Consider the following 56,724-nt stretch of genomic DNA (forward strand, 5'->3'; position numbering starts at 1 on the left):
GCGGGGCCCACGGGCGCACCGTCCGCGACCTGCGCGTCGCGCTCGGCGGCGTTGCCACCAAGCCCTGGCGGGCGCGCACCGTGGAAGAGGCGCTTAAAGGCAAGGTGCTGGAGCCTGAGGTTGTCCGCGCGGCCAGCCTGCTCGCCGTCGAGGGCGCCGTCGACCATGGCGCCAACCACTACAAGATCGAGCTCGCGCCGCGCGTGGTGGCCAGAGCGATCCTCAAACTGGGAGAAGCGGCATGACCGTTCACATCGCAAGACATGGCGACGCCTCCGACGGCGTGCTGGCACAAGCCGTCGGAGGCCGGCTGTCGCGCGTCGACGGCCCGGCCAAGATCACCGGCGCAGCCAAATACGCCGTCGAACAGCAGCTCGAAGACCTGGCCTATGGCGTGCTGGTCGACAGCACGATCGCTTCCGGCAAGGTGCGCGCCATCGATACGGCGCAGGCTGAGGCGGCGCCCGGCGTGCTGCAAGTGCTGACGCCGGACACCATCATGGCCCTGAAAACCGCGTCGGACTGGTTCGGCACGCCCCCGCCCGACAAGCCTTATTGCCCGCTGGCGCGCGACATCAGCTTTTCGGGCCAGCATATCGCCGCCGTGGTCGCGGAAACCTTCGAGCAGGCGGTTGCGGCAGCGGCCCTGGTCAAGGTCGACTATGACGAGACGCCGGCCATCGTCGACCTCAACGATGCCAAAGCCGGCGACGGCATTCCGATCGAGGCCATGACCAAGGAATGGGGCGACGCGCAGGCTGCCTTTGCGTCCGCCCCGGTCCGGATCTGCGCCGCCTACAACACGCCGCGCGAATACCAGGCGCCGATGGAGCCGCACGGCCTGATCGCCCGCTGGGAGGGCGACCGGCTCACCGTGTGGGAGCCGAGCCAATGGCTCGATGGGATGGCGCGCACCTATGCCGAGTGGTTCGATGTGCCGTTCGAGAATGTGCGGCTGGTCTCGCCCTATATCGGCGGCGGCTTCGGCTCCAAGGCGCTGGCGCTCGGCCACGGCGCGGTTGCCGCGAGTGCAGCCAAAATGCTCGGCCGGCCGGTGCGCCTGGTGATGACGCGCCCGCAGACCTTCACCGGCTATGGCGGCCGCGCCGCGACGCGCCAGACGGTGGCGCTCGGCGCGGATGCGGAAGGAAAAATCCAGTCGATCGTGCATCGCGGCGTCAATGAAACGTCGATCGATGGCATGTGGGTGGAGCCGTTGGCCTCGGTTACCTCGATCATGTACGCGACGCCGAACTTTTCGTCCCGGCAGAACGTCGTGCGGGTGAATTCCGTGGTGCCGGGCGCCATGCGCGCGCCGGGCGAGAACCCCTCGGCCTTCGGCATCGAAAGCGCCATCGACGAGCTCGCCTATGAGGTTGGCATCGACCCGCTGGAGATCCGGCTGCGGAACTATGCCGAGCAGGACCCGGAAGTGAAAAAAGCCTGGTCCACCAGGCAGTTGCGCGAGGCTTTTGCCACGGGCGCCGAGCGCTTCGGCTGGGCCAGGCGCTCACCGGAGCCGCGTTCGATGCGCGACGGCAACCATCTGATCGGCTGGGGCGTGGCCGCAGGCACCTATCCGGTGCGGCGCGCCTATGGCGAGGCGATCGTGCGCATCCTGGCCGACGGCTCGGTCGAGGTCGAAAGCTCCTCGATCGACATGGGCCAGGGCACCTACACCATCCTGGCGCAGACGGCGGCCGAGACGGTTGGCGTGCCGGCCGACGACGTCGTGGTGAAGCTGGGCGATTCCCGCTTCCCCCGCGCCGGCGTCGCCGGCGGCTCGCGCCTGGCCGGCGTCATGACGGGCGCCGTCTACAAGGCCGCGACCTCGGCGCTCGACCAGTTGGTCGGGTTGGCGATCAGCGACCCGCGCTCGCCCTTCCATGCGCTGCAGGCCAACACGCTGGTCGTCGCCAATGGCCGCATCACCGCACCGCGTGGCGACGGCCCCGATGTGTCGATCGCCGAGCTCCTCAAAAGCGTCGGCCGCGATCGCATCGAGGCGACAGGCGATACCATGCCGGCCAATTCGAGTGCCGAGGACCGCTACAGGAACTACACCACCATCGCCATGGCGCTGCCGCACACGGAAGGCGATTATTCCCGCCATTCCTGGTGCGCGCATTTCATCGAGGTCCGCGTCGACGAGGATTTCGGCACCGTGCGGGTCTCGCGCGTCGTGTCGGCGCTGGATTCGGGACGGCTCTACAATCCGAAGCTGGCGGAAAGCCAGTGGAAGGGCGGCATCATCATGGGCATCGGCCAAGCGTTGCTGGAAGAAGGCATCATCGACCGCCGCCACGGCCGCATCGTCAACAACAACCTCGCCGACTATCTGGTGCCGACCAATGCCGACATTCCCGACATCGAGGTGATTTCGGTCGGCATCCCCGACCCGCACTCCTCGGTGCTCGGCGGCAAGGGCGTCGGCGAACTGCCCATCGTCGGCGTGGCGCCGGCGATCGCCAACGCGGTGTTCCACGCGACGGGGAAGCGCGTCCGCGATTTGCCGATCACGCTGGAGAAGCTGATCTGAGCGGTGGAAGCGAGCAATCTCCCCCCTTGAGGGGGAGATGGCCGGCAGGCCAGAGGGGGGCGGCCAGGCGCGATCCCGGCAAGCGCTTCGCGCCGGAGCCGCCCTGGCGGCGGTGAGGCTGATCTCCGCCCTTGCGGCGAGACTACGCCTTAGCCTCAATGCGCTGCCAGGGGCGTGCCTATGTCCGAGACGAGCTTGACGAGATCGGCTTGGCGTCTCGTCCCGGTTTTGGCGAAGATACGATTGAGGTGTGTCTTCAAGGTGTTTTCGCCGATGCCGAGCGACAAAGCGCTCTTCGACGCCGACAATCCGCTGCCGATCCGCAGCAGGACCCGCGCCTCCGCGGGCGTAAGGTCGAACAGCGTGGTCAGGACGGCCTCCGGGAGAGGAGAAGCCGACGTTGTGGTCGATATGAAGACAGCCGCGCATGCCGGCCGGAAAGCCGCGCGCGCGGTTCCTTCGGTCAGCGGCAGCACATAGGCGACAGCGGGCGGCCGGCCTGGGGCCGAGACCGGCAGTCCTATGCCCCGGGCGCCAAGCGAAGCATCTGCGTTCGCGGCGCTGGCGATCGCTTCCAGCAGGGCGCGGGCGACCGCCGGATTCTGCGCCTGGAGCAGGCCGTTCCTGGAAAGAATCGGACCTTGCGCCGACAACATCCGTTCGGCAGCGCCATTGGCATGGAGGATGGCCCCGTTGGCGCCGGCAAGCACGACAGGCACTGCGAGATTGTCGAGCGCCTGGCGGTAAAGGCTGGCGGTAACGCGAGCCTGGTCGAGCAGGTCTCCGATCAGGGAAGCACGGCGCAGATGCGGCGAGAGCAACGCCAGGAAATGTTGGTCCTCGGCTGATATGATCCCCCTGTCGGCCCATGTGGTGCAACCCATGAGCCCGATCCGGTCCGATGTGTGGACGAATTTGGTGATGCAGGCTTCGCGCAATCCCTGCGGTTCGGCCCAATTCTGAAAAAATGCCGTCTGCCCGAGTTCGGCTTCGCTCATCAGCGACAGCGTCGCGACGGGCGTGTCGACGTCGCCGATGACCGCCGTCTTCAGACCGGGAATTGCATCAAAGTCATAGTCCTGGAGCACGCGCATTTGCACGGGATTCCAGGGCGATTGAGCGGCGAAGCGGCCATGATTGTCGGCGGTGCTGGCGAGCGCGATGGTTGTATAGGCCGCGTCCATGGCCGTCGTGATCCGGGTCATGACCCCGGCCCAGCCTTCCGGGTTCAAAACGCAATCGTAGATATCGCCGATAATGGAACCAAGGACTTCGCTGCTCAGCCTCTCCACCACGCCTCCAGACACACTGCGATCTCGCCTCGGAGAATTTTGTGGCGTCATACTTTTGGATGACGCCACTCCTGGCCGATCTCGATTAGGATTCAACTCGATTGCTTGACGCCAGCCGCCACTGTTGCCGGTTATTCTGCCGATTGAAAGTATGGCGATCGGTATTTTTTAAGCGCGGATACTTTATCGAGGTTTTCCATTGTCGCGAAAGACGGTGTTTTCATCGGCTCAGTTGCCGCCGCATCTTGGCGAACGCGAGCGATTTTCCCTGTGGCAGGACATCCACGTCGCGGAAATCTGGTCGGTGGAATACGGCATATCGGAAAACCTGCCCTTCGAGGCCTCGATCGAAGCCACGGCTGTCGGTTCACTGGTTCTCGGTCAGATGTCCGGAACGATCAAGCAGGCGACAAGGAAGGCGAGCAACATCGCCGAGGACGACAATGACGGCTATTTGCTGTTGATCAACAAGGCCGACACCCTCTTGTCGGGCGTGCAGGTCGGCCGCGAATATGCCGTCGGTCGGGGAGAAGCGGTCCTCGTCACGGCCTCGGAGGCGCTGAAAATGACCGGTGCCGACAGCAATATCTGGACCAATGTGGTGGTCCCACGCGCGGTCCTCATGCGCGCCTTCCCGCAGATCGACGACCGGCTGGGGTTGAAGATCGGCGCCGACAACGAAGCCCTCGATCTTCTCAAGCGCTATTGCGAGCTTCTTGAAAGCGGCAGCCCGCTCGCCTCGGCCGATCTCATAACCCATGCGACGGACACGATCGTGGACCTGATCGGCCTGGTGACCGGGGCGAAAGGCCGGGCTGCCGAATTGGTCGGCCTTCGCGGCCTGCGCGCCGCCAGGCTGGAGGCGATCCTGGCAACGATTGCCGAGGATTTCGCCGATCCTGGCATCTCCGCCCAAGGTGTCGCGCAACAGCTCGGCCTGTCGGCGCGCTACGTCCATGATCTCCTTCAGGAAACCGGAGTGAGCTTCTCCGAGCGCGTTCTCGAACTGCGGTTGCAGAGCGCCCATAGGATGCTCTCTCAGAGACACAGCGACATGCGGGTCAGCGATATCGCGATGACGAGCGGGTTCAGCGATGTATCGTATTTCAATCGCTGCTTTCGTCGCCGTTTCGGCTATACGCCGACCAGCGCCAGATAGGGTTGCGGCACTTTCTGTGGCCGGCCCTGGCGCGGCGTCCGATTCTCTCTTTGAGAGGCCGGTGGAGCGGCACCTGCGCGATCGTGGCGCAGAACTGCCACAGTGCGCGCAAAAGGCTCGGCTTTTCGCTCCAGTCCAATTCCAGTGCGGCCCTGCCCAAGACAAGCCCGAGCTCCAATGACATGTCAGCCTCAGGGTGAAATGACTATCATGTCAGGGGTTTGGATGCCGCAGAACACATTTGCAGGCCGCAAGGCGACGGGGATGAAGTATCTGTTGCTGGCTTCGACCGCGCTGGTCGGTCTTGGTCAGCCGCTCACCGCGGCGGCAGCCGAGATCTGGACCGGTGCTGCCTCCACGAACTGGTTCACGGCCGGAAACTGGACCCCAGCGTCGGTGCCGACAGCGGCCGATAATGTCACTATCAACACAAGCGCCGTCAACCCGACTGTCATCAACGGCGCAAATGCTTTTGCCGCCGGTGTCACCATAGCAAATGGCTCTTCCTCGACCGGTGATCTGACCATTTCGAATGCCGGCACTCTGACCAGCCAAGACGGTACATTGGCATATTCGGCAACCGCCAATGCATCGGCAACGATCACCGGCGTCGGCTCCTCGTGGAGTACTTTCGCTAGTTTCGCCCTTGGATATGGCGGCACCGGCACGCTGAACGTTGCCAGCGGCGGTGTTATGAATGATGGCAGTAGTTTTGTCGGTTATAATTCCGGCTCCGTTGGAACGGCCACGGTCGACGGCACCGGGTCGCAATGGAACAGCGCGGGCAATCTCTATGTCGGTTTCGGCGGCACCGGATCGGTGACGGTTTCAAATGGCGGCCTGTTGTCGGATGATCTTGCCAATATTGGCGGGAGTTTCTCGGCCTCCGGCACCGTTTTGGTGACGGGGCTAGGCTCGGCCTGGACGAATGCTTCCCAGGTAACTGTCGGCGATCAGGGCACCGGATTTCTGGACATCTTCAGCGGAGCAACGGCGACGGATGTGACCGCCGTTGTCGCCGCGAATGCCGGCTCTCACGGCACGGTCAATGTCTCCGGCACGGGGTCGACATGGACAAACAGCGGGAACCTGACGGTTGGACAGATTGGCACGGGCGCGATGATCGTTTCCGCCGGCGGCAAGGTGACCGACAGCGTAGGCACAATTGCCAAGAATTCAAACTCCACGGGTACGGTCATCGTCGACGGCACGGGCTCGACCTGGACCAACGCTTCCCACCTGTTCATCGGCGATCAGGGCACCGGTACGCTGACGGTTTCGAACGGCGGCAAAGTCAGCAACCTGAGCGGCATTTTGGGTAACCTGGCGGGTTCCAGTGGCACGGCAACCGTCGATGGCGTTGGCTCCACCTGGGCCAACGCCGCGCTCGCGGTCGGCAACGGGGGTTTCGGCACGCTGACGATAACGAATGGCGGCAAAGTCACCAGTTCGGTGGGATATGCGGGCTATGCCGCGGGCTCCACTGGCACGGTGGCGGTCGACGGTAACGGATCGTCCTGGACAAACACTTCCAACCTGTTCATCGGCGACCAAGGCCAGGGTGCGCTCACAATCTTGGGCGGCGGCGCGGTCAGCAGCGCCATCGGCACGATCGGCGCGCTGACGGACTCTATCGGCTTCGCGACGGTCACCGGTTCCGGCTCGACCTGGACCAACAGCTCGGATCTATTCGTCGGCGATAGCGGCAGCGGCACGCTCTTGGTTGGGAGCGGCGGCGTGGTCAGCAACGCCTCGGGGAATATCGGCGCGAAAGTAGGTTCGACCGGTTTCGTGTTCGTCGACGGCGCCGGCTCGACCTGGACCAACAGCTCCAACCTGGCTGTGGGCGATTTCGGTACCGGAACACTGGCGATCTCCCACGGCGGGGTCGTCAAGAACAGCTCGGCGGTCATTGGCGCGAAAGCAGATTCGACCGGCACTGTGTTCGTCGAAAACGCCGGCTCGACCTGGACCAACAGCTCGGACCTGATCGTTGGCGATCAGGGCACGGGTACGCTGGCGGTCTCGAACAAGGGCGCGGTCAGCAATCAGAACGGCATTTTAGCCAACGTTGCCGGCTCCACCGGCACGGCAACGGTCGACGGTATAGGCTCGACCTGGGCCAGCGTAGCTCTTGTTGTCGGTTCCGCCGGCACCGGCGAACTGAACATCCTCAACGGCGGCGCGGTCAGCAGTGGCCTGGGCTTCGTTGGTTTCGATTCGGGTTCCGCCGGCACGGTGACGGTCGACGGCACGGGATCGACCTGGACAAACAGTTCCAACCTGTTCGTCGGCGATCAGGGTACCGGCACGCTGAATATCTCGAACGGCGGCAAGGTCAGCGATACCACAGGCTATGTGGGCACATTGTCGGGCTCGACCGGCACGGTAACGGTCGACGGTGGGGGGGCGGCCTGGAACAACAGCTCGGACCTGTTCGTAGGCGGTTTCGGCACGGGTACTCTGACGATCTCGAACAGCGGCACGGTCAGCAATGGCTGGGGCTATATCGGCTACATTGCCGGTTCGACCGGCATGGCGGCGGTTGACGGCGCGGGATCGAAGTGGACGAACAGCGGGGACCTCTATGTCGGAGGCTTTGGCACGGGCACGGTGACGGTTTCGAACGGCGGCATGGTCAGCAATGGCTTGGGCTTGATTGGCTACGCCGCGGGTTCGCTCGGCACGGTAGCGGTCGACGGTGCCGGCTCGATTTGGGCAAACAGTTCGAACCTGAGCGTCGGCGACCAAGGTACGGGCACGCTGGCGATCACCAATGGCGGCACCGCCAGCAACCAGACCGGCTATTTGGGCAAGGCTGGGGGTTCCACAGGCATCGCCACCGTTGATGGGTCGGGTTCGCACTGGATCAATTTCTCGGACCTGCGCATCGGCGATTCCGGCACGGGCAAGTTGACGATCTCGAACGGCGGCAGCGTCGTCAACCTGGTGAGCACCGTAGGCTCCGCCGCGGGCGCCATCGGCTCGGTGACAGTCGACGGCGTCGGCTCGGTTTGGGCCAATAATGCTTCCCTTTATCTCGGCGAAGACGGCACCGGCACGCTGGCGATCTCAAACGGAGGTATCGTCACCAGCGCTGCTGGGTATCTGGGCTTTGACGCCGGGGCGGTGGGCACGGCAATCGTCAGCGGCGCAGGCTCAAGCTGGACCAGCAGCAACCTCCTTCAGGTCGGTCAGGGTGGCACGGGATCATTGGCCGTCTCGAACGGTGGCAAGGTCGCCAACACAGATGGCTATCTGGGCTTTTATGCCGGGTCCATCGGCATGGCCAACGTCAGCGGCGCCGGCTCGACATGGGCCAGCAGCGGAGATCTCGATGTCGGCGTTAGTGGAACAGGCACGCTGACGATTGCCAATGGCGGCGCGGTGTCGAGCGGCGGCGTGGTCAACATCGCCGCCATGGCGGGCTCCGTCGGCACGCTCAACATCGGTGCGGCGAGCGGATCGCCAGCGGCGGCCGCGGGCACGCTCAATGCGGCGAGCGTCCAGTTCGGGCCGGGCGCGGGTGCGATCAACTTCAACCACACCGATACGAACCACGCCTTCGCGTCGGCGATCGGTGGCGCGGGCACGATCAACCAGATCGCCGGCGCGACGAACCTCACCGCCGATTCGAGCGGCTTCACCGGTGCCACCAATGTGGATGGCGGGCGGCTGGCCGTAAATGGTTCGCTGGCCAATTCGCTGGTGACGATCTTCGGTGGCACGCTGGGCGGCAACGGCACGGTGGGTGGTGTCATGGCGCGGTCGGGCGGCATCATCGCACCCGGCAATTCGATCGGTACGCTCCACGTCGCCGGCAATCTCGACCAGGCGGCCGGCTCGATCTACCAGGTCGAGCTGACCTCGACCGGCCAGTCCGATCTCATCCACGCGACGGGCACGGCGAGCATCGCCTCCGGCGCGATCCTCCAAATGGTCAAGACGGACGCAGCGCCTTACGTGCCGGGCACGCATTACACGGTTCTGCAGGCCGACGCGGGCGTCATCGGCACCTACACAATCAGCGGACTGGGCCTTTTCACCGGCCTTTACGCCAATTACGATCCGACGCATGTCTACATCGACGCGGTGCAGGCAAAGTCCTTCGCCGATGTCGGCCTGACGCCAAACCAGATCGCCACCGGCGGTGGTGCCGAAAGTCTTGGCAGCGGCAATCCGCTGTTCGATGCGATATTTGCTTTGCCGAGCGAAGCAGCCGCCCAGGACGCCTTCGACCAGCTTTCCGGGGAAATCCACGCCTCGGCCAAGAGCATGCTGTTTGAAGACAGCCGCTTCGTCCGCGACGTGGCCAGCAATCGCATTGCTGCTGCCTTTGGCGATGGCGGCGCTGCGGCGCTGCCGGTCATGGCCTATGGCGAGGGTGGACCGGAAATGGTGGCGGCCGATACCGACCGCTTCGCCGTCTGGGGCCAGGTGTTCGGTTCGTGGAGCAATACCGATAGCGACGGCAATGCCGCCGCCTTCGACCGCTCGACCGGCGGCCTGCTGGCCGGCGCCGATACTTTGGTCGGCGGCTGGCGTGTCGGCGTGCTCGGCGGCTACGGCCATTCCTCCTTCGATGCCGACGACCGCGATTCATCAGGCAAGGGTGACAGCTACCATCTCGGTCTCTATGGCGGCACCAACTGGGGCGCCATCGCCTTCCGCAGCGGAGCGGCCTATAGCTGGAGCAGCATCTCGACCAGGCGCTCGGTTGCTTTCAACGGCTTTGCCGATCAACTGTCGGCCGACTACGATGCCGGCACCGCGCAGGTGTTCGGCGAACTCGCTTACAAGGCCGATGCCGGCAGCAGCTTCCATTTCGAGCCCTTCGCCAACCTCGCCTATGTCAGCGTGCACACCGACGGCTTCACCGAAACGGGTGGTGCCGCGGCGTTGACCAGCGCCAGCACAAGAACCGACGCCACCTTCACCACGCTCGGCCTTCGCGGCGCGACCGACTTCGCGCTTGGCGGCATCGATGCCACCGCTCGCGGCATGCTCGGCTGGCGTCACGCCTTCGGCGATGTCACGCCGACCTCCGCTTTCGCCTTCGCCGGCCGCGATCAATTCACCATCGCCGGTGTGCCGATCGCCAGGGATGCCGCGGTGATCGAGGCCGGCCTCGATCTCAACATGTCGGCCAATGCGACGCTCGGCCTGTCCTATACCGGCCAGTTCGGCAGTGGCACGGTCGACCAGGGCGCGAAGGTCGATCTGGGCGTGAAGTTCTGAACGACGGTGACGAAACGGCTTTGCAGCACGAACCTGCACGCTGATCCGCCCTACTCCGGCGACGGCACCGGCGGCTTCGAGGTCAGTGCGGTGCCGGCGGCCGCGACGATGACGGCGGCGATGCCGGCCAGTTGCGGCGCGGTCAGGCTCTCATGCAGGAACAGGAAGCCGGCCAGCGCGCCGAGCCCTGGCTCCAGGCACGTCAGCGTGCCGTAGATGCGGGCCGGCATCCGGGTCAGCGCCACCATCTCCAGAAAGAACGGCAGCGCGCTCGAGAACAGGCCGACGAGCAAGGCACTGACCAGGATCGACGGCGCGAGCAGGCCCGCTCCCGCCTGCGCCACGCCGAAAGGCAGCACCAGCACGGCGGCAATCGCCATGCCGTAGGCGGTGGTGCGGGTGCCGAGCTCGGCGCCCGCCTTCTGCGCCAGCACGATGTAGAGCGCCCAGAAACCGCCGGCCGCCAGCGCCAGCATCACCCCAATCGGATCGAGCGGCTGGAGCGAACGGATGAAGGGTGACAACAGCACGATGCCGGCGACCGCCAACGCGATCCAGGCAAAGTCGCCCGCCCGCCGCGAGGTCAGCGTCGCCACCAGCAGCGGTCCTGAAAATTCCAGCGCCACCGCGACGCCGAGCGGAATCGTGGCGAGCGCGGCGTAGAACAGGAGATTGAGCGCGCACAGCGTCACGCCATAGGCGACCAGCCACGGCATGGTGGCGCGCGAAGGCCGCATCTGCCAGGGCCGCAGCACGGCGATCAGCATCAGCGCGCCGACGACCAGCCTCAGCGTCGTCGTGCCCTGCGCGCCGATCACCGGAAACAGGCTCTTGGCGAAAGTAGCGCCGATCTGGATCGACACCATGGCCCCCAACAGCGCCATCACGGGCAAAGGCGCCGCTTCACGACCGACAACCGGCGTCGATGTCACTTGATCCCGTCCTCCGTGCGCCATCAGGCAAACGCTGCGTCATGGGAGATAGGGCGAACCGGCCCGTCCGTCGTGAGGCAGGACCGGCATCTCGATGGGGCAAGAAAGGGCCGGACGAGTCGGCCGCCCTCAGACGCGGCCGTTGCGCGCGTTCGGCAGTCTCGTGATCGCTGTCAGGACCAACAGCGCGGTGCCGCCCAGAAACGCCATGGCCCCCAGCGACCAGGCAGTGCCGACATTGACGATGGCAAAGGCCAGCGCAAACGGCGCGACGGCCGAAACGAGCAGCCGGGCCGATGTGACGCGCCCCTGCAGCCGGCCATAGTCCGCACTGCCGAACAATGTCAGCGGCAGGGCGCCGATGACGATGCTGAAAAGCCCGTTGCCCATGCCGAAGACAACGGCGAAAACCATCGCGCCTACGACGGAAGGCGCCGTGCAGTTCAGCACAACGACCCCGCTCGTCATCAGGCCGGCCGAGATGATGGCCAGCGTCAATGGCGGCAGGTTGATGCCGAAGATCATGTTGATGAAGCGGCTCAACACTTGTGACGGCCCGAACAGCGTTCCGACGATGGCGGCGGTCGCCCCGAGGCCAAGTCCGGAAAGCAGCGGCACCATATGCACCAGGACAGCGGCGCCAAGCAGGTTCTGCAGCGAAAAGGCGATGACCATCAACGCGAAGCCGAGCGGCCGCGCCGAGGCCGGAAGCGATCCCTGGACATGCCGTGGCGGCTCGGTCGCCGATCGCCTGCTCTTGGCCAGCCCGTGGGAGAGCCAGGCGTGCAGCGGCAGGCAGACGAGCAGGTTCAGCCCCGCGAAGACGAGATAGATGGTTCGCCATGACATCTGCGCGTGCAGGGCCGAGGTGATCGGCCAGAACACGGTCGATGCGAAGCCGGCGATGAGGGTGAGATAGGTGATGCTACGTTGCGCCGCGCGCGGCCTTATCTGCACAAGCAGCGCGAAAGCGGCGCCGTACTGGACCAGGTTCGATGCCACTTCCAGCACGATCAGCGCCGCCACGAAGGCCCCGGCCGCCGGCGCGTAGGCACAGGCGGCGAGCGCAGCCGCGGCAAGGATCGAGCCGGCGGTCATGATCTTGCCGGCGCCGAAGCGGTCGATCCAGTTTCCGAGCCAGGGCGCCGTCAGGCCGCCAACCAGCAGAGCCGCCGAGAGCGCGCCGAAAATCCATTCGGTCGGCCAGTCCAGATCCCTGGCCATATCGGCGGCGAGAATGCTGAAACTGTAGTACAGCGTGCCGTAGCCGATGATCTGGGTGACGCCGAGGGCGGCAATGGCGGTCAGCGGCGAGCGCTCCGGGAATTCGAGATCGGAAAGGCTTCGATCACTTGATGCCACGGTCATGGATCACTACCTCGCCGCCTTCCTTGGCGAAGCGGGCCACCGGATGGTCGAGCAGATCGAGCACGAGCTCGGACGGACGGCACAGCCGCGTCCCCTTGGGCGTCTCGACGATCGGCCGGTTGATCAGGATCGGATGCCTCAGCATGGCGTCGATCAGCTGTTCATCGGTCCATTTGGCGTCACCCAGGCCGAGTTCGGCATAGGGCGTACCCTTTTCGCGCAGCAAGGCGCGCGCGGGAATTCCCATGGCGGCGACCAGCTGGCGCAAGCGGTCCCGGCTGGGCGGATGTTTCAGATACTCGATGATGTCAGGCTTCTCGCCGCTCGCCTGGATCATGGCAAGCGTGTTGCGCGAGGTGCCGCAGTCGGGATTGTGGAAGATCGTAGCGGTCATGGCTTGGCCTCGACGGCAAGAGGTTGGATTTCGGATTGCTGATGCGGCGCGGTCGGGACGATCGCCTGGGCTGTCGGCGCGACGATCACTGAACCGGTCCCTTCACATCGGCGGCGCAGCAGTCTGGAGCCAACGCCGAAGCGCGGATCTCCAGCCGGCCGGAGCAGCAATCCTCCATCAGGAAACGGATGAGGCCGCTCAACGCGTCATATTCGGCGCTGTAGACCATGGAGCGCGAATCGCGCCGCACGCTTATCAGCCCTGCCCGCTCGAGCTCCTTCAGGTGGAAGCTCACATTCGAGGCCGAGACCTCGACTTTTTCGGCGATGGCGCCGGCGGCAATCCCGTCCGGACCGGCAATCACCAGATGCCGCAGGATGCGCAGGCGAGTTTCTTGCGAAAGGGCCGCAAAGGCGGAAAGGGCTTGACGTTCATCCATATTTCAACAATCCTAAAAACGTTGAAACAAGGATTACCGCACATGCTCGTTTCTGACAATCGGGAATTTGAACCCGCTGACGTCGTTGATCCCGACGACATCACCATCGCTGGCCTGCTGGAGTTTCTGGCGGGCTACAAGGACCGGCCGCTGGTGTTCTTCTATGACGGCCGGCCGGTGCGACCTGGCTACCACGTCACCGAAGTGAAGGCCGGCCAGTTCGCTGCGCTGGACTGCGGTGCAAACCCGGAATCCTGGGCCGAGATCTTCGTGCAGCTCTGGGACGTCGAGGAGGACCGCACGCATATGCCGGCCGGGAAATTCTCGGCGATCATCCGCAAGGTGACGGAGCATGTCGGCCTCGACCATTCCGCCAAGCTCACTTTCGAAGTCAGCGACGGCGTGCGCCCGATGCAGCTCTACCGCGCCGCGCTCCCCCGGCTCGCGGGTGATGCGGTGCATGTCGAGCTTTCGCCGCGGCCGGCAAGCTGCAAGCCGCGTGACCGCTGGCTGGAGGAGGAGAGGAAAGCCAAGGCCTGTTGCGGACCTTCGGCCGGACCGCAACCTTGCTGCGGCTGATGTTTCGCAGCCAAGCAGATGGCTTGGCGCCGTCTTGACGGCCAAGACAGCCTTCCGCTCCCTCAGTTCAGCGATTTGCGCCGCGGCGGCGGCGTGTGATCGCGTTGAGGCAGCGGGCGCGGAACGCTGCCCCGCAGTGGGACCTGCGGTCATGCCGGCGAAATGAGCTACGGCGTGGCGCGGAGATTCCTGCGGATGCGCCGCCTGCCCGTTCCACGGGCTTTCTCCGCCACAACGGCGGCGATGTCGACCACGTCGGCCTCGCGCGATCTGCCGTTGGTGGCCTTGTGAAGCCGCTCGTAAGGCAGCAATTCCTTGATCCGCGCATTGAGCGACGCGATTTCAGCTTTGAGGTCCTCGCATTCCTGCCTCTGGACATCCAGCTGTATCTGTTCCGATGCTTGTTGCAGCGCAAGCTGCGAAAGATTGGCGTTCGCTTTCGAAAGGCTCGTCTTGTCGTTTTCGTTCTCGTCGGTGAGCGAGGACAACTTTTGATCGGCGATTTTCTTTTCGGCCAGCGTGTCGTTCAAGTCGGTCTTGAGCCTGGCGATCTCGGCTGTGGCCTCGCTGTTCTCGTGCGAGGCCCGCTCCAGCCGTGATTGCAGGTCCTGGATCTCGGAACGCAATCCGCGCATTTCCGTCTGGCTGCGGGCGAGTTCAGCTTGCCTGTCGCCTTCCATCATGCTGGCCGCTTCGGTCATTTCCGACAGCTTCGCCTGCGCGGTCTCGAGTGATTTCTGGAGCCGCATCTCCTCCTTCTCGCTCTTGCCGAGCGCGGTCAGCAGTTCGGCAAGCCGCGCTGCTTCGCTGGCATGGATCGTCGAGAGCTCGTCGAGCCTGTGGCGCGTCTGGGTTTCTCGCTTCAGCGCCTTGTCGAGCTCGATCGACAGGCTGACATGTTTTTCCCGCAGCATCTTGCTCTCGCGCAGGCGCCTGTTGGCCTCGACCGCCCTGGCCGTCAGCCGCTTGGCGATGTCACCGAACTCCGCGTCGCGTTTTGCGCCCGCATTGGCCGTTTCGGCAAGTTCCAGCCTGGCCGCTGCGAGCGCTGCGCGAAGCGCCTCCCTGTCCTGGACCAGGCTTGTCTCGCGCTGTTGCAGCAATTCGCAGGCGCTTTCACGCTCGCGCAGCTTTCTTGCCGTGTCGTGCAGCTTTTCCGACAGCGTTCTTTGTTCCGCGACCAGGTCGCCATTTGCGAGCTCCAGCTCGTTGGCGCGAAGAATATCGGTGTGGAGGATGTTGAGGAACTCGCGCGTCAAATGGTGTGAGGTAGCGATCTCCGACAATTTGCCGTTGATCTCGTCCATATAGTTCCTGGCGTCATGGAACATCCCTTCGAAGGCACTCAATGCCGCCATCCGGGTCTGGGTATGGGGCGTCAGTCGTGGTGCGGTTTCGGTATCGTCGGCGTTGCCCGCGCCGTCCGGATTATCCGCATCATCCGCATTGGCCTCGGGTGCCGAGGCCTCGGCTCCTGGCGCGGAATCTGGGATATAGCCGCTGTCCGGCGGCGCGTCGTATTCGGTATCGAGGCTGGCATCCAGAGCGTCCGCCAGATCGGCCTGCAGCTCCTGGAGTGCATCATCTACGTCTTCGGCACGCTTGATCAGACCCTTGAAATTCATAACGAATGCCCTTTACGCATACCCCATTCAGTATTTAATAATTGGCTAATATGTATGCTTACATCCACTGATTGCGCAGGGGAAGCCCCCCATTAGGGGGAGCGTAAAGTTGGACATTTGGGGTTGCAATGCGGCGGGCAACCAATGCCACGGCCGTCTTTTTGCAGAATTGACGCACCCGATTTCTGGGTGGAATCTGAATGCGGGAAATCCTGGCTCCTACCTTCCCTCGTGGAAGGTAGGACTGAGGGCGCTGGCGCTGGAGGATGCTCGTCCTGTAGCGCCGCGCCAACTCCGCTCGCTGCTTGCAGCGACCCTCCCCACAAGGGGAGGGTAAAAGTCAGCCCGCCATGGCCAGCGGCACGGCGCTTTTGTTGGGGATCTGGATGTCGATTTCCAGCGTCGACATGGTCTCGCCGCGGTCCATTGAGATTTGCAGATAGTCCTGGTCGATCTGCACGTGCTTGGCGATGACGGCCATGATCTCCTCGCGCAGCACGGAGACGAGATCGGGCTGGCCACGGCTGCGCCGTTCGTAGGCGAGCAGCACCTGCAGCCGCTCACGCGCCACGGGCGCGCTGGAGCGCCGCTTGAAGAGGTCGAGAATGTTCATGCCGCCCTCCTTCCGAGCAGCCTGTCGAGGAAGCCCTTGCGCTCGAAGGGAACCACGACCGGCAGGTCTTCGCCTTCCAGCCGCCGCGCCGCTTCGATATAGGCTTTGGCGGCGGCGTTCAGCGGATCGCTCAGCGTCACCGGCGAACCGAGATTGGAGGCCCTGAGCACATCCTGGCTCTCCGGGATGATGCCGAGCAGCGGCACCGACAGGATTTCCAGCACGTCGTCGATGGACAGCATCTCGCCGCGAGCCGCGCGGCCGGCATCGTAACGCGTCACCAGCACGTGCTTGGCGATTTGCTCGCCCTGTTCGGCGCGCATGGTGCGGGCGTCGAGCAGGCCGATGATACGGTCGGAATCGCGCACCGACGACACTTCCGGATTGGTGACGATGACCGCCTCGTCGGCGAAGCGCATGGCGAGCTGCGCGCCGCGTTCGATGCCGGCCGGGCTATCGCAGAACACATAGTCGAACACCGAGCGCAGCTTCTCGATCACCTCGCCGACGCCTTCTTCGGTCAGCGCGTCCTTGTCGCGCGTCTGCGAGGCCGGCAGCAGGAACAGCGTGTCGACGCGCTTGTCGCGGATCAGCGCCTGCGACAGCTTGGCCGTGCCCTGGATGACATTGACGAGGTCGAACACCACGCGCCGTTCGGCGCCCATGATCAGGTCGAGATTGCGCAGGCCGACGTCGAAATCGACCAGCGCCACTTTCTTGCCGGTCCTGGCGACCGCGGCCCCCAATGCGGCCGTCGAGGTCGTCTTGCCGACACCTCCCTTGCCTGAGGTGACCACCACTACCTTGCCCATGAAAAAAGCCTCCGTCGCCTGATGTTGTCGTTTGTTATTGCTCCGTGCGTCGCACGGCTATTGTTGGAACCTGCCATCATCCCACGCGAAACCGGTCCCAACCTTGCGGACCTGAGCGTCCTGTTCGCGGTCGCACAAGACAAGAACTGGTTCGGCGTTTTCATCCCGGCGCCCTAGTTCAGCGGCACGACGCGCAGCACGCCGTCTTCGAGGAAGGCCTGCACCGGCTTGCCGCGCGAGGCGCCTTCCATGTCCTCCGCCGTGGTGTACCAGCCGTCGATGGCGAGCAGCTCGGCCTCGTTCCTGCGGCAGAAGATGCGCGCCGAAATATTGCCTTCCGAGCCCGCAATAGCGCGGCCGCGCAGCGTGCCGTAGACATGGATCGAGCCCGCCGCGATGATCTCGGAACCGGAAGCGACCGATCCAAGCACGATGACATCGCCATGCGGATGAAAGATCGACTGGCCCGAGCGAAGGGGCGACTTGACCATTAGCGTTCCGGCCAGGGCCGGCTCCGCCGCGCCGGCTTGCTGTTCTGTCTTGGCCGCCTTGGCCGCCTTGACCTTTCCAGCCTCGGCCTTGCCCTCGTCGGGCTTGCCCGTTTCCTTGCCGCGCTCCGAAGACACCGCTTCCGTTTTGCCGGCCTCTTCCGCCAGGCCTGCCTTGCCGTTGCGGCCGGGCTGCGCCAGCAGGCCATCTGAAGTGGCCTCCTTGGCGCCAGCCAGCAGCGGTGGCAGCTCGGGCCCGGGCGAGGCCCCTTCGAGTTCGATGGCATAGACCCGGATGCCACGCGTGCCGAGCGAAGCGACCAGCGCCGCGATCTCGTCGGCCGCAGGCTTCAGTGCATTGAGATCGAGCACCACCGGCCGCCCTGAGAAATAGCCCGGCGAATTGCCGATCCAATGATCCAGCCCCTCCAACCAAGCACCGATCGGCGCCTCCGGCGTCAGCGTGAAAGCGACGAACGAACGGGCGCGAAAGCGAATGGATTTGGTCTCCAGGGGAGCGGCAAAGGTCACGGCTGGCGAATCCTTACTCAATGGTTAAAGGGTGCCGGCCGAATGGTTAACAAATGGTTAATAAAGACGGCTGGCACCTTGGAAGCCGCCAGAAATTGGAGGGTCGGCTAACCGCCAGTTGCGGATGCCGGCTGACAACACGCGGAATGTGTTGATAGCGCCGCGTCAGCAAGCGGATTGCCGCCGTTCAATCGACAAGCTAGATCTCAAAATGCGCCATGACGGCAACAGCGGGGGAGCCACCGCCAGCGACGACCGATCCTCTCCGAAAGGCGCGCGCAGGTTGACAATCCTTGGGTTGATGCAACATCCTGCCGATCTTTGACCGGGAGGTAGTATGACTGTTTCGATCAACCGTCGCGTCTTTTCCGCCGGCGCGGGCACTTTGGCGCTGGCCGCGGCAGGGTTTTCGCCGGCGCGCGCGCAGCAGGCTTTTTTCCGTATCGGCACCGGCGGCACGTCCGGCACCTACTATCCGGTGGGCGGGCTGATCGCCAACGCGATCTCGGCGACGGGGCCGGCCGGCGTCGAGGGCCTGGTTGCCAGCGCCACGTCCTCCAACGGTTCGGTGGCCAACATCAGCGCCATCCAGTCGGGCGCTTCCGAATCGGGCTTCACGCAATCCGATGTCGCCTACTGGGCGCATTCGGGCACCGGCCTCTACGAGGGCAAGCCCAAGGTAGAGGATCTGCGCCTCATTGCGACGCTCTATCCTGAAACCATCCATCTGGTCGCGCGCGCCGACGCCGGCATCAAGACGGTGGCGGATCTGAAGGGCAAGCGCGTCTCCCTCGACGAGCCGGGTTCCGGCACCATCGTTGATGCGCGCCTGGTGCTCGGCGCCTACGGTCTAACGGAGAAGGACGTAAAGCCCGAATATCTCAAGCCCGGCCCGGCCGGCGAGCGCCTGCAAGACGGCGCCATGGACGCCTATTTCTTCGTTGGCGGCTATCCGACCGGTGCCATCGTCGAGCTTGCCAGCACCAACAACATCACGCTGGTGCCGATCACCGGCCCCGAGGCCGACAAGCTCCTGTCCGAACAGAAGTTCTTCTCGACCGACATCGTGCCCGCGGGCACCTACAAGAATGTCGGCGAGACCAAGACCATTTCGGTCGCCGCGCAATGGGTGACCAGCGCCAAGCAGACCGATGACCTCATCTACAAGATCGTCAAGTCGCTCTACAGCGACGAGACCCAGAAGGCGCTGCAGGCTGGTCATGCCAAGGGCAAGCTGATCACGCTCCAGAACGCGGTCACCAGCGCCGGCATTCCGTTCCATCCGGGCGCGGAGAAATTCTACAAGGAAGTCGGCGCCCTGAAATAAGAGGCCATCAACAAACTGGCGACAACGAGGCGGAAGGCGTGCTTTCCGCCTCGTTTGTCTGGGGATTCAGGATACGGAACCGACTATGAGCGACGACGACAAGATCAGGCTTTCCGGCATGGAGTTCGACGAGGAAAAGGCTCGCGAACTGGAGGAGAAATTCGATTCCGAGATCCGGTTCCGGCCGCTGACCCGGGCCGCCGGCTGGCTGGTCGGCTTCCTCCTGGTGGCCTTGTCGCTGTTTCACTATTACACGGCTGGATTCGGCTTGCTGCAGGAGATGCTGCACCGGGGCATCCACCTGTCGATGGTGCTGTCGCTGATCTTCCTCGTCTTCCCTCTGGTGAAGAAGGGCTACGACCAGCCCGCCCAATCCAGCTTTCTGCGGCCGCTCGGCATACCGGTTTTCGACTGGCTGCTGGCGCTTGCCGCGGTGGTAGCGGTCCTGCACGTGCCGATGATCCCGCTCGACGATCTTGCCTTCCGCGTCGGTAACCCCACGACGACGGACGTGGTGCTCGGGCTGACCCTCATTCTGCTCCTGCTGGAGGCGACGCGCCGGTCCGTCGGCATCCCGCTGCCCATCATCGCCGTCCTCTTCATGGTTTATGCGCTGTTCGGCCCCTATATGCCGAGCATCCTGGTGCATCCCGGCGCGTCCGTCTCCCAGCTCGTTGACCACCTCTACCTGACGACGCAAGGCATCTACGGCATCGCGCTCGGCGTCGTCGCCACCTACGTTTTCCACTTCGTCCTGTTTGGCGTCTTCGCCACCCGCATCGGTCTCGGCCAGCTCTTTCTCGACTGCGCGGCATGGGTCGCCGGCCGCTACGCCGGCGGTCCGGCCAAGGTATCGATCTTCGGCTCGGCCCTGTTTGGCATGATCTCTGGCTCGTCGGTCGCCAACACCGTCACCGTCGGCTCGCTTACCATCCCGGCGATGATCCGGCTCGGCTACAAGAAGCATTTCGCCGCCGCGGTGGAGGCGGCTTCCTCCACCGGCGGGCAGGTGACGCCGCCGATCATGGGAGCCGCCGCCTTCCTGATGATCGAGTTCCTCGAACTGCCCTACACGACCATCATCCTGGCAGCGATAGTGCCGGCCTTCATGCACTTCTTCGGCGTGTTCATGCAGGTGCATTTCGAGGCCAAGCGCACCGGCTTGCGCGGCCTGCGGCCGGACGAGATGCCCGACGTGGTCGAGGCATTGAAACGGGACTGGCCGACCATCATCCCACTCGTCGTCCTGATCGGCGTGCTTCTTGCGGGTTATACGCCCTACATGGCTGCCTTCTGGGGCATTACCCTGTGCATCCTGGTCGGCCTGTTTAACCCGCGCCGGCGCATGTCTGTCGCCGACATCGTGGTGTGCCTGCGCGACGGCGCCAAGTATGCGCTCGCCGTCGGCGCTGCCGCCGCCACGGTCGGCATCGTCGTCGGCGTTGTCACCCTGACCGGCGTCGGCTTCAAGCTGTCCTACATCGTCACTTCGACGGCAGGCCATCTGTCGCTGCTGTTCGGCACCTTTATCCCCGAAGCGATCTTCTCGACGCACGGGCTGACCCTTTTGTTCACGCTGATCATGACCGGCGTGGTCTGCATCCTGATGGGTTGCGGCATCCCGACGACAGCGAACTACATCATCATGGTGACGATTGCCGCGCCGGCACTGGTGATGCTCGGCACCGAGCCGATCGTCGCCCACTTCTTCGTCTTCTATTATGGCCTGCTGGCTGACATCACGCCGCCGGTTGCGCTGGCTGCCTACGCTGCCGCCGGCATGGCGGGAGCTGATCCATTCAAGACCGGCAACACTGCCTTTCGGCTCGGGCTCGGCAAGGCGCTGGTGCCCTTTGTCTTTGTCTTCTCGCCGTCGCTTCTGCTGGTGACGAAAGATTTCACCTGGCCGAACTTCTTCCTGGCTTTCTTTGGCTGCGTGCTCGGCATCACCTGCCTGGGGGCCGCCCTCTCGCGCTACCTGCTCGTGCGCACCCGGCCATGGGAAAACGTGTTGCTGGTCTTGGCCGCCCTGCTTCTGGTGGCGCCCGAACTCTATTCGTCCCTACTCGGCCTGGTTCTGACCATTCCCGTCATCTGGCGCCATTGGAGCGCGCGCAACGTCGAAGAGGCGCGACCGGCTTGATCAGCGCCGCCCCAACGATCCCTCCCCGAGAACTCAAAGGGGCAGGAAACGTTTTGGGGACTTCAGGAAGTCAGCGTGCTCTCAACCTGAATCTGACGCGAACCGCCAGGATCGGTTCCGCGGGGGAAAAGTTCCCCGAGAGCTGACAGACAGCCTTCGACATCAGAAAGCGACAGCCGGAGTTTCAAGTCATTGAGGGTCAGTGACGAAAGGCATGATGTCCACGCCGTCTCCCGGGAAGACGGTGAAATGCGGATGGCTTTCGAACAGGCGGGCGGCGGCATCGATTGTATCGGCCTCGACGACAATGTAGCCGCAGAAAGGGTTCACGGCGTCTGCGACCCCATCCTTGGTAACGCGCGTCGTCCTCCCGACCATGCCGCCGCGATCGGGGAAAGATGCGGCATTTCTCTCCTCCCAGTCCGTCCACTGCTGTAGGCCGACGCTATCAATCGCATCTTGCTCGGGCTTGGGCAGGCTGCGAAAGCGGGCAAGGTCTTCAGGCTTCATGGTGTAGACGGCAAGAAAGCGGGGCATGTGACGGTCTTCGCGCTGACAGAACCGATGCCAGCCTAGACTCTCGGTTGGCCGAAGTCACTAAGCACTACCACCCTCAGGCACGGCGAATTGCCCTTGTCCGGGCACTTTCGGATCATCTCACTCTCCTTTCGAAAAGGGCCACGGTCGGGCCCTTCAGTCGCGGTGCTCCGGCACTCCTTTCAGCTGGTCCTTGGTCCATTGGGTCACGGCGTGGCGCCGTCCTCGTCGCGCATGAAGTCAAGCTCGGTGACGGCCACCGGGCTCGGCGAAGGGCGAGGAACGCCAGCCGTTCAAGTTTTCTCCGCGTCCGCGCAGGTCACTAAACACCGCTCTTGGCGCTGCGATGGAGTCGTCATCGCATCGTCTCTGGCCAGCTTCAGGCCGGCGCCTGGTCGGATGTGGGTGACCCCATGCCAAAGACATGGGGGCACATCGCTCTCAGACACTTTGATACGACTGCCCGCCAGTCAGTGAATGTTGATACGTCGCGTCACCTGACCGTTGCTTTCCCAATAGGTATGCTTCTTGGCAATGATGGGATCGTCCATTGCGGGTTGGACCTGCCCTCCCGTACCAACCGCGCGCGAGGTGACGGCGTGCTCTCCGGCGGAAGGCTTGGGCCAGTCGACGGACCATAGTTTCCAGGCAAAGTCCGCCTTGTCGGTTTCGTCGATGGCCGCCGGCATCCATGGCCCGTCATCGATCTTCACCTCGACCCGGTCGACCGGTGCGCCCCAGGCGGCCCCGACGATCCGGTAGTCATCGCCGATATGGGTGACCCGGGCCGGTGCCGATTTCAGCCTCGCCCGCCCGACCGAAGTTTCCACCCATACTGTCTCGCCGTTGTGGTCTTCCTCGCGCAGCGTGACATAGTCGCGTCCCATGAACCGGTTCTCGAAGCGCTGATCGTTCACGTCTATGCGCTTGATCCATTTGACGTTCGCGATCCCGTACCATCCCGGCGCAATCAGCCGCAGCGGGAAGCCGTTGTCAGAAGGCAAGGGGGACCCATTCATCTCGTAGCAAAGGATGTTTTTGGGATCCATGGCGTCGGCAAGTGACATGCTGCGCGCAAAATTCTGCGTGAACTTGACGTCGTCGGCCCGCTTGATTTCCCCTTTATCGGTGCCCCAGAAGACGACCTCGATACCAGTGTCGAGGACTCCGGCCTCCTCGAGGATCGGCGCGAGCGGCGTGCCCGCCCAGCGCGCATTGCCAATGCCGCCATTGAAAAACGGCAGACCGGTATTGCCCGAACATTCGACCGTGAAGGTGACTTCCTGGCGCGGTCGAGCCTTGATGTCGGCGAGCGTCAGGGCTGTCGGCTTTTTAACGGAGCCGCCGATTTCGAGTTTCCAGGTGCTTTCGTCGATCACCGGCCGGTCGAAATGCGCGATTGAAAAGAACTTGTCGTTGGGCGTCACCCAGGAATCGAGATCCTCCCACACCAGCTGATTTTTGATGACTTCCGGAACCGGGTTCGGCGGCAGCTGATCCAACCATTTGATGACTTCCTCGCCGGCCCGGCTTGGAAAGGCAGAGGCAATCCGCGATTGAAAGGACGCCAACGCTGCGAGGGCTGCCCCGCCTTGAACGATGAATTCACGTCTGGGAAGGTAATGCATGACGACTTCTCCTCCAGTGAAAAGCTCAGTTCTCCTTCAGTGATAGATGCAATAGCGACCGGGATCGCGCAAAGCAGAGGCCGGCCGCGGCGGGCAATTATGAGAGCGTGTGAAACAACCCGAGTTAGAAGCGCGCCGTAGTTAAAGCGACGTCTCCGCTCTCAATCGCCAGCTTGTCAGGTCCGAGCCGGCGATCTTCAACTATATGCCCTATCTGTCCTCGTGGCGAGGGCAAGGGCCGCATCTTCGCATCACGATTGGCATCTGCCTCGTGTTCGAAAATCCAATGCAGCCTACAATTGGTGGGTCGGATTTTGTGAGCGGCAGGGACAACGCCGAGAATAAAGGACCAACGAGTCGATTTCCTCAATGGCGCTTGAAATACTGCACCTCGCGCTCATGCTTCTCCGCCGCCTCGCGGCTATCGAAAGTCCCCAGGTTCCGTCGCTTGCCCGTCTTCTCATCCTTCTTGCGCGAATAGAGCCGGTATTTTCCGTCCTTGAGTTTGCGGATCATTTGGCCTCTTCCTGACCGGGATTTCGCCGCCGCTTGCCCTTCAGCCCGAGTGCTGCCTGTTCGATCGCGGCGCGGTCGTTGCCCAGCCTGTCGATCAGGTCCTGTGCCTGCTTGCCTGATATGCCGGTGCGCATGGCCAATTCCTCGACCGTAAGCACGTCGGTGCTGGCGATCTCGCGCGGCGGCGCGTTGCCTGCCGCCATCGACAGCTCCCTGTCGATCTCTGCCTCGGCCCGGTGCCAGTGCTGCTCGGGGTCGCCGCCGCCTTCGCGCTCCCAGATCCGGTAGGCGCGCTCCTGGATTTTCCCATGCCGTTGGTCGTCGCCCATTTCTCAAATCCTCCATTGGGTAGCATCTGAACGCCGCCCGCCTCCGAACGATCCAAAGAATTTGCGTGATCGCCGGGCTGGGTCGTTGGAGATTGGGATGATACGAGGCGCGCCGGGCAGAGCCGGTCATGGCGCGAAATGATCCAGGCGGCGGGTCCCCCCGCCGCCTGGATGCCGGCCGCGGCGGCCGGCTTTGTTGTCAGCGTCCCCAGATGCCCTGACCATAGCCCTGTGCAGGCATGTCGGAGTTCGAGTTTGCCCCCATTGCGCTGTCAGTGATGCTGTTTGTGACGCTCGGGACAACCGCCTTGGCACCGCCCGACATCATGGCATGGGCGGTTGGATAGCTGCTTGCGGCAGGGATGAAGTCGGAGCCAAAGTGGTCGCTGCCGGCAAAAGCCATGCCGGAGGCGAACAACAACGAGGCAACGGTCAATACGATCTTCTTCATTTCGGTTTCCATCTTTTGAAGTTGACATTTGGCCCCGACGCGCCGCCCGCCCGCGTTCATGGGACCGTGTTTGTTGTTTCAGGCGAAACCGGCCAACCGCGATCCCACTGGATCTTGCAGTGACAGGTCGTTCAGCGCACGACCGTCTCGGTCCGTTGTTGCGCTGTTGGCGGCTTGATAGGGGCGTGGTGTTTGTGCGGGCGTGGTAGGCGGCGTGGTAAAAACCCTTGCCGGAGTGGAATTTTGCGTGGAATGCAGCCGGAAAGCGCAGCGCCCGCTATTGGCATTGCCGCCTCGGCCCGCCGGAATAGGGCTGGTAGCTGTTGTCTTCCGGGCGGTAGGAGCGGTAGCGGCTGAAGCAGGAGGCGACATGGTCGTCATCCCCGGCGGCCGCATAGGCGCCCGGCCCGGTGCCGTTTTCCTCGACGTAGCTGGCCTCGGCGGCGGGCGGCGGGACACGGTCGGCGTCGAGATAGGGCGAGATGCAGGGGCGCTGCTGCCCGCTATAGGACATGTAGCTGTTGTCCTGCGGCCGGTAGGAGCGGTAGCGGCTCGCGCACCAGGCGACATGCGGCTGCGGCAATTCGGCCGTGGCGGGCGCGATGGCGCCGGTGGCGGTGGGGTCGGTCTCCCCGGCCTGGCGCTTGGGCTCGATATTGGCGGGCGCGGGCTGCTCGGCCGGCAGGCGCTCGAGATTCTGCGCCGTTCTGTCCACCGGCCGCGCCGTTTTGGTCCAAAGCTCCGCCATGCTGACGGTGGCCGGTGCCTGGCGCGGTGGGTTCGCGGTGATTAACCAGACGGCGAAGGCCAGACCGCTACCGAACACCGCAAGGGTCAAAACAAAACCGCAGACCAGTCCCAACAATGCTTTCACGCCGCGCTCCTTGAGCCCCTGCTAAAGCAATGCGGGGGGTCAAGGCTGGTTCCAGCAAAGCGCGGGAAATAGGCGCGGCGCTCCGCTGGGCGAATGCGAAGGCGGCGCCGTTCAAACCAGCTGCTTCACGTCCACTGGCAATTGGGTCTCCGCTGTGGGCAACGCGGCCGGCATGTCCTCGCCGCGCTGGCGCTGTCGCAGATGGAGCGCCAACAGCCGGTCCAGCGAGACCCTGCCGGCGCCCGCAACGGCCAGCACGAACATGCCGCCCGATATCGCCAGGTCCTTTTCGAAATGCAGCAGTTCGTTCTGGCTGCCGAAATTGGTGTGGAACAGCATGGCCGTTGCCAAACAGAACAGGCCGAGCGCGATGGCGCCAAGCCGCGTCAGCAGGCCTGACGCGAGGGAGAGCCCTGCCCCCAGTTGCAACGCGACGGTGGCGACAAACAGCGGCAGGTTGACACCAAGCGCTGCCATGGCCCTGGCGGCGGCATTGAAATGGGCGGCCAGCGTGGCGCCCTCATGCAAAAAGATGAGAGACAGAAGCAGGCGGCCGGCAAGCAGGCCCACGTCCCCGAGGTGGTATTTAGCGGCAAGACCCTGCAGCTTCGCGGAGCGTTCGGTCAATGTCATGGTCAGCCTCCGATCTTTTTGGCACGGGCAGGCGCCAAGCGCCTGATGTTGAAAAGGCCGGAGCCGGCGCGAGGGAGAGGATGCCGGCTCCGGCAAAGCGCGCCAGCCACGAGCGCCCAACCGTGGTGGACGAAGGGGCGAGTTCGGTGCCAACGCCCCTGCTCCGTCTCGGCTACGCCGAGCCAGCTCTCCCCATTTGTGGGGAAGAGAAAAGTTCCTACTTCGTCACCTTGGTGTCGATGGCCTGCCGCAGGTCGGAAAGCTCGTCGCACCCGGCCGGGCACAGCTGCTGCAGGGAGGCCAGCTGCTCCTTGGCCTTGTCCATGTCGCCGGTCTCGACATAGAGCTCGCCCAGATATTCGCGGGCGGCTCTGTGGTCGGGCTTCAGCTCCAGCGCCTTGGTGTAGTAGGTGAGCGCGGTCTTGTAGTCGCCGGTCTTGCGCAGGGTGAAGCCGAGCAGGTTGTAGACGTCCGCCTGCTGCGTGTCCTGCGCCAGATCGCGCAGCTCGGCCAATGCGCCGGAATAGTCCTTGGCATCGATCTTGGCCTTGATGGCGGTGAGATCCGGCGCGTCGGCGCCTTCGATGTCGTCGACCGCATGGGCCGGCATGATTGTCGCAACGGGAAGCACGGTCAGCACGGCAATGGCGCCGAGCAGGCCGAACAGGGCATGTCTGCCCGACAGGGCATTTCTGCTCAAAAGGGATCGTTTCATTGTCTTTCTCGCTTGCGTTGGAAGCTCGTGCTCAGATCTGGACCGGGGTAAATCCGTATGCCTTGCCGTCCTTGACGAAGGTGCCGGTGCCCGGGAACGGGAAGTGCGACCCGGAAATGCGGATATTGTCCGATATCACCCGGTCGATGATCTTGTGGCGCGTGGCGATTGCCGTCGGTCCGTCCTGGTCGTAAGCGCCCTGCCACTCCGGATGCGGCGCCAGCAGCGCCGGCACATACATAGTGTCGGCCGAGATCATGATCTGCTCCTTGCCGGAGTTGGCCAGGTAGACAGAATGGCCTGGTGTGTGGCCGGGCGCGGCGATGATCTGGATGCCGGGCGTGACCTCGGCGCCGTCCTCGACCAGCTTCCAGTTCTTCCATTTCGGAAAGTTCTCGGCGATGCGCTTGCCCGCCGGCTTGCGGCCCTCGGGCAGCTTGGCCAGCCGGCTTGGGTCGGTCCACCACTTGTATTCGGTGGCGTTGACGATGAGCTCGGCATTGGGGAACACCGGCGCGTTGGTGCCCTTTTCCATCAGGCCCCAGACATGATCGGGGTGGAAATGCGAGATCATGACGGTGTCGATCGCGTTGTAGTCGATGCCGGCCGCGGCCATGTTGGCCGGCAGATGCGTGGCATTGGCCTGCCACTGGCCGACGCCCGAGCCGGCATCCATCATGATCAGCTTGCCGCCCATCTTGAGCACGACGACAGTGAGCGGGATGGGCATGAAGTCGGTGGTCAGCCCCGCTTTGGCGAGTGCTGCCTTGGTGTCCTCGACCGAGACATCCTTGATGAAGGCCGGGTCGTGCGGCTTGCGCCAGATGCCGTCATAGATGGCGGTGATCTCGATATCGCCGACTTTGTATCCGTAGAAGCCGACGGTGGGCTCCACCGGAGCTTGCGCGAAGGCCGGACGGATGAATTCAAGCTTGCCGGCAAGGCCGAAGGCAGCAGCAGCGGCGGCGGTGCCAAGCACTGTGCGGCGTGTCATGGTGAACATGGTGATCTCCTGTTCGAGGTGGTGGCTAAAGTCGCGAATGGCCAAAGTCCTGGAAGGAACGACGAGGAGAGGCCGGTACCCGTCGGGAGCCGGCCCGGCCCCATGAATTCAGCGACCCCAGAGGCTGTCGTTGTTGTGCCTGGTGATGATGTCCTGCACCGACCCCTGGCTCGGCCCCGTCTTTATCTTGGTGTCGACGCCATTGGGGCGTGCCGTGTAGGGGATCGAGCCGGTGGCATTGGTGTCGACCGGAGCGACCGGCTGGTTGGCGTTGTTGGCGCCATGATCGCTGCCGGCGAAGGCAGCGCTCGAGGCAAGCATCATGGCAGCCACGCTGAGAGCGAGCTTGGTCATTTTGGCTAGGTCCTTGTTTCGTTTCCTCGGCGCGGGCCGTCAGATTGGCCCGCTACAGTGAAGACCCTGCAGCCCCGCGCTTTATTCCCGGGCGCGATGAGATTCTTTTGAAGGAGAAAAATCAGGGGCTCGGCGGCCAGGACTGAAGTCCTCGCCCACGAATATTAGCGAGAGGAACCAGGCTGGGAATGCCGCCGCGTTCCGGCACGCCGACCGCGTGCACGCACGAAAGGCGCCGGCGCCGCGCGCGGGCGCCTCTGATGATACGCCGAGTCCGTTCTGGTTACGGACAGGTCTTCTTGCCGCAGACCGCGATGCAGATCGCCGGGTTCGAACAGGTGTAGGTTTTTCTCGAGCTGGTCCCGGACGAAGACCCGCTGCTGGAAGCGGCGATCTGCCCGGACGCGCCTTTGGACAGGTCCAGCGCCTTCATGTCGGGATCGCGCGCGGCGATCTTGCCGCATGTTTCGCTGCCGCAGACCGCCCTGCAGATTGCCGGATTCATGCATTTGTAGGCCGCGAAGACCTCGGTCGGAAGAATTGCGCAGAAAACCGTAATGCCCAGTATCAAGCTTCTCGCCGCACGCATTTTTATCTCCAGGGCCAGCTTTCCGATGTCACGGAGGCCTGGCCGCTCGCCCCCGCTCCCGCGCATGCCGTTGCACCCGCGTCCGCCGGCGCGACCATGCCCGCACCGGGGATAAAGGCGTATCGCACTGGCGGCACAGGCAAGTGGCACTGACGGAACAGGTGACCGGGTTTGCCATGCGTGAGCGGCCGCATGCGTCTCACGGCGCGCGGCCGGCGCGCACCTCCGATGGGGTCATGCCATAGCGGGACCGGAACTGCCGGTAGAAGGTCGAGGGTTCGACCAGCCCCGCCTCGAAAGCGAGGTCGGCGATCGGCCTTGCTGAAAAAAGCGGGCTGGCGAGCTGCCGGTGGACCCGCTCCAGCCGTCTTTGCATGACATAGTCGGAAAACCCCTGCCCCTCTTCGGCGAAAAGGCGCCTGATGTAGCGCGGGCTGAGCCCCAGCCCCCGGCCCGCCGTCTCTGCCGAGAGGCGCGCTCGGTGCAGGTTCTCCTCGATATAACGCTTGATGGCATGCATGCGGGCGGTACGAACGCCGCGGCCGGCGACCACCTGGTCAACCTCGCGGTTGGCGCCGACCGCCGCGGCGAACAGATCGGCAATGTGCTGGGCGGCCAGCGGCGCCAGACCGGGGCCGATCGCCCCACCCGCCACCGCCTCGACATAGGCCAGCAGAAGCCGCGCTTCAGGCGTGCCGGGATTGATGGCATCCGGCCTGAGATCGCCGACATGGCGAAGGAGAGGAGTGAGCGTCGATCGGGCAAATCGCGCGCAGATCGTCCAATCGCCGTTCTGCGCCCTCGCTCGCCAGCTCCGGTCCATCGGCATGATGCAGGGCGCACCGGGCGAGGTCTCAACCGCCTCGTGCCGTGCCGTATCGAAACGCCACCCGCCCGCGATCCAGGACACCACCAGGTCGTCATTGGCGTCCTGCTGGAGCGCGGCCGTGCGTTCCCAAGCCATGGGCGCGACCTGCCCGTGGGCCACGCTCACCCCTGGCAGGATGGTGGTGGAGGCGCTTAGCCGCAACTCGCCGCGTTCAAGCGGCGCAAGGTCCAGCCGCATGCAGATGCGGCCATAGAACTCGCGCACGGCAGCTTCGCGCTCTCGGGCCGCGATCGCGTCCGTGGACAGAACTATGATGGTGTCCTGGTCGGCCACCTGCGTTCGATCCCCGCTCAGAACCTCACGGGGTGCCGCCGATGGCGGGCGCCGTTTGCTGCCTCTCCGCTCTAGACAGTGCCATGAACCCCTCCAGTGCCCTCGACGTGGTGTGAGCCTTCGGCCGCTTTTCGCGCGGGCTGCGGCAGAATTTCAAGACCTATGTGAGGGCTCCGCGCAAATGTGGCATGAGGCGCAGGGAATGTGGCCGCTGGTGCAACCGATCGGGGAAATCGCCTCGGAAAGCACGGGAAGGCTCTTCACATGCCTGCTGATCGGACACCGCTTGTCCATTGATTCATTTGCCTTTCGGCTGGCACGCCGCCTCTATCGCAGTTCGCGGATCCAGTGCCACATGGTGCGGTTCTCGCCATGGCCGAGGGACTGGCTGCGCCCATGGGCGGCATGTGCCCGCATCTCCCGCGGGGTCATGTCGAAAGAGCGGCGGAAGGCGCGCACGAAGCTCTTGCGGTGACCGAAACCATAGCGATCGGCGATCTCGGCAATGCTTTCGTGCCGGCGGCCGGGATCGGCGAGTTCGGCGCGGCAGCGGCGCAGCCTCTCCTCCTGGATATATCTGGAAAGACCGCCATGAGGCTCGAAGAGGTAATAGAGCTTGCGCATGGAAATGCCGAACATGGCGGCGATGGCCTCGGCGGTGAGGTGCCGGCTGCGGATATGCGCGTTGATGTGGCGACGGATCTCGCTGGTCAGCGCCAGGTGGACCGAGGCGGCGTTTTCCTCCGCCACGGCCGAATTCACGGCTGCGGCGGCGAGTTCCAGCGTCGGCCCGATCACCGCCTCGGCGTCCTGACGGCTCATTGCGGGCGCGGCCCCGTAGAGGCCCACAAGATGCCCACGCAACAGCGCCGCCAACGGCGCGTTGCCGGAAATGACGCGCATATTGTGCTCGTCCGGCGCCTTCAGGAATGGCGCCAGCAGGCGGCGCGGCATGGTCAGGTTGAGGCTGTCGAAATCGGAGGTGCCTGTCGACTGGGCCTGTGCCAGGTCGGCCACGATCAGGTCCCCGGATGAGGCCTTTTCATCCGATGCGCCATCGCGCCGTCCATGGCTTCCGCGCAGGCAGACCTGCACAGTGATGTGATCGAGGCCGTCGCGGCTGATCCGGGCGCGCGAGCGGTCGAAGCTTTGCGCGATGCATCCATACGAGGTGAGGACGATCTCGCCGAAGTGAAAGGCATCGGCGTGAAAATGAAACCGGTCATCGCCGGCGTTGCGCAGGCGAACGTCGTAGAGCAGGCCGATATTCTCCTGCCACAACGCAACGGCTTGCCGGGGCGCGAGGCCCACCGTGTCCAGCACGCAGCGCCGAACCCCGGCATCGACGAATTGCCTTTGCGGCACAACGCTTTGACCGCTGTCTGCTGCTGCCACCCGCCATGCCCCCGCAATCCGCGAACCGCTCACAATATGCATTTATGCCGGGGCGCGACAACGCCTGATTGCATGGCCGTCCGCCGAGAATGTCGGCTCAGAGCTGGCTCACCACTTCGGTATATTCCCTCACCTTTCCATCCTGCCCACGAATGCGCCAGTTGCCGCCGTCGCGGTCTTCCACGTAACCCGGCCCGATCGGCACCTTGCCGCCACCGTCGGGCAGGTCGAGCACGTAGACCGGATTGCAGATGCCGGACAGGCGCGCGCGCAGCGCGGCCACCAGCGCCTGGCCTTCGGCGATCGTGGTGCGGCGGTGCGCCATGCCGTGCGCGAGGTCGCCGTGGTGAAGGTAATAGGGCTTTACCCCCAGGCGGTACATCAGCTCGCGGCAGAGTTCCTCCTGCACCTCGACAGTGTCGTTGACGCCCTTGAGCAGGACGCTCTGGTTGAGCAGCACGAATCCCGCCTGCCGCAAGCCGCGGCAGGCCGCCTCGGTCGCATCGGTGATCTCGCGCGGATGGTTGAAATGGGTGACGACCGTGATCATCAGCCGGCCTTGCAAGGCAGCGATCAGCCCTGGCGTGATGCGTGAAGGCAGCGCGACCGGCACGCGGGTGTGGATGCGCATCAGCCGCACATGCGCGATCGCCTCGATGCGGGCGCGGATTTCGTTGAGCGCCTTGTCGGGCAGCGAGAGCGGGTCGCCGCCGGTCAGGATCACCTCGCGGATCTCGGGGTGGGAAGCGATATAGGCGAGCGCCGGCTCCAGGGCTTCGCGCGTATAGCCGCGTCCGATCGAGGTCAGGGACTCCTTGCGGAAGCAGAAGCGGCAATAGACCGCGCATTGATAGGTGGGAAACAGCAGCACCCGGTCGGCATGGCGATGCGTCAGCCTGGGCACCGGACTGAAGGCGAGGTCGCCGATCGGGTCGTCGAGCTCGCCTTCGCCGGTCACCAGCTCGTCGGGAGACGGGATGACTTGCGCCCGGATAGGATCGGCGGGGTCTTCCCAGTCGATCAGGTCGAGATAGGATTTGGGGATACGCACCTTGTGGCGGGAGGCTGCTTCCTGGGCCGTCGCGCGTTCGCCTGGCGACAGCGGCTGCACGGCCAGATCGCGCACATGGCGCACGCCGGCGCGGATGTCGTCCTGCCAGGCGGCGTCGGCATCGGAAACGGGCTCAACTTCGGCCGTCGTCGCATCGTGGAGCTGTGTGATCATGGGGTTCTCGAGGTTTTTAGCGGACCTATCGGCCGGATGGCCTGCCGGGTCAACCGCCTTGCGCCGGCCTTCCCCGTGTAGCAAGGAGGGTCTGTGCTCTCGAAAATGCCGCGGAGAAGACCCGGGATGAGACTTGTGGTGTTGGTGGTGCTAGCCACGGTGGCAACTGGATGTGTGAGCTCTCCGGTGGATTATGGGGCCTCGCTTTCGACGCAAGACCCGAAATGGATATCGCCGGAATGCCAACAGGCCCGGGTCGAGGCCTCGAACTATGATGCGCGTGAAAAAGAGCATCCCGGTTGGGGGACCGGTGTCTTCCTTGGCCCTTACGGATTGGGTCTCGCGGCAGCCATCAAGGAGCACGAGCAAAGGGAGCGCAAGATATTCGCCCGCAGGATACATTTGCAGTGCTCGAGTTTGCCGCTGCCGAACGAACTCGCGGGCGAGCCGGGCCCCCCGGCCACGACAAAATATCCATAGACGATGTGGTTTGATGCTCTGAAGGCAGGCCAGCGTTTGATGGGATCGCAGAAGCGGAAGCAGGACTGAACTTGGGAACGCCGGCGATGACGATCATTTACGAATTCGCGGTTGTCGAGGGCCAGGAATGGGTGCTTCCGGTCGACGAGGCCTACTACGAGGTCTTCTCCTCCCTTGACGGAACACCCCTCGAGAACTGGGATTCACCGGTCATGCGCCGCGTGTCGGAGGGCGACCCCCTCTCTTCGGACTTCCCTTGGCTTGGCGAGCATGCGCCGCTTTTGCGCAAGCCTGCCGTCGACGCGCTGAAGGCATATCTGCTGCCCTATGGCCAGCTGATCCCGTTGCGCGGGGAAGAGGTCTGGCTTTTCAACGCGACCACCGTGATCGATGCGCTGGACGAGGAGCGGTCTGGAATCGTCTATTTTGATGACGGCGCCATTCTCGCGATCGAGCGATACGAATTCGATGCGGACAAGATCGGCACCGCCGAAATTTTCAAGCTGCCGATGCGTGCGTCCCCGGTGTTCGTCAACGACACATTCGTCAATCGCGTGCGCGACGCCGGACTGCGGACGGTATCGTTCAAACCCAGGTGGCGTCGCATCGAAGCGTGACGTTTGACGACCCTGCGATGCCAACTAGATCAGGTTCTGTCCGCCATCGATGCGGATCGTCTCGCCGGTCGTGAATTCGCTTTCCATGAGGTAGAGATAGGCAGGGGCGACGTCGGCGGGCGTAGCGACCTTCCTCGCGGGCAGGCGGGCGGCCATGCCGGCGAAAAAACCGGATTTGGCCTCACCGACGAGTTCGTCCCACATCGGCGTGTCGACCCATCCCGGCGACACGATGTTGACGCGCGTCGGGGCCAGCTCCAGCGCCAGCGCCCGGGCGAAATAGCTGAATGAACCGGCGATCGCGGAAACAACCGAGCCTCCGGGAACCGGCGGGCGGTCCTTGTTGATGCCTGATGTGAAGGTCATGGACCCTCCGGCTTTCAGCGTGCGCACGCCATGTTTGGCGAGCATCACGGCGCCGATCAGCTTGTTGTCGACGAAGCGCCGCACGTAGTCCATGTCGGTCTGGCCGATCGGGTCGTTGGGCGGCGGCGTGCCGGCTGTCGAGACGAGGTGGTCGAAGGCACCGGTTTCGTCGAACATCCGGGCAATATCCGCCTCTTTCGTCATATCAGCGGAAAGGCTTCGCACGCGACCGCCCGGGCCGAGCGTCCGTTCCGCGGCCTTGAGCTTTTCGCCCGAGCGGCCGACGATCACCAGCTCCGCGCCGCGCTCCAGCGCGGCTGCCGCTACGCCGAGCCCTACGCCGGAACTGCCTCCGACGACAATAATTCTCTTGCCCTTGAGCGATGCCATGGGAACCTCCGTCTTCAGGATGGACTGCTGGATTACGCCTTGCCGGCGTGGGCCGCCTCAATGTGGGCGACAATGATCTTGCTCATCTTGTACATCGCCTGCCGCGCCCGGCCCGCCTTGTCGCGGTCCGGGTCGTTCATCAGGCGCAGCGCCGCTTCGGGGATCACCTGCCAGTAGACGCCGAATTTGTCCCTCAGCCAGCCGCAAGGCTTTTCTGCGCCGCCGCCCGCCGTCAGCGCGTTCCAGTAATAATCTGTCTCGGCCTGGTCCTTGGTCTCGATGTAGAGCGAGATCCGCTCGTTGAACGGCGGCATCGAGCCGGCATTGAGCGCCGTGAAGCGCTGGCCCTCGAGCTCGAAGTCGAAAATCGCGTGCGGCACCGTTTTATTCGTGCCGCCGACGAAATCGGTGAATTCGATCGCCTCAAGCGCCCGGCCATTCTTGAACACAGACAGATAGAAGTCGCGCGCCTCTTCGGCGTTAAGATGGAACCAGAGGAAGGGGTGAACGGTAGCCATGCTGCTCTCGTGACGTTTGATCACAAATCCTGCGAGCATTCTGTCCAGCATGCGCTGGACAGACAATCCAAACTTTGGCAAGGATTTGTGATCAAATCTCACAGATTGGCCATGATCCGCAGACTTCCCCCACTCAACGCGCTGCCGGCCTTCGAGGCCGCCGCGCGGCATTTGAATTTCTCCAGGGCAGCCGACGAGCTCAACGTCACGCACGGCGCCGTCAGCCGGGCGATCAAGCACCTTGAGGAACAGCTCGGCGTGCTTTTGTTCGAGCGCGCGACGCGCTCGGTGCGCCTCACCGCCGTGGGCGAGCCCTATGCGAGGGCGGTCCACGAGATGCTCGACCAGCTCGCGGCCGCCACCCAATCGGCGACGGCCGCCCATTCGGGCTCGACATTGAACGTCTCCACCTCCGACGGCTTCGCGGGAAAATGGCTGGTGCCGCGGCTCTATCGCTTTCATCGCGCGCATGGCGACATCGACGTCAGGATTTCGACGACGGGCAGGTTGACCAATTTCCTTGGCGACGGCATCGACGTCGCCATCCGCTATGGCGCCGGAAACTATCCGGGTCTCACATCGGAATTCCTCACTGGCGAGGAGGTGTTTCCAGTGTGCAGCCCGAGGCTCATGCAAGGCGCCTGGCCCCTGGAGAAGCCCGACGATCTCAGGCATCACACGCTGATCCATGATGGTTTCCCGATCGGCTGGGCGGCCTGGCTGTCCAGCGCGGGAGTGGAAGGCGTGGATCCGCGGAGCGGGATTACCTTCGATTCCGCCACTTTCGCCGTCGAGTCGGCCGTGCAAGGCGAAGGCGTGGTACTTGGCCGGACCATGCTCGTGGCGGCCGACCTCGCCACCGGAAGGCTTGTCCGCCCTTTCGGCCACGCGCTGAAATCGGTTTCCAGCTTCTACCTGGTCTACCCGCCGGACGCGGTCCGCCGGCGCAAGGTGAAGGCTTTTCGCGATTGGCTCTTTTCGGAAATGACGGCGTAGCGTGCCACGGCCGCTTCCGGAGAATAGCCTCTGTGCTTATCCCCTCAGCCCCGGTGCCTCCTGCCCGGTGCGCTCGACATATTCGGTGTAGCCGCCGCCATAGGTGTGGATGCCTTCCGGCGTCAGTTCCAGCACGCGATTGGACAGCGCCGCCAGGAAATGGCGGTCGTGCGAGACGAACAGCATGGTGCCCTCATATTGCGACAGCGCCTCGATCAGCATCTGCTTGGTGACGATATCGAGATGGTTGGTCGGCTCGTCCAGCACCAGGAGGTTGGGCGGGTCGAACAGCATCAGCGCCATCACCAGCCGCGCCTTTTCGCCGCCCGAAAGCACCCGGCACTTCTTCTCGATCTCGTCGCCGGAAAAACCGAAGCAGCCGGCGAGTGTCCGAAGCGGCGCCTGACCGGCCTGCGGAAAATTGTCCTCCAGCGTCTGGAACACGGTGCGCTCGCCTTCGAGCAGCTCCATGGCATGCTGGGCGAAATAGCCCATCTTGACGCTCGGACCGCGCGCCACCGAGCCCTGGTCGGGATCGGACGCGCCGGCCACCAATTTCAACAGCGTCGACTTGCCCGCGCCATTGACGCCCATGATGCACCAGCGCTCGCGTCGGCGCACCTGGAAGTCGAGCCCTTCATAGATCGAACGGCTGCCATAGGCCTTGTGGACGTTCTTCAACGTCACGACGTCCTCGCCGCAGCGCGGCGCCGGCTGGAACTCGAAATTCACCGTCTGGCGGCGCTTCGGCGGCTCGACCCGATCGATCTTGTCGAGCTTCTTCACCCGGCTCTGCACCTGGGCCGCATGCGACGCGCGCGCCTTGAACCGTTCGATAAAGGCGATCTCCTTGGCCAGCATCGCCTGCTGGCGCTCGAACTGCGCCTGCTGCTGCTTGTCCGCGATCGCGCGCTGCTGCTGGTAGAATTCGTAATTGCCGGAATAGGCGGTAAGCGACCCGCCGTCGATCTCCACCACCTTGTTGACGATGCGGTTCATGAACTCGCGGTCGTGCGAGGTCATCAGGAGCGCGCCGTCATAATTCTTCAGGAACTGCTCGAGCCAGATCAGGCTTTCCAGGTCGAGATGGTTGCTCGGCTCGTCGAGCAGCATGGCGTCGGGCCGCATCAGCAGAATGCGTGCCAGCGCCACGCGCATCTTCCAGCCGCCGGAGAGTTTTCCGACGTCGCCGTCCATCATCTCCTGCGAGAAACCGAGACCGTCGAGCACTTCCCGCGCCCGGCCGTCGAGCGCATAGCCGTCGAGTTCCTCGAAGCGGTGCTGCGCCTCGCCATAGCGTTCGATGATCTCGTCCATCCGGTCCGCCTGGTCGGGATCAGCCATAGCCGCCTCCAGCGCCGCCATCTCGGCCGCCACTTCGCTCACCGGCCCGGCGCCGTTCATCACTTCGGCCACCGCGCTACGGCCGTCCATATCGCCGACATCCTGGCTGAAATAGCCGATCGTGACGCCGCGATCGACCTGCACCTGGCCCTCGTCGGGCTGTTCCTGCCCGGTGATCATGCGAAACAGTGTTGTCTTGCCGGCGCCGTTGGGGCCGACGAGCCCGACCTTCTCGCCTTTCTGCAAGGCGGCCGACGCCTCGATGAAGACAAGCTGACGGCCGTTCTGCTTGCCGATGTTTTCAAGTCTGATCATGGGGTGGTCCGGGAGGGCTGATGTGAGGGTGCGGGAGTTGCCCCGGCCCATACGCGAATGACAGCGGCGGGGAAAGAGGCAGAAGCGCCGCAGCGGGCGCAGCGCTTTTACGTCTTCCCACAGCGGAGGAGGGAGAAGCGCCCTCCAGACACACTTCAGAAACAAGAGTCAACATCCAGGAAAAACTGGAGAAAAGCGGTGCTGCGATAACGACCCCCGCGGCGGCCTGAACCGGTCGCGGCGCAACGCAAAGGGATGATCCCGAAAATGCAACGACGTTCGACCGGATGGATGGGTGCCCTGCTTGGCATTTCGTTTGCCATCAATGCGGTCGCACCGTTGGGTGCGGAAGCGGCGGTTAGCCGGAGCGAGTCCTGCAGCCGGCTCGGTCTTCAATTCGACGGAGCCATCGAAACGAAAAACGACCCCGGTGCCAGTGCGATCCATCTCGCCGAGGCAACCGCGCTCCAGAACAAGGCCAGCCGTTTTTGTGCCGAACGCAAGGAGGCGCAGGGCATCCGTACCTTCACCAACGCCTTGAAACTTCTGGGAGTGACACCGGTCGACCTGAACCAATGACGTCCACCATCTTTGAAACAAGGAAGCCTTTCATGAACAAGCCCCTCCTCTCCGCGCTTGGCCTGGCCATTGCGCTCGGTCTCGCAATGCCGGTCGTCGGCGCCAACTCCGCCGACGCGGCCGCCACCACCGCGGCAGCCTCGACCGCGGCTCCCCTCGCTGCCGCTGCCGTGAAGAAGCCGGTCAAGGCGGCCGCGCACAAGCATGTCAAGCATCGCAAGCACGCCAGCAGGCATGTGAAGAAGCCTGTACGCAAGCACAGCCACAAGCACGCCGTCAGGAAGCACAAGGCCGCGGCTTGATCTTCTCAAGCCCGAACAAGGAGATAGAACGGTATCTTGAATCCCTTGATCGTTTTTTCCTGACGTCGTCCCAGGGAAAAGCCGCCCTCGCGCAAGCGACGGCGGCTTTTCTTTTCGGACTGGCTGAAGGCTTTCCTTCTCTGCTGCCGAGAAGGTAACGCGCTCACTGCAACTGCGGCTTCTTCAGGAAACTGTCGCGATCGGCGGATTTGACGCGCAGCCAGGTTTCACGGCCGTCGCGCAGGACCCGCATCGGGATCTCGGCGCCGGCCGAACCGCTCTCCCATAGTTTGCGATAGAAATCGGCCAGCCCGTCGACCGCGCCGTCTCGTATGTCGGAGATGACGTCGCCCTCGCGCAGGCCCGCCTTGGCGGCCGGACCGCCTTCGGTCACGCTCATCACCACCACCCGGCCGTCGCTTTCGGCCGAGAGGGCGCCGAGCCATGGCCGTGGCGGCCGCGCCACCTGGCCGCGCGTCAGGAGATCGTCGAGGATCGGCGGCAACAGGTCGATCGGCACCACCATGTTGATATCGGCGACCTCGCCGTTGCGGCTCATCTGCAGGCGCAGCGACCCGACGCCGAGCAGCGCGCCCTTTGCATCGAACAGCGCCGCGCCGCCCCAGGAAGGATGCGCCGGCGCGATGAAGATCGCTTCCTCGAGCAGATATTCCCAATAGCCGGCGAATTCCTGCTTGGTGACGATCCTGGCCTGAACCGACTGGCCGATGCCGTCGGCGAGCACCACGCCGTCCCCGATCCTGGCCCTGCCGGCGTCGCCCAGCGCCACCGCCGGCAGGCCAAGCGGCGCCAGCGCCTGAACCAGGCCAAAGCCCGATTCCTGGTCGTAGGCCAGCGCATGCGCAGGCACGACGCGGCCGTCATGGGTCGTAAGCCACACCTCTTCCGCCTCGGTAATGAGATAGCCGATGGTCAGCACCAACCCATTGTCGCGGATAACGACGCCGCTGCCTTCGCGCAGCGTGCCTAATGCCCCGGCAGTAAAGGCATCGTCTGGAATGGTGGCGCGCACCGCCACGACGGAGCGTCTGTTGGGATTGATGGGCATGCTCTTGTCCTGGACGGGCTTGGGGGTCACGTTCCTATAGGTATGGCACGCGAACCAAGGCGCAAGGGGTTGGAGGCATCCCCTCCATCCTTTCGAAGCCCGAAGGGAAGATGAGAGGCATGGTCATTGACAATAGTTCAACGCAAGTTGAACTTTCCCGTTTGCAGCCCTAGCTGTAGGTGCAACTGCCAGTCCCGCTTCCAACCTGTCTCTCCCCACAATACGAGGCCCTGCGATGACCGAATACAATCCGCCGAAAGTATGGACCTGGAATAAGCCGAGCGGCGGCGCCTTCGCCAGCATCAACCGCCCGATCGCCGGCCCGACGCATGACAAGGTGCTGCCGGTGGGCAAGCACCCGTTGCAGCTCTATTCGCTGGCGACGCCGAACGGCGTCAAGGTGACGATCATGCTGGAGGAACTGCTGGCGCTTGGCCACAAGGGCGCCGAATACGACGCCTGGCTGATCAGGATCAACGATGGCGACCAGTTCGGCAGCGGCTTCGTCGAGGTCAATCCGAACTCCAAGATCCCCGCACTGATGGACCGCAGCGGCGCCACGCCCATCCGCGTCTTCGAGTCCGGTTCGATCCTCACCTATCTCGCCGAAAAGTTCGGCGAGTTCCTGCCGACCGACCAGCCGGCGCGCGCCGAGACCCTGTCCTGGCTGTTCTGGCAGATGGGCTCTGCCCCTTATCTCGGCGGCGGCTTCGGTCATTTCTATGCGTACGCGCCGACCAAGATCGAATACGCCATCGACCGCTTTGCCATGGAAACCAAGCGCCAGCTCGACGTGCTCGACCGCCGCCTGGCCGAAACCGAATATCTTTCCGGCGCCGGCTACTCGATCGCCGACATGGCGGTCTGGCCCTGGTATGGCGGACTGGCGCTCGGCCGCATGTACAATGATTCCGGCGAGTTCCTTTCGGTGCAGGATTACAAGAGCGTGCAGCGGTGGGCGAAGGCGATCGACGAGCGCCCCGCGGTCAAGCGCGGACGCATGGTCAACCGCGCCTTCGGCGAACCCGCGATGCAGCTGCACGAACGCCACGACGCCAGCGATTTCGACACGAACACGCAGGACAAGCTCGCGGCTGAGTGAGCTGCGAGGGCGGGCAGCGGCGCTGCCCGCCCTCCGTTTGATTTTGCGAAAGCGTCGATGACGGCAACGTCTCACCTGGAGGCGTGGACATCACGCCGATCCGCTCCGCGCCGTTCAAGACGGCAATGCGTCTTCTTCTATCATCGTCCGACGTCAACAGCGGTCCTCTCACACAGGCCCCATAGAAATCTGTTGCGCAAATGCCGGCCGGGGCGCAACGTGTTGCCAGAAGATCGATGCAAGGGAGCAAATCGATCCTGCGGCGCGGCGTCCTTGTCGCGCAGAGTATGCCTAGGGTTGCCGCGGCGTCCTTTTTTGGCGCGAGCACGCGGCCTTGGTTTGGTCGGGGGAACAAATGACGCTCACGCTGATCGGGGCCGGCTTCGGGCGCACCGGTACATGGTCGACCTTCGTCGCGCTGAACAGGCTCGGCCTGCCCTGCTACCACATGCAGGAAGTGATCCTGAACAAGGCCAACAAGGGCCATCTCGATTTCTGGCGCAAGGTGGCCAACAGCCCGCCCGGCACGCAGCAGGACTGGAGCCGGGTATTCGGCAATTACAAGGCGACGGTCGACAATCCAGGCTGCTGCGTGTGGCGCGAACTGATGGCCGCCTATCCCGACGCCAAGGTGCTGCTCACCTTGCACCCGCGCGGCGCGGAAGCCTGGTACGAGAGCACCATCGACACGATCTACTTCACCGAGAATGTCTGGCAGTTCAAGATCCTGGAATGGCTGACGCCGTTCGGCCGGAAATTCGGCGACATGTCACGCAGGCTGATCTGGGGCCGCACGCTAGCCGGCGTCATGGGCAACCGCGCCAAGGCCGTGGAGCGCTACAACGCATATGTCGAGGAAGTGAAGGCGGCGGTGCCGCCGGAAAAGCTGCTGGTGTTCAAGGTCAGCGAAGGCTGGGCCCCGCTCTGCCACTTCCTCGACGTGGCGCAACCGAACGAGCCCTTCCCCAATCTCAACGACCGCGAGGCCATCAAGAAGATCATCGCCGACATCATCAAGGGCTCCTACATCATGCTGGCGCTAAGCGTGGCGGCCGTTATCGCGGTGATCGCGGCGCTATGGTGGTGGCTGGGGTAGTTGGGCGCCGTTCGTCGATCCCTCGGTGCAGCGGGAGCGAAGCGACGAAGGCTTTGCGATCCAGGCCACGCGATTGCGAAAAAGCGCTGCGGTCAAAACAAGGGCGTCGTTGTCGATACCGCCAAGCAGGCTGAATCGCGCGATCACCGCGTTAATTGGTGCCGCCGTCCGAGGACCGTCGTACCCGAATCTCGATACGCCGGCGTTCCCGAACATCGCCAACGTGGCTGCCATCGGCGATAATGTCTCCCGGCATTACGAGCTGTGCCGCTGACAACGGAATGATCTTCACACTGCCCAGCCGTCCCGTCTGGATCAGCGCGTTCGCTACCGCGATAGCGCGCGAGAGCCCCAGCCCCGCATTGTCGGCCGGGGTCAAATCGCTGATAGCGCTGGCTCCGTTCATCGCCGAGATCGCAACCGCATCGAGGTTGGACGGCTTGGCCGGATTGATTTTCTGCTCATCCGTGTGACCGACGATCTCGACGACATCGACTTTGTAGCGTGTCAGCAAAGACAGAACGTCGTCCGTGACCTTGGTCTGCAAACGAGCCCGGAACGCGTCGGTGAGAGCAGCGCTGCCACGTTCAAATGTATAGCCGTCGTCGCTCAACGTTATCATCGGCGGCCACTGCATCGACGATTCAGCGTCCGCGCTCCTGTCGTTGGAGGCCGAGAGCGTCTTTTCAAGTCGGTCCAGCAGACGGGGGTCGGCGGCTTTGGCTTCGCTGATTTCGAGCAGCAATTTCCGCAGCGTCGGATCTGACGTCGGCGCGGCATCGATGCCCTTTTCCGTAAGCCCGTCGATCACCGCTTTGGCCGCAACGAGCTCGGTCCAGTTGGCTGGCGGCAAAGGAAGCGCCGCTTTTGGAAACAGCGCCTGCAGGCGCGCCAGTTCGGCACGCATGTCGGCAAGCTGGCCCACCGTGATGTCCAGGTTCGCGGAGGCCTGCAGCTCGGCGATCCTCTCATCTTTTCGCTGTGCGATGCTGGCCGAGACCAGAAGGAGGCAGAAAAGCAGAAGGAGGAGAAGCTCGGCCATTGTGAGCCCAAGCACCACGCCTCGGCGATGGCCGCGTTCCCCTTCGGCGATAAGCGAGGAAGGCATCTTCATCGACATCGTCCCACACTGACCATGCAACGCGCTTTAGCCGCCACGCCAGAGCCGTCTGAATAGACCCTGCCGCGTCGGCGCTCGATCATAACCCTCAAATGTCGCCGCAAGTTTGTCGAGCACATCGCTGGCCCGAAGCGCTTCCGCCGTGGACTGTTCCAGCCCGCGCCGAAGCTCCGCCACATCGCCAAGACGGGAAGAGAAATCGCTCATGGCGGTTTCGATCGCCCGCTGCAAACCGGCCACGACCGGCTCCAGCCGAACCTCGATGACCTTGTCGGGTGTCGACATGCCAGCGAGCTTGTCGGCCATCATCTGTGTCGCGGTCGCAATCTGCGTGCTGGCGCTGGTCAGGATGGCGTTGATATCGTGAACTGCCTTGGCTGTCTGGTCGATGCCGCCCCGCAGCTCCTTGGTGTCTATTCCGCTCTGCATCGCCAGCGAGGATGCCCTGATGTGCTCGGAAGCTTCCTTGGCGAGCAGGTCCAGAGACTGGACCAGGGATTTCGCCGAGGTTTCCACTTGCGTTCGTATCTCGTGATAGCCCTCTTGCAGCATCTGCTGGTTGGAGCGTTGGAAATGGTTCATCTCGCTCAGGATGCCATCGAGTTCCCGGCGCACCTTGCGGGATGCTTCTGCGAGCTCGAGACGTGACACGCGTTCCACTTCCATGGGGTCGCGTCGGAGCTGATTGAAGACGATGCGAAATGCAATGCCGGCGATGGTGGAGGCAACCGCGATGCCGAAATTGCGCACGATCTCGTCGACTGCGCCACCGCCTCCATACTGGTAAAGCGAAACGGCGAGGCTGGTGAGCGTGAAGATGAAGCCCATATAGTAGAAGTTGTCCCCGGTTTGGTCGTCGCGCAGCCGGAGCCCGCGCGCGATCATGATCATCGCCGCGTAGCCCATCATCAGCGCGATCGGCACGAAGGTAACGACGAATGCCGACACGGAAAGCGATTTGGCCACGACTATGTAGGCGGCGCCCAGGCCGGTAAAAACGATAAAGACCAGTGGCGCCGCAGCGTCCAACTGCCGGCTGGCCACGCGCGGCCGCCTCACCCTTCAACTCCTTGCAACGACTTGGCAGAGCTGAAAACGCCGTGATTGTAATCAATCCACTGCTGCCAGAATGCCATCAACGCGACGCTGTCGACGGGCGACTTCGCCCGGCGTATGAGCCAGATCGACACATCGCTGCCAGCGAGATCCGTAGCGAAGCGGTTTGCCGCGGGCGACTTTTTGAAGGCATCGAAATCTGTGGCGCCGCGGTAGTGAGAGAAGAATTCGGTATTCTCGAACATGTCCGAAACGACAATCAGCCGCGAGGGGACCGCACGCGTTTTCTGGGCGACCAGATGGCTGACGGCTATCGACTGAATGCCGGCCATGATCGGCGAGCTGTCGGCCTTGTTTGCCTCGACCGCTTTTTCAAGCGCAACCAGCAGCGGCTGGCCGAATCCCGCTTGCCAACGCTCTCGCGCCAGCGCCGCATTGCCGGTGAAAGCACTGAGGTCGCCGCCATTGCCGGGGTTGCACAGCGAGAAGAGTTCTTTCGTATAGGGTACCGCTGATGTAAGGGCCCTGATCTCGAGCAAGCCACCGCGCTGGATGCCGGAGGCGGTATCGCGCAGCAGGGTCTGGATGTTCAGTTTGGTGACGTCAGCGATTGCATCCGTGGTATCGATCAGGATGATGGTTTGCGACGCAGCTCCGACGACCGGGCAAAGCCGATCGTCAAGTTCGACGAGTTGCGAGCGCGCCGAGACATAGACGTAGGTAAAGCCTATCGCGGCGGCAATGAGGCCGAGCGCGAATAGAATAATCCAGCCCCAGTTGACAAGGTTGGAAGGCGAGCGCCGGGACCGTCGACCGCTCATTGGGCTTCAGGCACCAGCACATCCAGTTCGCGATACTGCTTCAACGCAGCCTCGAACTGTTCACCCAAGGCGACCAGCATCTTGTCGAGGTCGCCTTGCGCATCCTTGATGGAAGCTTGCAATTCGTCGCTGTTCCATTCCCCGTCGCGGAAATACTGGACGCCGATGCGGCCGAGTTGGTATGGCCGCGAAAAGCGCTCCGGCGCGGGTGTCGTGCGTACAGCGATATTGGCGTCCCTGTAGATTCGGAACAGGCTGTTTGCCGCACGTTCAAGCTGAGCTTGGTGGGCGTCGAACAGCCCAACCAACCGAGAGCGATGGGCCACGATCGCATCGTGTTCTGTCCGCTGCTTGCTGAGGTCGGCGCGCGCATCGGCGAGTTCGTCCTCATAACCACTGCGAACATCGGAAAGCTCGCCGATCAGGCCTTGCCGCTTGTTTCGATAATTTGCCCGCGCCTCGTCAAGCCGGTGATCAACCGTGGCGTAGCCTGGATAAGTGTCACGCATGCTGAGCCCATCGATCAGGGCAAAGAGTGAAAACATCACACCGAGGAAGAAGAGTATCCAGGAGCGAAATTCGTTCAGCGCGAATGGCGCGCTTAGCAAGCGTCGCATCACCTCGTCGCCATTGGTCGCGATCGTTCCGGCAACCTCGCGGTAATGCGCCAGACCAAGATTGATGGCAATCGCTGCGCCGATATAGGCCGCGATGGCGAGAATGCCGACAAACTTACGGAAAATCGAGCGATGCGCGATCTCGCGCACGCCATAGAGGGCGAACATCAGCGCGACGCCGACATTGAGAATCGCGAAGATCAGCGCCTCGACGATGCCGCCGACCAGCCCGAGCTCGTTTCGCTTTGCAAGCAGTTCGCCATTGATGACGAGCTCTGCCATCACCAGCGCCACCACAAAGAGCCATTTCAACGTCGTACCGATGGCGGTGGTCTTCTTGCAGGGCCGGCGAAGCCCGTTCTGATCCTTGAAATCACGATGCCAGGACTCTGCCTCCTTCAGATCGCGACGCAGCCCATGCAGATCATCGATTCCCATCTGCAATTCGGCTTTCAAGTCGGAGAGACCAGCCGTGGATGCCGCTTTTATATTGGCAAAGCGCGATTCAAAGTCGAGGTCGATGAGACGCTGCCTGAACCCCGCAAGTTGGTTCTCCAGATGATCGTGGGATTGTTTCTGGGCGGCTCCGACCAATTCGATGATATCGTTTTCAACGGCATCGTAAGGTAGGTCATCGCTTTGAGGCAGATTCTCCCTGCCCCGCTTCTCGCCTTTCTCCGCAAGCCGCATATCCGTTGCAATGCGCTGGACGTCAATGTCGGGGAATGACTCTGTCGTCGGCCTATAGGCATGCGGCGGCCGCAACAGCCGTTGCTTGAGCTTTTCCAGTGACCCGAACATTCCACCCCACGTACACTCTTCCGACCACCCGGATCGAGGCTAGCGGTAAGCTCCGGATTCTTCAACGAGTTTCGCCCAATCGAAAGTGGAGCTTTTGCGGACGCAAAAGCACGGCAATTCCATCAGAATGACTGTCTACTGCTAGGGAGCCGTATTTTACTCTGCGCCGTATACTGTATGGTCGCTGTCGCCGAAGGGCGGAGAAAAAGAGAGCGGGCATTCTGCTTCGCCAAACGCCGCCCCTCACCGCAACTCCACCCACACCGGCGCGTGGTCGCTGGCGCCGTCCTCACCGCGCACGTCGCGGTCGATGCCGGCAGCCTTGAGCTTGCGGGCGAGCTTCTTCGACAGGAGGATATGGTCGAGCCGCAAGCCCGCATCGCGCGGCCAGCGGTTCCGCCGGTAATCCCAGAAGGTGTAGAGCGTCTCTTTGGGGTACACCTTGCGCAGTGCGTCCGTCCAGCCTTGCTCGATGAGCGCCGCAAAGGCTGCCCGGCTTTCCGGCTGTACCAGCGCGTTATCGTCGTAGGAGCGCGTGGCATAGATATCGCGCGGCTCGGGCACGATGTTGTAGTCGCCCGCCAGCACCACCGGCAGACCGGTGTCGAGCAACTGTTCGGCATGCGCCGCCAACCGTGCGTGCCAGGCGAGTTTGTACTGAAATTTCGGCCCCGGCTGCGGGTTGCCGTTCGGCGCGTACAGGCAGCCGATGACGATTCCGTTCACCGCCGCCTCGATGTAGCGGCTCTGCCTGTCGGCATCGTCGCCGGGCAGCACATCGCGCGTCAGCACCGGCTCGGCGCCCCGCGCCAGTATGGCGACGCCGTTCCAGGTCGGCTCCCCCTTCCACACCGCGCCGTAGCCGGCATCGGCCAGGGCAGTGCGCGGAAACTGCATATCGCGCGCCTTCAACTCCTGCAGGCAGACGACATCGGGTCTTGCCGCCGCCAGCCAGGTCAGCAGATTCTTCAGTCGGCTGTTGACGTTATTGATGTTGAAGGAGGCGATTTTCATCGGCGGGTCAAGAGACGAGCTTGCCCGTCCAAGCCTTCACCGTTTCGGCCAGCGTCTTCAGATGATCGGCGGTCGAAAACCCCGAGATGCTCTTGCGCGGCTTCAGATCGTGATCGCCATCCTCCAACCATACGACCTCGATGCTGTCGGAGAGCCCATAGCCGGCAATCTCGTCGGGCGTGCCGAACTCGTCGCGCGTGCCCTGGAAGATCAGCGTCGGTATCGTCAACCCGGCCAGATGCTTGGTCCGCAACTGCTCGGGCTTGCCGGGCGGGTGGAAGGGATAGCCGAGGCAAAGCAGGCCCGAGATTTCGCCCCTGGCAAACATCTCGTCCGCCACCATCGAGGCGACGCGACCGCCCATCGATTTGCCGCCGATGATCAACGTCCCGGTCACGCCCCTCGCCCTGAGGTCGGCGATCGCCTTGATGTATTCCGGGTTCACTGTCTCGGCGCGCGGCGGCGGCTTGCGGTGGCCATAGCGGCGGGACGCCATATAGTGGAACTCGAACCGCGCGACCTGAAAGCCTACTGCCGCCAGCGCCTTGGCGGTGGCGGTCATCGAAGGAGAATCCATCGACGCGCCAGCGCCATGCGCGAGCAGGATGGTGACGGGAGCTGTGTCGTCGCCGTCGAAGAGGAAGGTGGTCATGGAATAGGGCTCCCGTGGCTCGGCGTTGGTGACCCCTTCTCCCCTTGTGGGACCCGAAGGGCGGGCGAGACCGTTGGCTCGCCCCGGGGTGGTCTCGCGAAGCTCGGCCGGATCACGGGTGTTCCAGGAAACGCAAACGCCTCATTCCGACACGCACCCCTCAACCGTCTCGGCGCTGCGCGCCGATCCACCTTCTCCCAAAACGGGAGAGCTTTACCCCGCCGATTTCGCCAGCTGCATGTCCACGAACTGCACGCCCTTGGCCGCAACTCCAGCCCACTCCGACTCCGCGTCGAGCTCCAGATACCGCGCCCACAGCCGCCGCGCTTCCAGCAAATTGCCGGCGTCGAATTCGAGCCGGGCGAGATTGAAAACCGGATCGGCGTAATTGCCGTCGAGCGCGATCGCCTTCCACAAGTGCCTTCGCGCCGACGCCGTCTTGCCCTCCTCGCTCATCAGCCCGGCGAGATTGAACCAGGCCTCGACGAAAGCCGGATCGAGCTTGATCGCGCGCGCATAGTCATGGGCCGCTTCCGCCGGGTGGCCGCCGGCGCGCAGGCAGTTGGCGCGGTTGAAGGCGGCGATCGCGTCGCCTGGATCGATTGCAAGGCAGCGCCGGTAGAGCGCGGCGGCACCATCATGGTCGCCGCCCTCCTCCGCCGCTTCGGCCTCGGCGAACAGCTCTTCCAGCGGATCGTCGTCGGAGGCGCCGAGATCGAACAGCAATTGCCCGTCGAGCTCGCTCTCGCCGCCATCCAGATAGATCGCATCGGGCCGCCCGGATGCCGAGCCGACCGCGAGCGACTTGGCGGTGAGCGAAGCCACCGGGCCGGAACGATGCACCGAGCGCGCGATCGCGCCCCATGTCGCGCCGCCGGCGACCAGCCCGGCATATTTGCGCGCCAGGATCAGGTCGCGGAAGGAATAGGGTTCCGAGTCATGTTCGAAGGCATCGAACAGCGACAAGAGATCGAGGTCGGCGCCGGATAGCTGCGACTGATCGATCAGCGATTGCCGCGACAGCGAGGAGGCCTCAGGCGCCTTCATCAGTCCGAGCAGGCGCAGAAAACCGTTCTCGCTGAGCAATGTGCGCCCGGCGCCGCGCTCGGCGGCGACGCGGCGTTCGACCTCGACATCGCCGGTCTTCGTGAGCCCGGCTTTGACCAGCCCGGCCTTGAACAGCAGACCGCGACCGAACACGACATGCGTGGTGCGCCGGATGACACCGCGCCTGAGTTCGCCATGCTGGCGCGCGACCTCGCGCGCCGCCAGCCTGAGCGGAAACGCCGCCAGCGCGCCGATCGTGCCGAATATAGCGCCGGCTGGTGCCGTCACTTCTTGCTCTTGCCGACCGCCTTCAGCAGGTTGGCTTTCAGCGGATTTTCAGCAGCGCCGCCCGCGGCCGTCTTGGCCTTGGCGGCGGGCTTCTCGTCGGCCTTGCTCTTCGACTTGGCCGGCGGCTTCGACTGCGACTGCGACAGGCTCGCCTTCAGCGCATCCATCAAATTGATGACGTTGCCGCGCTCGGGTGCCGCCGCGATGATAGGCTTGTGGCCCTTCAGCTTCTCGCGGATCATCGCCATCAGCGCGATCTCGTAGCGATCCTCGTAGTTCTTCGGATCGAAGGTGGTTTCCTTCTGCTTGATCAGCGCTTCGGCGAGTTGCAGCATTTCAGGATCCGGGTTGCCGGCAGGGATATTGCCGAAATATTCAGCCGTGCCGCGCACTTCGTTCGGGTTCCTCAACGTGCACACGAACATGCCGTTTTCGCGCGCGCCGATCGTCACCACGCGCTCGCGGCTGGACAGGACTAGCCGCGCGATCGCCAGCTTGCCGGATTTGCGCATGGCTTCGCGCAGCACGGCGAAAGTCTCCTCCGCCATCGCGCCGTCCGGCGCCATGTAATAGGGCGCGTCCTGGTAGATGACGTCGACCTCGTCCTCGTCGACGAAGGCCTCGATGTTCATCGTGTGGTTGGATTCGATGCGCACCGCGTCGAGGTCGCTATCGTCGATGATGATGTACTGCTTGTCCTCGTACTCGTAGCCCTTGACCAGGTCCGAACGCTCGACCAGTCCGAGTTCCGGATCGACCGGCTTCATGTTGATGCGGTTGTGGGTCTTCTTGTGCAACTGGTTGAACGAGATGCGCTCGCTGGCGCTGGTGGCGGGGTATAGCCGCACCGGACAGCTCACCAGACTGAGCTTGAGGTAACCTTTCCAACTTGCCCTGGGCGCCATGATGAACTCCTACGCGGCCATGCACTGAAACTTTTCGCAGCGCTTTCGTCCGAAGGACGAACAAGGCTGCGCAAATCCTACACCGACCCCGCACCTTACCGGCAAATCCTGACGAAATGTTTTAGGACGCCGGAAGGGCCGCGAGTAGAGAATAATTCAAATTGTCAAAAGCGTCGATGGACTTGGGTTTCCTCGCCCCCGCGAAGCGGGGGAGAGGAAACCAATCTATTTGAACGTGGGCAAATCCCGAGCAAACTCGTCGATCTCAGCCCACGGATCGCCCGACGTTTCCAAGAGTCCCGGCAGCGACGCATAGTTCAGGTCCTGCGGCGCGTCGATCGTCTCCAGATCCGCCCAGCTCACCGGCGTCGAGGCCGGCAGGTTGGTGCGGGCGCGCAGCGAATAGGGTGCGGCGGAGGTGTGGCCGCGCGCGTTGCGGTGATAGTCGATGAAGATGCGCTTCTTGCGGTTGTCCTTGCCCATTGTGGTGGTGAAGGTGTCAGGCGCGCTTGCCGCCAGATGCGTGGAAATAGCGCTGGTCGCCTGGTGCAGCGTCTTCCAGTTCTGCCTGGCGGTCACCGGCACGGTGATATGGATGCCCTTGCCGCCCGAGGTTTTGGCGAAGGGGACCAGCCCCAGCCTCTCCAGTTCGCCCTTGATGTGCACCGCGGCCTCCACCACTTCGCGCCAGGAGATCCCTTCGCCCGGATCGAGATCGAAGACGATCTGGTCGGGCCTGTCGAGGCTGGTGCGATGCGTACCCCAGGTGTGGAACTCGACCACGCCGAACTGCGCCAGCGCCAGATAGCCCTTTGCGCCCTCGACCGAGAGGTAGGATTTGGTCTCACCCTCGGAATTGGTCGCCTCGAAGGTGGCAACCGAAGGCGGCATGCCGGTGAAGGCATGGCGCTGGAAGAAGCAGTCCTTCGGCAGGCCGGTCGGGCAGCGCACCAGCGACACTGGACGCCCTAGAATATGCGGCAGCATGAAATCTCCGACCAGCGCGTAGTAGACGGCGATGTCGAGTTTGGTCGGCCCGGTCTTGCCGAACAGGCGCCTGGTCGGGTTGGTTACCCAGATCGTGGCGAGGTCAGCCTCCGCGATCAGCCGCTTGCGCTTGGCCGAAACCGGCGTCGAGAGGCCGACATCCCTGAGGCCGCGAAACACCGCATGGCGCAGAGCATTGTCCGCCGTGCGGTTGGCGTAATGGATATGGGCTGAAAACAGCGGCTTCACCCAATGCATCTCGCGCATGATTTCGCGCGGCGCGCCTTCGGGCGCCATGGCGCCTGATGTGAGCGGCTCCAGCCGGGCCAGAAGATCGGCCGCGGTCTCGGCGTCGAAGCCGGTGCCGACCTTGCCGCGATAGTGAAGCTCGCCGTCCTCGAATTCGGCAAGGCCAAGCGCCGCCAGCCCCTCGGCTGCATCCGAAACGGTGTAGCCGGCGATGACAAAATCGCCGGTTTGCAGCGCCTTCGTCTTGGTCCAGCTCTTCGTGCGGCCGCTCTGGTAGGTCGCGGTTGCGCGCTTGGAGACGACGCCTTCCAGGCCAAGCTCCGAGGCCTGGTCGTAAAGCCCCTGCCCGTCGCCGCCCACGTGATCGCTGTACTGGATCGCGGAGTTGGCGCGCAGGCCGGCGAGCAGTTCGGCCAGCAGCGCCTTGCGCCTTTCCAGCGGCGCCTTGCGCAAATCCCAGCCGTCGAGATGCAGGAGATCGAAGGCGTAGAAATGCAGCTTGCTGCCGGCGCCCTCCGCCAGCGCGTCCTGCAGAAGCGCGAAGCGGGAAATGCCCTTGCCGTCGAGCACGACGATCTCGCCGTCGATGATGGCCTCCCGGCACGGCAGCTTGGCGAAGGCATGCGGCAGATCGCCATAACGCTTGGTCCAGTCGATGCCGCCGCGGGTGATCAGCCTGACCTCGCCACCTGTCAGATGCGCCATGGTGCGGTAGCCGTCGAACTTGATCTCGTGCAGCCAGGACTCGCCGGTGCGGTCGCCAGGATCGTCACCGCCCGGCGGTTTCGGCACCTGTGTCGCCAGTTGCGGCTCTATGCGGGCGGCGGGCGAGGTCTTGACCGCGCCGGGCAAGGCGCCGGGCTTCAGCGTACCGGGCCTTGGCGCAGCCTTGGCCGGCGGCGGCGCCACCAGCTCCTCGATACGGCGGCCGGATTTCACGCTCTCCGGCCGCTCTTCGAGGATGTCGAGCGTGGGATTGGAAGCGAGATCGCGCTCCTTGAACAGAAGCCAATTCTTCTTGCCCTCCTCTTCGCCGGGCTTCGGCTTCAGCCTGGTCAACATCCAGCCGCCATTGAGCTTTTTCCCGGCCAGCCGGAACTTGAAGGCGCCGGTGCGCAAGCTCTTCTCGACATCCTCCATCGGCGCCCAGCTGCCCGTGTCCCAGACGATCATCGGCCCGCCGCCATACTCGCCTTCGGGAATGACGCCCTCGAAGTCGATATATTCGAGCGGATGGTCCTCGGTCTCGACCGCCAGCCTTTTGTCGGCCGGATTGAGCGAAGGTCCGCGCGGCACCGCCCAGCTCTTCAGCACGCCGCCGACCTCAAGGCGCAGGTCGTAGTGATCCGCCGTGGCATGGTGCTTGTGGACGACGAAGCGGTTGCCCTCCTCGGCGATCAACCCACCCGCCGGTTCCGGCGTCTTCGAGAATTCGCGCTTGGCGCGGTAAGGTTTGAGCTTGGAGGGCGTCGTCATGGCATCGACCGTCGCAAGCCAGCCAATTGCAACAACAGAGCGCCATGCCTGCTCGAACGGTCCGATGCGGCATGTATCAGGGTGACTAGCCGAAACGTCGCTGCCAACCAGTCACCACGCTCAATCGTCGGCCGCCGGCGTCAGTTCGAGCTCAGCGGGCGACAGGCCCTGCCGCAGCTGGCTCAAGCGGAATTCGTCGACCCAGTAGGCCTCGCCATCGACCAGCACGCGCGCCCTATAGGTGCCGCCTGAAAAACTCTGCGCGGTGATGTAGACCTTGTGGCGGTCGAGCGCCTTGCGCACCGCGGCACGCTTGGAGTTCTGGCTGTTCACGGCACTGGACATGCGCTTCGCCCTCGGTCGCCCTGACACGGAACTCGACCGCGCTTCGCGGTCCGGCGACTGGCGTCAAGGATGGCGGAGAGCGGCGCGGGTGTCAATTTCCTCGCCGCGGCGGCTTCCCTGCAAGACGCAAGCATAGCCGACGGCATCGGCTCGATTATGTCCGCGAACCTGTGGGCTGGAACAGTATGACATCTTGTTTGGCATATGCGCCGAGGCGGCTCGGCGCTTCTGCTTTCCGCATTGTTAACCTCGGCGCGCCTAGGAATAGGCGGGCTCCGGCCGCGGCGCCAATGCGTCAGAGCGGCGCGGGGATGGCGCGGCCATCCAGGAGAACAAGGCTCATGACCGCTTCCGTGCGAAGCAATGACTGTGAAGTGGCTGTTGTCGGCGCCGGACCTTTCGGACTTGGCGTCGCCACGGCGCTCAGGGCAGCTGATGTAGACGTGCTTGCCTTTGGCAGCCCGATGGGCTTTTGGCGCGAGAACATGCCTCGGGGCATGCGGCTTCGCTCGCCCTGGCGCGCAACCTTTATCGGCAACCCGAACGGCCCGCTCTCCCTCGATTCCTACGCCAGCGGCCAGCGCGTCCAATTGCGCGAGCCATTGCTGCGGCAAGATTTCGTCGACTATGGAATGTGGGTTCAGGCTCAGGCGGTTCCGGATCTCGACACGCGCATGGTGAGCCGTGTCGAACGGACCAATGCGGGATTCCGGCTGATCCTTGCCGACGGCGATGTGGTGCGCGCCGGCCGCGTCATCGTCGCCATGGGCCTGAAGAACCAGGAACTGGTGCCCGCCGCCTTCACCGGCCTGCCCTCCGAATTGGTCAGCCATACCAGCGCGCACACCGGATTCGAAGCCTTTGCCGGCAAGCATGTCGCCGTCGTCGGGCGCGGACAAAGCGCCTGCGAATCCGCCGTCCTGCTGAGAAAGGCGGGAGCCGATGTCGAACTCGTCTGCCGAGGCGACATCCATTGGCTGGGCGCGCCGTCCAGCAGCCGGGGCCGCAATGTGCTAGGCGCCGCCGAGGAACTCCTGGCGTCGCCCTCGCGCGTCGGCCCCTTCCCGTTGTCCTGGCTGATCGAGGCGCCGGGTCTCGTGCATGGTTTGCCGGCGGCGGCACGACGCTGGGTCAATGCGCGTGGCCTCAGGGCCGGCGCGTCGGGCTGGCTGCTGCCGGACTTCGGCGGCATCGAGGTCAAGGCCGGCCGCGTGATCGTCGGCGCCTCCGCCAGCAACTCCGGAATAGACTTGCGGTTCGAGAACGGCTCGACCGCTTACGATCACGTCCTTCTCGCGACCGGCTATCGCATAGACATCGGCAAGCTCGGGCTCTTCGCCCCCGATTTCCTCGATGCGATAGCCTGCCGTGACGGATCGCCTGTCCTTTCCACGGGACTGGAATCGAACATTCCCGGCCTGCATTTTGTCGGCGCCAGCGCGGTCGCGAGTTTTGGCCCGTTAATGCGTTTCACCGCCGCCACCCCGTATGCGGCGCAGGCCGTCACCCGTTTCATACGCACTGCCAGAAGCAAGGGGCAGAACGCACGGCGCTCCACCGTGAGACTGGGCGAAGCCTCGGTTCCCGCCGGCCCGAAGCCGCGTTGAGCATCGCGGGCCCCGCCATGTATCAGCGCGATCAGGCGGGGCTCTCGCCTGTCAAAGCGGAAGAGCTGGGCAACCGGCCGTGCCGGACAGCATGTGAGGATGTAGGCTTGGCGACGTCAGGCGCAGTGTTTCTTGGGGGCGCGCACGGCACGCTTGCCCTGGCGCGCAGCCTCGGCGCGCAAAAAGTGCCCCTCACCTACATCACCAATGATTCGCCGCTGCCGGGCTGGTCGCGATTTGTCGGAGCCACCATCCGCTGGCCCGGCCCAAACGATGAGCGGGCGCTGCCGTTTCTGCTGGAAGCGGCGCGTAAACACCGGCTGGAGGGATGCCTCCTGATCCCGGCCGCCGATCCAGAGGTTCGCCTGGTCTCGGAAAACCTCGCCGCCCTGTCGGCGATCTATAAGATCTTGCTGCCTTCCTGGGATGCGTTGCAGTGGGTCTGCGACAAGCCGTTCCTCTACAGGCGGGCAACCGAGTTGCGGCTGTCCATTCCAAGGACCTATGACATCGCGTCCATGGCGCAGGCCTCATCCCTGGACATGGTTTTTCCGGTCGTTCTCAAGCCTCACATGGGCGGCGGCAACACCCGCATCGCCAGGGCCAAGGTCGTCCAGGCCGACGACAGGGCCTCATTTCTTGCCGCCTATCGCGACGCGGCCGAACAGATCGGCGGCCAAAACGTCGTCGTGCAGGAGCGCGTGCCGGGCGGGGGAGAAAGCCAATTCTCTTACGCCGCGCTCTGGAACGAGGGCAAGCCGATCGCGGAGTTCACCGCGCGCCGCTCGCGGCAGTATCCGGTCGACTTCGGCTATACCAGCACCTTCGTCGAGATCGTCGACGAGCCCCGCGCCGTCGCTGCCGCGCGCACATTGCTGTCGTCGATCGGCCATAGCGGCCTGGTCGAGGTCGAATTCAAGCACGATTGTCGCGACGGCACGCTCAGGCTTCTCGACGTCAATCCGCGCCCCTGGTCGTGGTTCGGACTTTGCGCGCCTGCCGGCGTCGACCTGGGGGCGATGCTGTGGGAGACAGTGAACGGCCGGGCCACCGCAGCCGCTACCGCTCGCCCGGGAACGGCATGGATGTATCTGGCCCGCGACGCTGTTTCATCCGTGACGCTGATGCTGGGCGGCAGGCTTGGCATCGCGGCCTATGTCAACTCCTTCGCGACGGTTCGATCCTGGGCGGCGTTCGCCTCAAACGATCTGCTGCCGGGGCTGATCGAGCTGCCGCTGACGGCATGGCGGGTGCTGACGAGACGGCTGCTGAACCCGGCCGGCCGCCGGCGCTGACAAAATCGCTCTTTATGACGGCCGGTAGTCGAAGATCGCGTAATCGATGGTCCGCACCGCGTCGAGGAAACGCGGCATGGGCGGCGTCACGCGTTGCTGGAAAGACCCAGCATCGTGGATGGCGGGCTTCGCCCATTCGATGGCCCTGTGGCTCGAACTGCCGTAAACGACGAGGCAGGGCCGCGGGTGCCGTTCCAGCGACGACATGAGATTGCCCAGCACGATTTCGAACACGTCCCTGGAAAAGGGATTGTAGAAATAGACCAGCAGCGGCGTCGGCGGGAACTCATACGTCGCGGCATCCGCTTCGATGACCGCAATCTGGCGGCATTTCTGGGCCGGGCTCTTATATCGCTCGATGTTGCGCCGGGCGATTGCGA

52 protein-coding genes and 2 pseudogenes (1 of these 54 only partly in view) are annotated in these 56,724 nt (G+C 63.8%); 15 read left to right on the forward strand and 39 right to left on the reverse strand.

The genetic code is table 11. From position 1 onward, the window contains the following. Together LB545_RS13890 and LB545_RS13895 are read left to right on the forward strand one after the other, a co-directional pair. Positions 1 to 245, forward strand: a pseudogene (locus tag LB545_RS13890) (xanthine dehydrogenase family protein subunit M); the annotation flags it as partial. Next, positions 242 to 2,539 carry a xanthine dehydrogenase family protein molybdopterin-binding subunit gene (locus tag LB545_RS13895; RefSeq protein WP_140521465.1) on the forward strand — a complete coding sequence of 766 codons (2,298 nt, stop codon included), beginning with the start codon at positions 242 to 244 and terminating at the stop codon, positions 2,537 to 2,539. The pseudogene LB545_RS13890 and the gene LB545_RS13895, both read left to right, overlap by 4 nt. A gap of 155 nt (positions 2,540 to 2,694) precedes the next feature. On the opposite strand, the gene LB545_RS13900 is transcribed toward LB545_RS13895, so the two are convergent. Then, complete coding sequence (locus tag LB545_RS13900; RefSeq protein ID WP_224705272.1) at positions 2,695 to 3,831, reverse strand: helix-turn-helix transcriptional regulator; 1,137 nt, start codon at positions 3,829 to 3,831, stop codon at positions 2,695 to 2,697. A gap of 199 nt (positions 3,832 to 4,030) precedes the next feature. Between LB545_RS13900 and LB545_RS13905 the strand changes: the two genes are divergently transcribed. Together LB545_RS13905 and LB545_RS13910 are read left to right on the forward strand one after the other, a co-directional pair. Continuing rightward, positions 4,031 to 4,990, forward strand: coding sequence for a helix-turn-helix transcriptional regulator (locus LB545_RS13905; protein WP_140516087.1), 960 nt, complete (start codon positions 4,031 to 4,033; stop codon positions 4,988 to 4,990). A 225-nt stretch (positions 4,991 to 5,215) separates the two neighbouring features. Next, positions 5,216 to 10,228 (forward strand): autotransporter domain-containing protein, encoded by a 5,013-nt coding sequence (locus LB545_RS13910; RefSeq protein ID WP_224705274.1) that lies wholly within the window; start codon positions 5,216 to 5,218, stop codon positions 10,226 to 10,228. 50 nt (positions 10,229 to 10,278) lie between these two features. Here the strand turns inward: LB545_RS13910 and LB545_RS13915 are convergent, their stop codons facing one another. The 4 genes from LB545_RS13915 to LB545_RS13930 form a co-directional block, all read right to left on the reverse strand. Then, positions 10,279 to 11,160, reverse strand: a complete 882-nt coding sequence (locus tag LB545_RS13915; protein ID WP_140657648.1) for an EamA family transporter — start codon at positions 11,158 to 11,160, stop codon at positions 10,279 to 10,281. Between the two features lie 129 nt (positions 11,161 to 11,289). After that, the gene (gene arsK / locus LB545_RS13920; protein WP_224705276.1) at positions 11,290 to 12,528 is read right to left on the reverse strand and encodes an arsenite efflux MFS transporter ArsK; all 1,239 of its coding nucleotides are present in this window, start codon (positions 12,526 to 12,528) and stop codon (positions 11,290 to 11,292) included. Further along, a complete protein-coding gene (arsC, locus tag LB545_RS13925) occupies positions 12,509 to 12,922 on the reverse strand; it encodes an arsenate reductase (glutaredoxin) (protein ID WP_140739614.1) in 414 nt (137 codons plus the stop codon). Before arsC ends, arsK begins: the two co-directional genes overlap by 20 nt. A gap of 85 nt (positions 12,923 to 13,007) precedes the next feature. Next, a complete protein-coding gene (locus tag LB545_RS13930) occupies positions 13,008 to 13,361 on the reverse strand; it encodes an ArsR/SmtB family transcription factor (RefSeq protein WP_140556429.1) in 354 nt (117 codons plus the stop codon). Between the two features lie 42 nt (positions 13,362 to 13,403). Here LB545_RS13930 and LB545_RS13935 point away from each other — a divergent pair, with 42 nt between their 5' ends. Further along, positions 13,404 to 13,940, forward strand: coding sequence for a DUF6428 family protein (locus LB545_RS13935; RefSeq protein WP_140582464.1), 537 nt, complete (start codon positions 13,404 to 13,406; stop codon positions 13,938 to 13,940). 167 nt (positions 13,941 to 14,107) lie between these two features. Here the strand turns inward: LB545_RS13935 and LB545_RS13940 are convergent, their stop codons facing one another. From LB545_RS13940 to minC, 4 genes are all read right to left on the reverse strand, one after another. Next, the gene (locus tag LB545_RS13940; protein ID WP_140898945.1) at positions 14,108 to 15,565 is read right to left on the reverse strand and encodes a hypothetical protein; all 1,458 of its coding nucleotides are present in this window, start codon (positions 15,563 to 15,565) and stop codon (positions 14,108 to 14,110) included. A gap of 340 nt (positions 15,566 to 15,905) precedes the next feature. Further along, the gene (gene minE, locus LB545_RS13945) at positions 15,906 to 16,178 is read right to left on the reverse strand and encodes a cell division topological specificity factor MinE (RefSeq protein WP_140500137.1); all 273 of its coding nucleotides are present in this window, start codon (positions 16,176 to 16,178) and stop codon (positions 15,906 to 15,908) included. Continuing rightward, positions 16,175 to 16,990: a septum site-determining protein MinD gene (gene minD / locus LB545_RS13950; RefSeq protein ID WP_140500139.1), complete on the reverse strand. Its 816-nt coding sequence runs from the start codon at positions 16,988 to 16,990 to the stop codon at positions 16,175 to 16,177. The genes minE and minD overlap by 4 nt, the downstream gene beginning before the upstream one ends. Positions 16,991 to 17,163: 173 nt before the next feature. Further along, complete coding sequence (minC, locus tag LB545_RS13955; protein WP_224705279.1) at positions 17,164 to 18,009, reverse strand: septum site-determining protein MinC; 846 nt, start codon at positions 18,007 to 18,009, stop codon at positions 17,164 to 17,166. 337 nt (positions 18,010 to 18,346) lie between these two features. Here minC and LB545_RS13960 point away from each other — a divergent pair, with 337 nt between their 5' ends. Beyond that, positions 18,347 to 19,336 (forward strand): TAXI family TRAP transporter solute-binding subunit, encoded by a 990-nt coding sequence (locus tag LB545_RS13960; RefSeq protein WP_224705281.1) that lies wholly within the window; start codon positions 18,347 to 18,349, stop codon positions 19,334 to 19,336. Between the two features lie 85 nt (positions 19,337 to 19,421). Further along, entirely contained in the window at positions 19,422 to 21,479 is a 2,058-nt protein-coding gene (locus LB545_RS13965) for a TRAP transporter permease (RefSeq protein WP_140728431.1), read from the forward strand. Between the two features lie 189 nt (positions 21,480 to 21,668). Here LB545_RS13965 and LB545_RS13970 read toward each other — a convergent pair whose 3' ends face one another. The 15 genes and pseudogenes from LB545_RS13970 to LB545_RS14040 form a co-directional block, all read right to left on the reverse strand. Beyond that, on the reverse strand, positions 21,669 to 22,016 hold the full coding sequence (locus tag LB545_RS13970) for a hypothetical protein (protein ID WP_140500147.1): 348 nt from the start codon (positions 22,014 to 22,016) through the stop codon (positions 21,669 to 21,671). A gap of 156 nt (positions 22,017 to 22,172) precedes the next feature. Next, positions 22,173 to 22,267 (reverse strand): annotated as a pseudogene (locus LB545_RS13975) (PRC-barrel domain containing protein); the annotation flags it as partial. Between the two features lie 219 nt (positions 22,268 to 22,486). Next, the gene (locus tag LB545_RS13980) at positions 22,487 to 23,644 is read right to left on the reverse strand and encodes a sulfite oxidase (RefSeq protein WP_224705283.1); all 1,158 of its coding nucleotides are present in this window, start codon (positions 23,642 to 23,644) and stop codon (positions 22,487 to 22,489) included. A 366-nt stretch (positions 23,645 to 24,010) separates the two neighbouring features. Continuing rightward, positions 24,011 to 24,160, reverse strand: coding sequence for a hypothetical protein (locus tag LB545_RS13985; RefSeq protein WP_127204769.1), 150 nt, complete (start codon positions 24,158 to 24,160; stop codon positions 24,011 to 24,013). Then, entirely contained in the window at positions 24,157 to 24,489 is a 333-nt protein-coding gene (locus tag LB545_RS13990; RefSeq protein WP_140498999.1) for a DUF2934 domain-containing protein, read from the reverse strand. The genes LB545_RS13985 and LB545_RS13990 overlap by 4 nt, the downstream gene beginning before the upstream one ends. Positions 24,490 to 24,688: 199 nt before the next feature. Continuing rightward, positions 24,689 to 24,940 carry a hypothetical protein gene (locus LB545_RS13995; RefSeq protein WP_140516109.1) on the reverse strand — a complete coding sequence of 84 codons (252 nt, stop codon included), beginning with the start codon at positions 24,938 to 24,940 and terminating at the stop codon, positions 24,689 to 24,691. Positions 24,941 to 25,217: 277 nt separating this feature from the next. Further along, positions 25,218 to 25,814 carry a BA14K family protein gene (locus LB545_RS14000; protein WP_140499003.1) on the reverse strand — a complete coding sequence of 199 codons (597 nt, stop codon included), beginning with the start codon at positions 25,812 to 25,814 and terminating at the stop codon, positions 25,218 to 25,220. 111 nt (positions 25,815 to 25,925) lie between these two features. Continuing rightward, positions 25,926 to 26,447, reverse strand: coding sequence for a DoxX family protein (locus LB545_RS14005; protein ID WP_140499005.1), 522 nt, complete (start codon positions 26,445 to 26,447; stop codon positions 25,926 to 25,928). A gap of 217 nt (positions 26,448 to 26,664) precedes the next feature. Continuing rightward, positions 26,665 to 27,162 (reverse strand): tetratricopeptide repeat protein, encoded by a 498-nt coding sequence (locus tag LB545_RS14010; protein ID WP_140521451.1) that lies wholly within the window; start codon positions 27,160 to 27,162, stop codon positions 26,665 to 26,667. Between the two features lie 31 nt (positions 27,163 to 27,193). Next, a complete protein-coding gene (locus LB545_RS14015; RefSeq protein WP_140499010.1) occupies positions 27,194 to 28,165 on the reverse strand; it encodes an MBL fold metallo-hydrolase in 972 nt (323 codons plus the stop codon). 108 nt (positions 28,166 to 28,273) lie between these two features. Further along, on the reverse strand, positions 28,274 to 28,519 hold the full coding sequence (locus LB545_RS14020; protein WP_224705286.1) for a DUF680 domain-containing protein: 246 nt from the start codon (positions 28,517 to 28,519) through the stop codon (positions 28,274 to 28,276). Positions 28,520 to 28,802: 283 nt separating this feature from the next. Beyond that, positions 28,803 to 29,108 (reverse strand): hypothetical protein, encoded by a 306-nt coding sequence (locus LB545_RS14025; protein ID WP_140499015.1) that lies wholly within the window; start codon positions 29,106 to 29,108, stop codon positions 28,803 to 28,805. 199 nt (positions 29,109 to 29,307) lie between these two features. Continuing rightward, positions 29,308 to 30,270 carry a helix-turn-helix transcriptional regulator gene (locus tag LB545_RS14030; RefSeq protein ID WP_140499017.1) on the reverse strand — a complete coding sequence of 321 codons (963 nt, stop codon included), beginning with the start codon at positions 30,268 to 30,270 and terminating at the stop codon, positions 29,308 to 29,310. Positions 30,271 to 30,597: 327 nt separating this feature from the next. Beyond that, a complete protein-coding gene (locus LB545_RS14035; protein ID WP_224705288.1) occupies positions 30,598 to 31,665 on the reverse strand; it encodes a helix-turn-helix domain-containing protein in 1,068 nt (355 codons plus the stop codon). Between the two features lie 97 nt (positions 31,666 to 31,762). Continuing rightward, positions 31,763 to 32,890: a KamA family radical SAM protein gene (locus LB545_RS14040; protein ID WP_224705289.1), complete on the reverse strand. Its 1,128-nt coding sequence runs from the start codon at positions 32,888 to 32,890 to the stop codon at positions 31,763 to 31,765. Between the two features lie 566 nt (positions 32,891 to 33,456). On the opposite strand from LB545_RS14040, the gene LB545_RS14050 reads away from it, so the two are divergent. Further along, the gene (locus LB545_RS14050; protein WP_224705291.1) at positions 33,457 to 33,987 is read left to right on the forward strand and encodes an imm11 family protein; all 531 of its coding nucleotides are present in this window, start codon (positions 33,457 to 33,459) and stop codon (positions 33,985 to 33,987) included. A gap of 24 nt (positions 33,988 to 34,011) precedes the next feature. Here the strand turns inward: LB545_RS14050 and LB545_RS14055 are convergent, their stop codons facing one another. After that, positions 34,012 to 34,743: an SDR family oxidoreductase gene (locus LB545_RS14055; RefSeq protein WP_140556402.1), complete on the reverse strand. Its 732-nt coding sequence runs from the start codon at positions 34,741 to 34,743 to the stop codon at positions 34,012 to 34,014. Between the two features lie 32 nt (positions 34,744 to 34,775). Further along, a complete protein-coding gene (locus LB545_RS14060; RefSeq protein ID WP_140556400.1) occupies positions 34,776 to 35,261 on the reverse strand; it encodes a VOC family protein in 486 nt (161 codons plus the stop codon). A gap of 111 nt (positions 35,262 to 35,372) precedes the next feature. Between LB545_RS14060 and gcvA the strand changes: the two genes are divergently transcribed. Then, complete coding sequence (gene gcvA, locus LB545_RS14065; protein ID WP_140499030.1) at positions 35,373 to 36,257, forward strand: transcriptional regulator GcvA; 885 nt, start codon at positions 35,373 to 35,375, stop codon at positions 36,255 to 36,257. A 36-nt stretch (positions 36,258 to 36,293) separates the two neighbouring features. On the opposite strand, the gene LB545_RS14070 is transcribed toward gcvA, so the two are convergent. Further along, entirely contained in the window at positions 36,294 to 37,916 is a 1,623-nt protein-coding gene (locus tag LB545_RS14070; protein WP_224705292.1) for an ABC-F family ATP-binding cassette domain-containing protein, read from the reverse strand. 267 nt (positions 37,917 to 38,183) lie between these two features. On the opposite strand from LB545_RS14070, the gene LB545_RS14075 reads away from it, so the two are divergent. Continuing rightward, a complete protein-coding gene (locus tag LB545_RS14075) occupies positions 38,184 to 38,495 on the forward strand; it encodes a hypothetical protein (protein WP_181175084.1) in 312 nt (103 codons plus the stop codon). Between the two features lie 32 nt (positions 38,496 to 38,527). Further along, positions 38,528 to 38,797, forward strand: a complete 270-nt coding sequence (locus LB545_RS14080) for a hypothetical protein (protein WP_140663650.1) — start codon at positions 38,528 to 38,530, stop codon at positions 38,795 to 38,797. A gap of 163 nt (positions 38,798 to 38,960) precedes the next feature. Here LB545_RS14080 and LB545_RS14085 read toward each other — a convergent pair whose 3' ends face one another. Continuing rightward, positions 38,961 to 39,866: a S1C family serine protease gene (locus LB545_RS14085; protein ID WP_224705294.1), complete on the reverse strand. Its 906-nt coding sequence runs from the start codon at positions 39,864 to 39,866 to the stop codon at positions 38,961 to 38,963. 235 nt (positions 39,867 to 40,101) lie between these two features. Between LB545_RS14085 and yghU the strand changes: the two genes are divergently transcribed. Both yghU and LB545_RS14095 read left to right on the forward strand, forming a co-directional pair. Beyond that, on the forward strand, positions 40,102 to 40,968 hold the full coding sequence (yghU, locus tag LB545_RS14090; protein ID WP_140516131.1) for a glutathione-dependent disulfide-bond oxidoreductase: 867 nt from the start codon (positions 40,102 to 40,104) through the stop codon (positions 40,966 to 40,968). A gap of 355 nt (positions 40,969 to 41,323) precedes the next feature. Then, positions 41,324 to 42,064 (forward strand): sulfotransferase family protein, encoded by a 741-nt coding sequence (locus tag LB545_RS14095; RefSeq protein WP_140499042.1) that lies wholly within the window; start codon positions 41,324 to 41,326, stop codon positions 42,062 to 42,064. A gap of 151 nt (positions 42,065 to 42,215) precedes the next feature. Here LB545_RS14095 and LB545_RS14100 read toward each other — a convergent pair whose 3' ends face one another. The 10 genes from LB545_RS14100 to LB545_RS14145 all read right to left on the reverse strand — a co-directional run bounded on the left by LB545_RS14100 (position 42,216) and on the right by LB545_RS14145 (position 53,442). Beyond that, the gene (locus LB545_RS14100) at positions 42,216 to 43,178 is read right to left on the reverse strand and encodes a hypothetical protein (RefSeq protein WP_181167220.1); all 963 of its coding nucleotides are present in this window, start codon (positions 43,176 to 43,178) and stop codon (positions 42,216 to 42,218) included. A gap of 33 nt (positions 43,179 to 43,211) precedes the next feature. Then, the gene (locus LB545_RS14105) at positions 43,212 to 44,243 is read right to left on the reverse strand and encodes a hypothetical protein (RefSeq protein WP_140499046.1); all 1,032 of its coding nucleotides are present in this window, start codon (positions 44,241 to 44,243) and stop codon (positions 43,212 to 43,214) included. Continuing rightward, the gene (locus LB545_RS14110) at positions 44,240 to 45,061 is read right to left on the reverse strand and encodes a hypothetical protein (RefSeq protein ID WP_140499048.1); all 822 of its coding nucleotides are present in this window, start codon (positions 45,059 to 45,061) and stop codon (positions 44,240 to 44,242) included. The genes LB545_RS14105 and LB545_RS14110 overlap by 4 nt, the downstream gene beginning before the upstream one ends. Further along, positions 45,058 to 46,479: a hypothetical protein gene (locus tag LB545_RS14115; RefSeq protein WP_140499050.1), complete on the reverse strand. Its 1,422-nt coding sequence runs from the start codon at positions 46,477 to 46,479 to the stop codon at positions 45,058 to 45,060. The genes LB545_RS14110 and LB545_RS14115 overlap by 4 nt, the downstream gene beginning before the upstream one ends. Positions 46,480 to 46,722: 243 nt before the next feature. Next, a complete protein-coding gene (locus tag LB545_RS14120; RefSeq protein WP_140499052.1) occupies positions 46,723 to 47,493 on the reverse strand; it encodes an exodeoxyribonuclease III in 771 nt (256 codons plus the stop codon). A 7-nt stretch (positions 47,494 to 47,500) separates the two neighbouring features. Then, positions 47,501 to 48,145, reverse strand: coding sequence for an alpha/beta family hydrolase (locus LB545_RS14125; protein ID WP_140521445.1), 645 nt, complete (start codon positions 48,143 to 48,145; stop codon positions 47,501 to 47,503). Positions 48,146 to 48,358: 213 nt separating this feature from the next. Beyond that, the gene (locus tag LB545_RS14130; RefSeq protein ID WP_224705295.1) at positions 48,359 to 49,480 is read right to left on the reverse strand and encodes a tetratricopeptide repeat protein; all 1,122 of its coding nucleotides are present in this window, start codon (positions 49,478 to 49,480) and stop codon (positions 48,359 to 48,361) included. After that, positions 49,477 to 50,385, reverse strand: coding sequence for a Ku protein (locus LB545_RS14135; RefSeq protein WP_140521443.1), 909 nt, complete (start codon positions 50,383 to 50,385; stop codon positions 49,477 to 49,479). The genes LB545_RS14130 and LB545_RS14135 overlap by 4 nt, the downstream gene beginning before the upstream one ends. Before the next feature lie 225 nt (positions 50,386 to 50,610). Beyond that, positions 50,611 to 53,097, reverse strand: a complete 2,487-nt coding sequence (ligD, locus tag LB545_RS14140) for a DNA ligase D (protein ID WP_140521442.1) — start codon at positions 53,095 to 53,097, stop codon at positions 50,611 to 50,613. 120 nt (positions 53,098 to 53,217) lie between these two features. Beyond that, entirely contained in the window at positions 53,218 to 53,442 is a 225-nt protein-coding gene (locus LB545_RS14145; RefSeq protein WP_140499061.1) for a hypothetical protein, read from the reverse strand. A 341-nt stretch (positions 53,443 to 53,783) separates the two neighbouring features. Between LB545_RS14145 and LB545_RS14150 the strand changes: the two genes are divergently transcribed. Both LB545_RS14150 and LB545_RS14155 read left to right on the forward strand, forming a co-directional pair. Further along, complete coding sequence (locus LB545_RS14150; protein WP_140739603.1) at positions 53,784 to 55,049, forward strand: NAD(P)-binding domain-containing protein; 1,266 nt, start codon at positions 53,784 to 53,786, stop codon at positions 55,047 to 55,049. A 107-nt stretch (positions 55,050 to 55,156) separates the two neighbouring features. Continuing rightward, on the forward strand, positions 55,157 to 56,344 hold the full coding sequence (locus LB545_RS14155; protein WP_140559830.1) for an ATP-grasp domain-containing protein: 1,188 nt from the start codon (positions 55,157 to 55,159) through the stop codon (positions 56,342 to 56,344). A 12-nt stretch (positions 56,345 to 56,356) separates the two neighbouring features. Here LB545_RS14155 and LB545_RS14160 read toward each other — a convergent pair whose 3' ends face one another. Next, on the reverse strand, positions 56,357 to 56,724 hold the 3' portion of the coding sequence (locus LB545_RS14160) for a class I SAM-dependent methyltransferase (RefSeq protein ID WP_224705296.1). It continues 451 nt past the right edge of the window; the window shows 368 of its 819 coding nt (coding positions 452–819); the start codon falls outside the window, past its right edge — the gene reads right to left on this strand; its stop codon occupies positions 56,357 to 56,359.

Origin of the sequence: Mesorhizobium sp. BR1-1-6 (assembly GCF_020165355.1) — a bacterium.
Lineage (GTDB): Bacteria > Pseudomonadota > Alphaproteobacteria > Rhizobiales > Rhizobiaceae > Mesorhizobium.

Coding starts and splice junctions, on each gene's coding strand:
- LB545_RS13895 (WP_140521465.1), top strand. CDS start 242: ATGACCGTTCACATCGCAAGACATGGCGACGCCTCCGACGGCGTGCTG.
- LB545_RS13910 (WP_224705274.1), top strand. CDS start 5,216: ATGCCGCAGAACACATTTGCAGGCCGCAAGGCGACGGGGATGAAGTAT.
- arsK (WP_224705276.1), bottom strand. CDS start 12,528: ATGACCGTGGCATCAAGTGATCGAAGCCTTTCCGATCTCGAATTCCCG.
- arsC (WP_140739614.1), bottom strand. CDS start 12,922: ATGACCGCTACGATCTTCCACAATCCCGACTGCGGCACCTCGCGCAAC.
- LB545_RS13930 (WP_140556429.1), bottom strand. CDS start 13,361: ATGGATGAACGTCAAGCCCTTTCCGCCTTTGCGGCCCTTTCGCAAGAA.
- LB545_RS13935 (WP_140582464.1), top strand. CDS start 13,404: ATGCTCGTTTCTGACAATCGGGAATTTGAACCCGCTGACGTCGTTGAT.
- LB545_RS13940 (WP_140898945.1), bottom strand. CDS start 15,565: ATGAATTTCAAGGGTCTGATCAAGCGTGCCGAAGACGTAGATGATGCA.
- minE (WP_140500137.1), bottom strand. CDS start 16,178: ATGAACATTCTCGACCTCTTCAAGCGGCGCTCCAGCGCGCCCGTGGCG.
- minD (WP_140500139.1), bottom strand. CDS start 16,990: ATGGGCAAGGTAGTGGTGGTCACCTCAGGCAAGGGAGGTGTCGGCAAG.
- LB545_RS13960 (WP_224705281.1), top strand. CDS start 18,347: ATGACTGTTTCGATCAACCGTCGCGTCTTTTCCGCCGGCGCGGGCACT.
- LB545_RS13965 (WP_140728431.1), top strand. CDS start 19,422: ATGAGCGACGACGACAAGATCAGGCTTTCCGGCATGGAGTTCGACGAG.
- LB545_RS13970 (WP_140500147.1), bottom strand. CDS start 22,016: ATGCCCCGCTTTCTTGCCGTCTACACCATGAAGCCTGAAGACCTTGCC.
- LB545_RS13980 (WP_224705283.1), bottom strand. CDS start 23,644: ATGCATTACCTTCCCAGACGTGAATTCATCGTTCAAGGCGGGGCAGCC.
- LB545_RS13985 (WP_127204769.1), bottom strand. CDS start 24,160: ATGATCCGCAAACTCAAGGACGGAAAATACCGGCTCTATTCGCGCAAG.
- LB545_RS13990 (WP_140498999.1), bottom strand. CDS start 24,489: ATGGGCGACGACCAACGGCATGGGAAAATCCAGGAGCGCGCCTACCGG.
- LB545_RS13995 (WP_140516109.1), bottom strand. CDS start 24,940: ATGAAGAAGATCGTATTGACCGTTGCCTCGTTGTTGTTCGCCTCCGGC.
- LB545_RS14005 (WP_140499005.1), bottom strand. CDS start 26,447: ATGACATTGACCGAACGCTCCGCGAAGCTGCAGGGTCTTGCCGCTAAA.
- LB545_RS14010 (WP_140521451.1), bottom strand. CDS start 27,162: ATGAAACGATCCCTTTTGAGCAGAAATGCCCTGTCGGGCAGACATGCC.
- LB545_RS14015 (WP_140499010.1), bottom strand. CDS start 28,165: ATGTTCACCATGACACGCCGCACAGTGCTTGGCACCGCCGCCGCTGCT.
- LB545_RS14020 (WP_224705286.1), bottom strand. CDS start 28,519: ATGACCAAGCTCGCTCTCAGCGTGGCTGCCATGATGCTTGCCTCGAGC.
- LB545_RS14025 (WP_140499015.1), bottom strand. CDS start 29,108: ATGCGTGCGGCGAGAAGCTTGATACTGGGCATTACGGTTTTCTGCGCA.
- LB545_RS14040 (WP_224705289.1), bottom strand. CDS start 32,890: ATGATCACACAGCTCCACGATGCGACGACGGCCGAAGTTGAGCCCGTT.
- LB545_RS14050 (WP_224705291.1), top strand. CDS start 33,457: ATGACGATCATTTACGAATTCGCGGTTGTCGAGGGCCAGGAATGGGTG.
- LB545_RS14055 (WP_140556402.1), bottom strand. CDS start 34,743: ATGGCATCGCTCAAGGGCAAGAGAATTATTGTCGTCGGAGGCAGTTCC.
- LB545_RS14060 (WP_140556400.1), bottom strand. CDS start 35,261: ATGGCTACCGTTCACCCCTTCCTCTGGTTCCATCTTAACGCCGAAGAG.
- gcvA (WP_140499030.1), top strand. CDS start 35,373: ATGATCCGCAGACTTCCCCCACTCAACGCGCTGCCGGCCTTCGAGGCC.
- LB545_RS14070 (WP_224705292.1), bottom strand. CDS start 37,916: ATGATCAGACTTGAAAACATCGGCAAGCAGAACGGCCGTCAGCTTGTC.
- LB545_RS14075 (WP_181175084.1), top strand. CDS start 38,184: ATGCAACGACGTTCGACCGGATGGATGGGTGCCCTGCTTGGCATTTCG.
- LB545_RS14080 (WP_140663650.1), top strand. CDS start 38,528: ATGAACAAGCCCCTCCTCTCCGCGCTTGGCCTGGCCATTGCGCTCGGT.
- LB545_RS14085 (WP_224705294.1), bottom strand. CDS start 39,866: ATGCCCATCAATCCCAACAGACGCTCCGTCGTGGCGGTGCGCGCCACC.
- yghU (WP_140516131.1), top strand. CDS start 40,102: ATGACCGAATACAATCCGCCGAAAGTATGGACCTGGAATAAGCCGAGC.
- LB545_RS14095 (WP_140499042.1), top strand. CDS start 41,324: ATGACGCTCACGCTGATCGGGGCCGGCTTCGGGCGCACCGGTACATGG.
- LB545_RS14100 (WP_181167220.1), bottom strand. CDS start 43,178: ATGAAGATGCCTTCCTCGCTTATCGCCGAAGGGGAACGCGGCCATCGC.
- LB545_RS14110 (WP_140499048.1), bottom strand. CDS start 45,061: ATGAGCGGTCGACGGTCCCGGCGCTCGCCTTCCAACCTTGTCAACTGG.
- LB545_RS14115 (WP_140499050.1), bottom strand. CDS start 46,479: ATGTTCGGGTCACTGGAAAAGCTCAAGCAACGGCTGTTGCGGCCGCCG.
- LB545_RS14120 (WP_140499052.1), bottom strand. CDS start 47,493: ATGAAAATCGCCTCCTTCAACATCAATAACGTCAACAGCCGACTGAAG.
- LB545_RS14125 (WP_140521445.1), bottom strand. CDS start 48,145: ATGACCACCTTCCTCTTCGACGGCGACGACACAGCTCCCGTCACCATC.
- LB545_RS14135 (WP_140521443.1), bottom strand. CDS start 50,385: ATGGCGCCCAGGGCAAGTTGGAAAGGTTACCTCAAGCTCAGTCTGGTG.
- ligD (WP_140521442.1), bottom strand. CDS start 53,097: ATGACGACGCCCTCCAAGCTCAAACCTTACCGCGCCAAGCGCGAATTC.
- LB545_RS14145 (WP_140499061.1), bottom strand. CDS start 53,442: ATGTCCAGTGCCGTGAACAGCCAGAACTCCAAGCGTGCCGCGGTGCGC.
- LB545_RS14150 (WP_140739603.1), top strand. CDS start 53,784: ATGACCGCTTCCGTGCGAAGCAATGACTGTGAAGTGGCTGTTGTCGGC.